At 64.6% G+C, this 57,250-nt stretch carries 45 protein-coding genes and 1 pseudogene; 22 read left to right on the top strand and 24 right to left on the bottom strand.

The annotated features are described in order from the left end of the window. Window positions 1-266 precede the first annotated feature (266 nt). Genes XI09_RS18835 through XI09_RS18815 form a run of 5 tightly spaced genes read left to right on the top strand, consistent with a single transcriptional unit; the run spans window position 267 to window position 5,742 of the window. A complete protein-coding gene (locus XI09_RS18835) occupies window positions 267-1,865 on the top strand; it encodes an ABC transporter substrate-binding protein (RefSeq protein ID WP_271568161.1) in 1,599 nt (532 codons plus the stop codon). Between the two features lie 30 nt (window positions 1,866-1,895). After that, entirely contained in the window at window positions 1,896-2,843 is a 948-nt protein-coding gene (locus XI09_RS18830) for an ABC transporter permease (protein WP_271568160.1), read from the top strand. 9 nt (window positions 2,844-2,852) lie between these two features. Then, a complete protein-coding gene (locus XI09_RS18825) occupies window positions 2,853-3,746 on the top strand; it encodes an ABC transporter permease (protein WP_271568159.1) in 894 nt (297 codons plus the stop codon). Continuing rightward, entirely contained in the window at window positions 3,746-4,750 is a 1,005-nt protein-coding gene (locus XI09_RS18820) for an ABC transporter ATP-binding protein (RefSeq protein WP_271568158.1), read from the top strand. The genes XI09_RS18825 and XI09_RS18820 overlap by 1 nt, the downstream gene beginning before the upstream one ends. Beyond that, on the top strand, window positions 4,747-5,742 hold the full coding sequence (locus XI09_RS18815) for an ABC transporter ATP-binding protein (protein WP_271568157.1): 996 nt from the start codon (window positions 4,747-4,749) through the stop codon (window positions 5,740-5,742). The genes XI09_RS18820 and XI09_RS18815 overlap by 4 nt, the downstream gene beginning before the upstream one ends. A 128-nt stretch (window positions 5,743-5,870) precedes the next feature. On the opposite strand, the gene XI09_RS18810 is transcribed toward XI09_RS18815, so the two are convergent. The 7 genes from XI09_RS18810 to XI09_RS18780 form a co-directional block, all read right to left on the bottom strand. Continuing rightward, complete coding sequence (locus XI09_RS18810; protein WP_271568156.1) at window positions 5,871-7,847, bottom strand: acetyl/propionyl/methylcrotonyl-CoA carboxylase subunit alpha; 1,977 nt, start codon at window positions 7,845-7,847, stop codon at window positions 5,871-5,873. Next, complete coding sequence (locus XI09_RS18805; protein WP_271568155.1) at window positions 7,844-9,460, bottom strand: acyl-CoA carboxylase subunit beta; 1,617 nt, start codon at window positions 9,458-9,460, stop codon at window positions 7,844-7,846. Before XI09_RS18805 ends, XI09_RS18810 begins: the two co-directional genes overlap by 4 nt. 111 nt (window positions 9,461-9,571) lie before the next feature. Beyond that, a complete protein-coding gene (locus XI09_RS18800) occupies window positions 9,572-10,438 on the bottom strand; it encodes a 3-keto-5-aminohexanoate cleavage protein (protein ID WP_271568154.1) in 867 nt (288 codons plus the stop codon). 238 nt (window positions 10,439-10,676) lie between these two features. After that, on the bottom strand, window positions 10,677-11,477 hold the full coding sequence (locus tag XI09_RS18795; protein WP_135179156.1) for a helix-turn-helix domain-containing protein: 801 nt from the start codon (window positions 11,475-11,477) through the stop codon (window positions 10,677-10,679). A 289-nt stretch (window positions 11,478-11,766) separates the two neighbouring features. Continuing rightward, the gene (locus tag XI09_RS18790; RefSeq protein WP_271568153.1) at window positions 11,767-12,423 is read right to left on the bottom strand and encodes a glutathione S-transferase family protein; all 657 of its coding nucleotides are present in this window, start codon (window positions 12,421-12,423) and stop codon (window positions 11,767-11,769) included. Then, on the bottom strand, window positions 12,423-13,586 hold the full coding sequence (locus tag XI09_RS18785; RefSeq protein WP_271568152.1) for an acyl-CoA dehydrogenase family protein: 1,164 nt from the start codon (window positions 13,584-13,586) through the stop codon (window positions 12,423-12,425). Before XI09_RS18785 ends, XI09_RS18790 begins: the two co-directional genes overlap by 1 nt. A gap of 126 nt (window positions 13,587-13,712) precedes the next feature. Then, window positions 13,713-14,849 (bottom strand): acyl-CoA dehydrogenase family protein, encoded by a 1,137-nt coding sequence (locus XI09_RS18780; RefSeq protein WP_271568151.1) that lies wholly within the window; start codon window positions 14,847-14,849, stop codon window positions 13,713-13,715. 263 nt (window positions 14,850-15,112) lie between these two features. On the opposite strand from XI09_RS18780, the gene XI09_RS18775 reads away from it, so the two are divergent. Beyond that, on the top strand, window positions 15,113-16,681 hold the full coding sequence (locus XI09_RS18775) for an acyl-CoA synthetase (protein ID WP_271568150.1): 1,569 nt from the start codon (window positions 15,113-15,115) through the stop codon (window positions 16,679-16,681). Further along, window positions 16,660-17,199, top strand: a pseudogene (locus XI09_RS18770) (ABC transporter substrate-binding protein); the annotation flags it as partial. The gene XI09_RS18775 and the pseudogene XI09_RS18770, both read left to right, overlap by 22 nt. A gap of 73 nt (window positions 17,200-17,272) precedes the next feature. On the opposite strand, the gene XI09_RS18765 reads toward XI09_RS18770, so the two are convergent. Beyond that, window positions 17,273-18,034: a helix-turn-helix transcriptional regulator gene (locus XI09_RS18765; protein ID WP_271568149.1), complete on the bottom strand. Its 762-nt coding sequence runs from the start codon at window positions 18,032-18,034 to the stop codon at window positions 17,273-17,275. Between the two features lie 186 nt (window positions 18,035-18,220). Here XI09_RS18765 and XI09_RS18760 point away from each other — a divergent pair, with 186 nt between their 5' ends. The 4 genes from XI09_RS18760 to XI09_RS18745 all read left to right on the top strand — a co-directional run bounded on the left by XI09_RS18760 (window position 18,221) and on the right by XI09_RS18745 (window position 24,583). Next, window positions 18,221-20,485: a marine proteobacterial sortase target protein gene (locus tag XI09_RS18760; RefSeq protein WP_271568148.1), complete on the top strand. Its 2,265-nt coding sequence runs from the start codon at window positions 18,221-18,223 to the stop codon at window positions 20,483-20,485. 179 nt (window positions 20,486-20,664) lie between these two features. Next, a complete protein-coding gene (locus tag XI09_RS18755; RefSeq protein ID WP_271568147.1) occupies window positions 20,665-21,234 on the top strand; it encodes a class GN sortase in 570 nt (189 codons plus the stop codon). Window positions 21,235-21,348: 114 nt separating this feature from the next. Beyond that, window positions 21,349-23,568 (top strand): acetate--CoA ligase family protein, encoded by a 2,220-nt coding sequence (locus XI09_RS18750; protein WP_271568146.1) that lies wholly within the window; start codon window positions 21,349-21,351, stop codon window positions 23,566-23,568. Window positions 23,569-23,761: 193 nt separating this feature from the next. After that, on the top strand, window positions 23,762-24,583 hold the full coding sequence (locus XI09_RS18745; protein ID WP_271568145.1) for an MlaD family protein: 822 nt from the start codon (window positions 23,762-23,764) through the stop codon (window positions 24,581-24,583). Between the two features lie 52 nt (window positions 24,584-24,635). Here XI09_RS18745 and XI09_RS18740 read toward each other — a convergent pair whose 3' ends face one another. From XI09_RS18740 to urtA, 9 genes are all read right to left on the bottom strand, one after another. After that, window positions 24,636-27,614: an autotransporter outer membrane beta-barrel domain-containing protein gene (locus tag XI09_RS18740; protein WP_271568144.1), complete on the bottom strand. Its 2,979-nt coding sequence runs from the start codon at window positions 27,612-27,614 to the stop codon at window positions 24,636-24,638. 379 nt (window positions 27,615-27,993) lie between these two features. After that, window positions 27,994-29,034 (bottom strand): aliphatic amidase, encoded by a 1,041-nt coding sequence (locus tag XI09_RS18735; protein WP_271568143.1) that lies wholly within the window; start codon window positions 29,032-29,034, stop codon window positions 27,994-27,996. Window positions 29,035-29,096: 62 nt separating this feature from the next. After that, complete coding sequence (locus tag XI09_RS18730) at window positions 29,097-29,474, bottom strand: FmdB family zinc ribbon protein (RefSeq protein ID WP_271568142.1); 378 nt, start codon at window positions 29,472-29,474, stop codon at window positions 29,097-29,099. A 92-nt stretch (window positions 29,475-29,566) separates the two neighbouring features. Then, window positions 29,567-30,796 (bottom strand): formamidase, encoded by a 1,230-nt coding sequence (fmdA, locus tag XI09_RS18725; RefSeq protein ID WP_161532941.1) that lies wholly within the window; start codon window positions 30,794-30,796, stop codon window positions 29,567-29,569. A 27-nt stretch (window positions 30,797-30,823) separates the two neighbouring features. Next, on the bottom strand, window positions 30,824-31,513 hold the full coding sequence (gene urtE / locus XI09_RS18720) for an urea ABC transporter ATP-binding subunit UrtE (protein ID WP_271568163.1): 690 nt from the start codon (window positions 31,511-31,513) through the stop codon (window positions 30,824-30,826). A 10-nt stretch (window positions 31,514-31,523) separates the two neighbouring features. Further along, window positions 31,524-32,279, bottom strand: a complete 756-nt coding sequence (gene urtD, locus XI09_RS18715) for an urea ABC transporter ATP-binding protein UrtD (RefSeq protein ID WP_271568141.1) — start codon at window positions 32,277-32,279, stop codon at window positions 31,524-31,526. Window positions 32,280-32,289: 10 nt separating this feature from the next. Continuing rightward, on the bottom strand, window positions 32,290-33,435 hold the full coding sequence (gene urtC / locus XI09_RS18710; protein ID WP_271568140.1) for an urea ABC transporter permease subunit UrtC: 1,146 nt from the start codon (window positions 33,433-33,435) through the stop codon (window positions 32,290-32,292). Window positions 33,436-33,452: 17 nt separating this feature from the next. Continuing rightward, window positions 33,453-34,379: an urea ABC transporter permease subunit UrtB gene (gene urtB / locus XI09_RS18705; protein ID WP_092186245.1), complete on the bottom strand. Its 927-nt coding sequence runs from the start codon at window positions 34,377-34,379 to the stop codon at window positions 33,453-33,455. Between the two features lie 146 nt (window positions 34,380-34,525). Continuing rightward, window positions 34,526-35,785: an urea ABC transporter substrate-binding protein gene (gene urtA, locus XI09_RS18700; RefSeq protein ID WP_271568139.1), complete on the bottom strand. Its 1,260-nt coding sequence runs from the start codon at window positions 35,783-35,785 to the stop codon at window positions 34,526-34,528. Between the two features lie 168 nt (window positions 35,786-35,953). On the opposite strand from urtA, the gene XI09_RS18695 reads away from it, so the two are divergent. Together XI09_RS18695 and XI09_RS18690 are read left to right on the top strand one after the other, a co-directional pair. After that, window positions 35,954-39,325, top strand: coding sequence for a hybrid sensor histidine kinase/response regulator (locus tag XI09_RS18695; protein WP_271568138.1), 3,372 nt, complete (start codon window positions 35,954-35,956; stop codon window positions 39,323-39,325). Next, a complete protein-coding gene (locus XI09_RS18690; protein ID WP_271568162.1) occupies window positions 39,315-40,235 on the top strand; it encodes a response regulator in 921 nt (306 codons plus the stop codon). Before XI09_RS18695 ends, XI09_RS18690 begins: the two co-directional genes overlap by 11 nt. A 229-nt stretch (window positions 40,236-40,464) precedes the next feature. Here XI09_RS18690 and XI09_RS18685 read toward each other — a convergent pair whose 3' ends face one another. Both XI09_RS18685 and XI09_RS18680 read right to left on the bottom strand, forming a co-directional pair. Then, the gene (locus tag XI09_RS18685; RefSeq protein WP_271568137.1) at window positions 40,465-41,967 is read right to left on the bottom strand and encodes a flavin-containing monooxygenase; all 1,503 of its coding nucleotides are present in this window, start codon (window positions 41,965-41,967) and stop codon (window positions 40,465-40,467) included. Between the two features lie 125 nt (window positions 41,968-42,092). After that, the gene (locus XI09_RS18680; protein ID WP_271568136.1) at window positions 42,093-42,851 is read right to left on the bottom strand and encodes a S1 family peptidase; all 759 of its coding nucleotides are present in this window, start codon (window positions 42,849-42,851) and stop codon (window positions 42,093-42,095) included. Window positions 42,852-42,958: 107 nt separating this feature from the next. Between XI09_RS18680 and XI09_RS18675 the strand changes: the two genes are divergently transcribed. Next, the gene (locus tag XI09_RS18675; RefSeq protein ID WP_271568135.1) at window positions 42,959-43,594 is read left to right on the top strand and encodes an HAD-IA family hydrolase; all 636 of its coding nucleotides are present in this window, start codon (window positions 42,959-42,961) and stop codon (window positions 43,592-43,594) included. Between the two features lie 122 nt (window positions 43,595-43,716). Here the strand turns inward: XI09_RS18675 and mtnA are convergent, their stop codons facing one another. From mtnA to XI09_RS18660, 3 genes are all read right to left on the bottom strand, one after another. After that, window positions 43,717-44,823 (bottom strand): S-methyl-5-thioribose-1-phosphate isomerase, encoded by a 1,107-nt coding sequence (gene mtnA / locus XI09_RS18670; protein ID WP_271568134.1) that lies wholly within the window; start codon window positions 44,821-44,823, stop codon window positions 43,717-43,719. Between the two features lie 18 nt (window positions 44,824-44,841). Next, complete coding sequence (locus XI09_RS18665) at window positions 44,842-45,717, bottom strand: S-methyl-5'-thioadenosine phosphorylase (protein WP_271568133.1); 876 nt, start codon at window positions 45,715-45,717, stop codon at window positions 44,842-44,844. Window positions 45,718-45,886: 169 nt separating this feature from the next. Continuing rightward, window positions 45,887-46,159: a phosphopantetheine-binding protein gene (locus XI09_RS18660; RefSeq protein WP_271568132.1), complete on the bottom strand. Its 273-nt coding sequence runs from the start codon at window positions 46,157-46,159 to the stop codon at window positions 45,887-45,889. Between the two features lie 354 nt (window positions 46,160-46,513). Between XI09_RS18660 and XI09_RS18655 the strand changes: the two genes are divergently transcribed. From XI09_RS18655 to XI09_RS18625, 7 genes are all read left to right on the top strand, one after another. Then, entirely contained in the window at window positions 46,514-47,731 is a 1,218-nt protein-coding gene (locus XI09_RS18655; RefSeq protein WP_271568131.1) for an acyl-CoA dehydrogenase family protein, read from the top strand. A 64-nt stretch (window positions 47,732-47,795) separates the two neighbouring features. Then, window positions 47,796-48,776 (top strand): amino acid--[acyl-carrier-protein] ligase, encoded by a 981-nt coding sequence (locus XI09_RS18650; RefSeq protein ID WP_271568130.1) that lies wholly within the window; start codon window positions 47,796-47,798, stop codon window positions 48,774-48,776. A 36-nt stretch (window positions 48,777-48,812) separates the two neighbouring features. Next, entirely contained in the window at window positions 48,813-49,688 is an 876-nt protein-coding gene (locus XI09_RS18645) for an acyl-CoA acyltransferase (protein ID WP_271568129.1), read from the top strand. Window positions 49,689-50,048: 360 nt separating this feature from the next. Next, window positions 50,049-52,916, top strand: a complete 2,868-nt coding sequence (locus tag XI09_RS18640) for a PAS-domain containing protein (protein ID WP_271568128.1) — start codon at window positions 50,049-50,051, stop codon at window positions 52,914-52,916. A gap of 205 nt (window positions 52,917-53,121) precedes the next feature. Next, window positions 53,122-54,099 carry a tripartite tricarboxylate transporter substrate binding protein gene (locus XI09_RS18635; protein ID WP_271568127.1) on the top strand — a complete coding sequence of 326 codons (978 nt, stop codon included), beginning with the start codon at window positions 53,122-53,124 and terminating at the stop codon, window positions 54,097-54,099. A 157-nt stretch (window positions 54,100-54,256) separates the two neighbouring features. After that, the gene (locus tag XI09_RS18630; protein WP_271568126.1) at window positions 54,257-54,742 is read left to right on the top strand and encodes a tripartite tricarboxylate transporter TctB family protein; all 486 of its coding nucleotides are present in this window, start codon (window positions 54,257-54,259) and stop codon (window positions 54,740-54,742) included. Window positions 54,743-54,746: 4 nt separating this feature from the next. Next, entirely contained in the window at window positions 54,747-56,255 is a 1,509-nt protein-coding gene (locus XI09_RS18625) for a tripartite tricarboxylate transporter permease (RefSeq protein ID WP_271568125.1), read from the top strand. Here the strand turns inward: XI09_RS18625 and XI09_RS18620 are convergent, their stop codons facing one another. Next, entirely contained in the window at window positions 56,256-56,720 is a 465-nt protein-coding gene (locus XI09_RS18620; RefSeq protein ID WP_271568124.1) for a MarR family winged helix-turn-helix transcriptional regulator, read from the bottom strand. It lies immediately after the preceding gene. A gap of 30 nt (window positions 56,721-56,750) precedes the next feature. Here XI09_RS18620 and XI09_RS18615 point away from each other — a divergent pair, with 30 nt between their 5' ends. Then, window positions 56,751-57,050 (top strand): antibiotic biosynthesis monooxygenase family protein, encoded by a 300-nt coding sequence (locus XI09_RS18615; RefSeq protein ID WP_271568123.1) that lies wholly within the window; start codon window positions 56,751-56,753, stop codon window positions 57,048-57,050. Between the two features lie 11 nt (window positions 57,051-57,061). Here the strand turns inward: XI09_RS18615 and XI09_RS18610 are convergent. After that, the coding region (locus XI09_RS18610; RefSeq protein ID WP_271568122.1) for a hypothetical protein at window positions 57,062-57,250 on the bottom strand (189 nt) is incomplete at its 5' end.

Here is a 57,250-nt window from a genome sequence, read left to right as displayed (position 1 = left end):
CAGAAGTTGCGGCGCGACCTGGTAACCACGAGCCATCGCCAAACCCAATCCTGTGGTAATGGGTCCTGGATCAGCGCTCGCTTCGCTCCCTTGTCCAGGACGACGCCGGGGAGGAACACCTCACATTATGAGACAAGGCCCCCTGCGGCCTTCCGTCATCCGAATTGTCGAGAGCGCCGCCACCCTTGCCGGTTGCCTCGCTGCGCGGGCGTCGCTATCGTCGGTTCAAACAGGCCGAATAAGGCTGTTGTCCAGGGAGGACGAGGATGCGGAGCGTGCGGGCGCTCGCCGCAACGGCGGCGCTATCTTTGCTGGCGTTTTCGACCATGGCATTGGCCGGCGAGCCCAAGCAGGGCGGAATCCTGCGGATGTATCACCGCGACAGCCCCGGCAATGCCTCGATCCATGAAGGCGCGACCTACTCGCTCAACGTTCCCCTCATGCCCGTGTTCAACAACCTCGTCATCTACAAGCAGGACGTGGCGCAGAACAGCATGGATACCATCGTGCCGGAGCTCGCGGAGAGCTGGGCCTGGGTGAACGACAACAAGACGCTGACCTTCAAGCTGCGCCCGGGCATCAAATGGCACGACGGCAAGCTGTTCACCTCGGCGGACGTCAAATGCACCTTCGACATGCTGATGGGCAAGTCGCAGCAGAAGTTCCGGCAGAACCCACGCAAGACCTGGTACGATCAGGTCAACGACATCTCGACCAATGGCGATCTCGAGGTCTCCTTCAACCTGAAGCGGCCGCAACCGTCGCTGCTGGCGCTGCTCGCCTCCGGCTATACGCCCGTGTACCCGTGTCACGTCTCGCCCGGTGACATGCGCACGCATCCGATCGGTACCGGCCCGTTCAAATTCGTCGAGTTCAAGGCCAATGAATCGATCAAGCTGACGCGAAACACGGATTATTGGCGCGAGGGTCGGCCCTATCTCGACGGCATCGAGTTCACCATCATCCCGAACCGCTCGACGGCGATCCTCGCATTCGTCGCCGGCAAGTTCGACATGACATTCCCGACGCACATCACCATCCCGCTGCTGAAGGATGTGAAATCCCAGGCAGCAAATGCCGTTTGCAAGGTCGAGCCTACCAATGTCTCGACCAACATCATCGTCAATTCGACCGCACCGCCGTTCGACAATATCGACATCCGCCGCGCCATGGCGATGTCACTCGACCGCAAGGCCTTCATCTCGATCATGTTCGAGGGCCAGGCCGACATCGGCGGCACCATGCTGCCGCCGCCGAACGGGCTGTGGGGCATGCCGAAGGAGATGCTGGAGAGCATTCCGGGCTATGGTCCCGACGTGAACGCCAACCGCGAGGAGGCGCGCAAGCTGATGCAGAAGGCGGGCTACGGTCCGGAAAAGCATCTCGCGGTCAAGGTCTCGACCCGCAACCTTGCCGAATATCGCGATCCCGCGGTGATCCTGATCGACCAGCTCAAGAGCATCTATATCGACGGCGAGCTCGACGTCGTCGAAACGGCGAACTGGTTCTCGAAAGTCGCGCGCAAGGACTACATGCTCGGCCTCAATCTGACCGGCAACGCCGTGGACGATCCCGACCAGTCGTTTTACGAGAACTATTCCTGCGGTTCCGAGCGGAACTACACCAACTACTGCAACAAGGACATCGAAAAGCTGTTCGAGGTGCAGTCGCAGGAGACCGACATCGCCAAACGCAAGAAGCTGGTATGGGACATCGACAAGAAGTTGCAGGAGGACGTCGCGCGCCCGATCATCTTCCATGCGCGCGCGGGCACCTGCTGGCAGCCCTACGTCAAGGGCGTGACGGTCATGTCGAACAGCTCCTATAATGGGTATCGGTACGAAGACGTTTGGATGGACAAGTAGCGCGCTGACGGTTCGACGGGAGGGCGCGGGATGTTTGCCTATCTGGTGCGGCGCCTGTTTCTGATGATCGTGACCCTGTTCGGGATCTCGGTCGTCATCTTCTTCCTGCTGCGCATCGTGCCCGGCAACATCGTCGACATCCTGTTTGCCGCGGCCGGCTATGTCGATCCCGCCGACAAGGCCAATCTGGAGAAGGAGCTCGGCATCGACCAGCCGCTGGTGGTGCAATATTGGCACTGGATCAGCGGCTTCCTGCGCGGCGATTTTGGTTACTCCTATGTCTCCGAGAAGCCGGCGCTTCAGGAGATCCTGCCGCGGATCCCGATCACGGCGCGGCTCGCCGGCTTGGCGCTGCTGTTTTCGGCGTCCATCGGTATTCCCTTGGGCGTCATCAGCGCGGTGAAGCAGGGAACGCGGCTCGACTACGCGCTGCGCGTCGTGAGTCTTTCCGGCCTGTCGCTGCCGTCATTCTGGCTGGGGCTGCTGGTCCTCACGGCGTCGGTGGCGATGTTCGGCCAGATGCCGCTCTTCAATCCGAACCCCCAGAGTTTTGGCGAGGCGGTCGCAACCTATTGCATCCCGGCGATGGTGGTCGGATTCCGCAGTTCGGCACTGACCATGCGCATCACCCGCTCCTCGATGCTGGAGGTGCTGCGGCAGGATTACATCCGCACCGCGCGCGCCAAGGGCGCATCCGATGCCGCGGTGAACTACCAGCATGCGCTGAAGAACGCGATCCTGCCCGTCATCACCGTGATCGGGATCGAGGCGGCGTTCCTGATCGGCGGACTGATCGTCACCGAGACCGTGTTCAACATCCCCGGCGTCGCGCGCTTCCTGGTCGAGGCGATCCGCTGGCGCGATTATCCGATCGTGCAGAACCTCGTGATGCTGATCGCCGTGGTGGTGGTGAGCGCGAATTTCATCGTCGACATGCTGTATGCGGTGTTCGATCCGCGTATCCGGTACACGGATTAGGAGAGCTGATTGGCCACGATCGACTATGATCTTGAACTGAGACGCGCCGGCGTGCATGCGACCGAGGGCTGGCGGCGCGTGCTGTTTCTGGCGCAGCGGCATGTGCTGGGCGCTGCGGGGCTCGTCATCATGACGGCGTTCATCCTCACGGCGATCTTCGCCGATTTCATCGCGCGCTATGATCCGCTGACGATCGACTCCGCCCGTGCGCTAGCCCGCCCGAGCCTGGCGCACTGGATGGGTACGGATTCCTTCGGCCGCGACGTCTTCAGCCGCATCATCCATGGTGCACGCATCTCGCTTGCCGTCGGCATCGGCTCGACCGCGCTCGGCGGCACGATCGGCGTCATCGTCGGGCTGACGTCCGGTTATCTCTCCGGCTGGGTCGATCTGGTGTTCCAGCGTGTCTCTGACGTCCTCCAGGCGCTTCCATTGCTGGTCCTGGCATTGATCATGACCGCCGCACTCGGTCCGTCCTTGCCGAACGTCATCATCGCCATCGCCATTCCGTTGATCCCGACCGTGTCGCGCGTCATTCGCGCCAACACGCTGGCGCTGCGCGAACTGCCCTTTATCGAAGCCGCCAAGTCGATCGGCATGAGCGAGGTGCGCATCGCGCTCCGCCATGTGCTGCCGAACACGCTGGCGCCGCTGATCGTGCTCGCAACCGCCCAGCTCGGCTCGACGATCCTGACCGAAGCCTCGCTCTCCTTCCTCGGCCTCGGCATTCCCGAGCCTTATCCGTCCTGGGGCCGCATGCTGTCGGAATCCGCGGCCGAATATGCCCGCACCGCGCCGTGGCTGGTGATCTTCCCGGGCATCGCCATCAGCCTCGCCGTGTTCGGCGCCAACCTGTTCGGCGACGCCCTGCGCGACATTCTCGATCCGAGGCAGCGCAGTTGATGGCTGATAAATCCGATCTCGTACTCGAGGTGAAGAACCTGAAGACGGTGTTCTTCACGAACTCCGGTCTCTTCAAGGCCGTCGATGACGTTTCCTTCACGGTCAAGCGCGGTGAGACGCTGGCGATCGTCGGCGAATCCGGCTGCGGCAAGAGCGTCACCGCGCTGTCGCTGATGCGGCTGGTGCCCGATCCTCCCGGCCGCATCGTCGGCGGCACCGTCACGCTCGAAGGCACCGACCTGCTGGCGCTGAGTGAAGCACAGATGCGCGCTGTCAGGGGTAACCGCATCTCCATGATCTTCCAGGAGCCGATGACGTCGCTCAATCCCGTCATGCGGATCGGCGACCAGATCGTCGAGGCCGTGCGGCTGCACCGGGTGATGTCGGCCAAAGAAGCCTGGAACATCGCGGTCGAGATGCTGCGGCTGGTGCGGATTCCGGAACCGGCACGGCGCGCACGGGAATATCCGCACCAATTGTCCGGCGGCATGCGCCAGCGCGCGATGATCGCGATGGCGCTGGCCTGCCGGCCCGCGCTGCTGATCGCGGACGAGCCGACCACCGCGCTGGATGTCACCATCCAGGCGCAGATCCTGGCGCTGATCCTCGACCTCCAGAAGGAGCTCGGCACCGGGCTCGTGCTGATCACCCATGATCTCGGCGTTGTCGCGCAGACCGCGCAGCGCGTGATCGTGATGTATGCGGGCCGGAAGGTCGAGGAAGCCAGCGTCGAGGCGCTGTTCGCCGATCCCAAACACCCCTATACGCGCGGGCTGATGGCCTCGATTCCGTCGGTGCCGGCGTCCGGCGCCGCGACGCAGGCGCGGCTCAACGAAATTCCCGGCACCGTGCCGTCGCTGGTGCGGCTGCCACAGGGCTGCGCCTTCGCTCCGCGCTGCAAGCTCGCGATCAAGCGCTGCGAGGAGTACCCGCCATTGCAGGATTGGGGCGGAGGCCATCTCGCCGCCTGCTGGCGCGCGGCTGACGTCGCGGAGGTCGCATGACCGAAGCGCTGCTCGAAGTCACCGACCTCAAAAAGCATTACCCGGTGCGCGCCGGCGTGTTGCGCCGGCAGGTCGGCACCGTGCACGCGGTGGACGGCGTCTCGTTCACGGTTGGTGTCGGCGAAACATTGGGGCTGGTCGGCGAATCCGGCTGCGGCAAGTCGACGGTGGCGCGCAGCGTGCTGCGGCTGGTCGAACCGACCTCCGGACAGATCCGCCTCGAGGGCGAGGACATCACGCATCTTTCCAAGGCGGCGCTGCGCCCGCACCGCCGCTCGATGCAGATCGTGTTCCAGGACCCGTTCGCCTCGCTCAATCCGCGCATGACCGCGGGCGACATCGTCGGCGAACCGCTGGCCGTGCATGGGCTTGCGACCGGCAAGGCGCTCGAGGCGCGCACCGCAAAACTGTTCGAGCAGGTGGGCCTGCGGCCCGACCAGATGCGCAATTTCCCGCATCAATTCTCCGGCGGCCAGCGCCAGCGCATCTGCATCGCACGGGCGCTGGCGCTGGGGCCGCGCCTGATCGTCTGCGACGAGCCGGTCTCCGCGCTCGACGTCTCGATCCAGGCGCAGGTGATCAATCTGCTGATCGATCTCCAGCGCCAGCACGGCTTCTCCTACCTCTTCATCGCGCACGACCTCGCCGTGGTCGCCCATATCAGCCACCGCGTCGCCGTGATGTATCTCGGCCGCATTGTCGAGATCGCCGGCAAGGACGAGCTGTTCAAGAACCCCCGGCATCCCTACACGCAGGCCCTGCTCGCCTCCGTGCCGGTTGCCAACCCGCTCGCGAAGAAGCTCGCGCCGCTGGTCGATGGCGACGTGCCGAGCCCGGTCAATCCCCCATCAGGCTGCGCGTTTCACACCCGCTGCCGGTTTGCGATGGACCGATGCAAGATTGAGCGGCCGGCGCTGATGGATGCGGGCGCCGGACATCAGGTGGCGTGTTTGCTGAATGAGGGGACGGGGCGTACCAACGCGATCCCGTAGGGTGGGTTAGCCTTGCGACTGCGCGAAGCGCAGTTCGCTGGGCGTAACCCACCATGTTTCCCCGATTGCGGGACGAAGTTGGTGGGTTACGCTTCGCTAACCCACCCTACGATTCCGAGTTCCCCGCTCTAGCCCGCCTCGATCTCCGCCACGATCCGTCCCGTCGTGACCTGCTCGCCTTCGGCAACGTCGATCGCGGCGACCACGCCGTCGATGCCGGCCTTGTGGATATGCTCCATCTTCATCGCTTCCAGCGTCATCACCGGCTGGCCCGCGGCGACGCGGTCGCCCGGCTTGACCAGCACGGCGACGACGCGGCCGTTCAGGGCGGCGCGAACCTTGCCGTCGCCCCCGTTGCTTGCAGCGGCCTTCGGCGCGGCGAGGGTGAAATCGGTCACCGCGAGCGGAATGCCGCGGTGCTGGAGATAGAGCCGGTCACCCTCGCGCAGGAACTTGGCGCTGTCCATCACGCCGTCATGGCGGAAGCGGATCGCATCGGGATCGAGCTGCTCGATGTCGAACCTGTCCTGCCGGCCGTCGGCGGCGACGGTGTAGCCGCCGTCGCGCTCGCGGGTGACCTCGAGCTCATGCCCGTGGCCGGCGATCTCGATTTTCGCGGGCAGAGGGAACGTTGCCGACAGGCTCCGCCCCCCTCTCCATGACGGCGCGCGCGGATTTGTGACGTAGAGCAGCAGGCCCGCCAGCGCTGTGTCGAACGCTGCGTCCGCCGGCTGCGCCAGCAGCTCGTCGCGATGCGCACCGATGAACGCCGTCGTCGCCTCGCCCTTGGCGAAGCCGGGGTGACGCAGGCACGCCATCAGGAAAGCCTGGTTGGTGGTCACGCCGAAAGCGGTGAGCTGCTCCAGGCCGACGATCAGCCGTCCCCTCGCCTCTTCGCGCGTGGCACCATGACTGACCAGCTTGGCGATCATCGAATCGTAGAACGGCGGGATCTCCGCACCCGATTGCAGCGCATGCTCAACGCGGATGCTGTCAGGCACCTGCCAACGCGCCATGCGGCCGGACTGCGGCATGAAATCGTGCGCGGCATCTTCCGAGCACAGCCGGACCTCGATGGCATGGCCTACGAAGCGGATATCCTGCTGCTTCACCGGCAGCGGCTCGCCGCGCGCGACGCGCAGCTGCAATTCGACGAGATCGAGCCCGGTGATGGCTTCAGTCACGGGATGCTCGACCTGGAGGCGCGTGTTCATCTCCATGAAGTAGAACTCGCCGCTCGCATCGAGCAGGAACTCCAGCGTGCCGGCGCCCTCGTAACGCAATGCCTTCACCGCGGCGACTGCGAGCTCGCCCATTTTCGCGCGCAGCTCCGGCGCGACTGCCGGCGACGGCGCCTCCTCGATCAGCTTCTGGTGCCGGCGCTGCACCGAGCAGTCACGCTCGCCGAGATGGATGGCGTTGCCGTGGCTGTCGCCGAACACCTGGATTTCGATGTGCCGGGGATTTTGGATCGCGCGTTCGAGGATGATCGCGGGATCGCCGAACGCAGCCTTCGCCTCCGATCGTGCGCTGCGCAACGCATCGGGGAACGACGCCGCATCGGTCACGAGCCGCATGCCGCGGCCGCCGCCACCGGCGACCGCCTTGATCATCACGGGGAAGCCGATCTTCTTGGCTTCCGCGAGCATGACCTCGTCGCTCTGCTCGGTGCCCTGATAGCCGGGCACGCACGGCACCCCGGCCTTCCTCATGATCTCCTTGGCGCCGGCCTTGTTGCCCATCGCCTCGATCGCCTGGGGCGACGGGCCGATGAAGACGAGACCCGCCTCCTTGCAGGCCTGCGCGAAGTCCTCGTTCTCGGCGAGGAAACCGTAGCCTGGATGGACGGCATCCGCGCCGCAGGCCTTGGCCGCGGCAATGATCGCGGGGATGTTGAGATAGGATTGCGCCGGCAGGGCTTCGCCGATGCGCACGGCCTGATCGGCCTGCCGCACATGCAGCGCATCGCGATCGGCGTCGGAATAGACTGCGACGACGCCGAGGCCGAGCTTCCGCGCGCTGTGCATTACCCGCAGCGCAATCTCGCCGCGATTGGCAATCAGGACCTTGAAGAACGGCCGGAGCTGCACTGATCCGTTCCTCATGGGCGGGCCACCGAAAACTGCATGCGCTGGGGCGTGCGTGCGTCGCCCTCGCGGCAGATCGCGAGCACCTCCGACAGCACCGCACGGGTGTCGCGCGGATCGATCACGCCATCGTCGAGCACGCGCGCGCTGGTCGAGAACACGTCCATCTGGCCATCGAACACGCCGACGATCTGCGCCTTCATGGCGTCCAGCTTGTCCTTCTCGATCGGCTTGCCGCGGCGCGCGGCGGCGGCTTCCGTCACGATGGCCATGGTCTCGGCGGCCTGCTCGCCGCCCATCACCGCGGTCTTGGCGTTGGGCCAGGAGAAGCAGAAGCGCGGATGGAAGCCGCGCCCGCACATGCCGTAATTGCCGGCGCCGAACGAGGCGCCGCAATAGATGGTGATCTGCGGCACGGTCGCCGACGTCACCGCCTGGATCATCTTCGAGCCGTGCTTGATCATGCCGGCTTCTTCATAGGCCTTGCCGACCATGTAGCCGGTGGTGTTGTTCAGATAGAGCAGCGGCGTCCGGGTCTGGCAGCAGGCCTGGATGAAATGCGTTGCCTTGTTGGCGCCATCAGGATCAAGCGGGCCGTTGTTGGTGATGATGCCGATCGCCTGCCCCTCGATGCGGGCATGGCCGCAAACGGTGGCCGGGCCGTAATTCGGCGCCATCTCGGTGAAGTCGGAATCATCGATGATGCGCGCGATCACCTGCTTCATGTCCACGGGGCGTTTGTGGTCCATCGGCATGATGCCGAGCAGCTCGTCCTGGTCGTAGCGCGGCGGCTTGAATTGAAGCGCCGCCCTACCCGGCCGCTCCCACTCCAGCGCCGCCATGATCTCGCGTGCGATGCGCAGCGCATCGCGATCATCCTCGGCGAGGTAATCGCCCAGGCCGGAGATCTGGGTATGCATCTCGGCGCCGCCGAGCTCTTCCTCGGTCGCGATCTCGCCGGTTGCGGCTTTCAGCAGCGGCGGCCCCGCGAGAAAGGCGCGGGTGCGGCCGCGCACCATGACGATGTAGTCGGACAGGCCCGTTTGATAGGCACCGCCCGCGGTGGACGATCCGTGCGTCACGGTCACGACCGGCAGTCCCGCCGCCGAGAGCCGTGCGAGATTGCGAAAGATGTTGCCGCCGCGGACGAAATCCTCGACGCGGTAACGCAGCAGGTTGGCGCCGGCGCTTTCGACCAGCTGCACGTAAGGCAGCTTGTTCTCCAGCGCGAGCTCCTGCACCCGCAGCGTCTTGTCGAGGCCGAAAGGCTGCAGCGCGCCGGCGTCGATGCCGGAATCGCTGGCGCTGACCATGCAGCGGATGCCCGAGACGAAGCCGATGCCGGCGATGACGCCGCCGCCCGGCACGCTCTTGTTCGCATCCGGCACGTCGAACATGTAGCCGGCGAGTGTCGACAGCTCGATGAAGGGCGCGCCGGGATCGAGCACCAGCGCCACGCGTTCGCGCGGCAGCAGCTGGCCGCGCTTGTGGAAACGATCCTTTGCCGCGGCCGACGCCGCCCGCGTGCGCTCTTCCAGCGCGCGCATGCGGTCGATCAAACCCAGCATGCCATCGCGGTTGGCGTGGTAGGCGGCGCTGCCGGGAGAAATGGTGTTTTCGAGAATGGACACAGTTTACTCCGTCATTCCGGGGCGATGCGAAGCATCGAACCCGGAATCTCGAGGTTCTCAGGTGCGCAACTGCGCACCATAGTTCGCGCTTCGCGCGCCCCGGAACGACACTCAGCGATTCGTCCCAAAGATCTTCCGCGCCTCGGCGGGGCTTGCGATCTCGCGGCCGGCGCGGCGGGCACAGGCTGCGACGGCTTCGATCAGCTGGCCGTTCGACGTCACCTTCGTGCCGTCGGCGAGATAGAAGGTGTCTTCGAGACCGGTACGCAGATGGCCGCCGAGCTCGGCGCAGCGCTGGTGCAGCGGCCAGATCTCTTCGCGGCCGATCGCCGTGACCTGCCAATGCGCTTCGGGGCGCTTCAGCTTGATCAGGAGCGGCAGCAGGTCGGGGTCCGACGGCATGCCGGAGGCAACACCCATCACGAAGTTATATTCGAGCGGGCCCTTGTACATGCCGACCTGGGTGTACATGCCGACGCAGCGCACGATGCCGACGTCGAAGCACTCGAATTCGGGGATGGTGCCTACCGCGTTCATGACGTCGAGATAGTCCTTCACCTTCTCGACGGCGTTGTCGAACATCATCGGCGGCCAGGCCCAGGTGTTGTCGGCCTTCACTTTCAGATAATTCAGCGAGCCGGCGTTGCAGGCGGCGATCTCCGGCTTCGTCTCACGGATGCAGTCGAGTGCGCCGCTGTAGTTCGGCCCCGACACGCCCGAGGTGTGGTTGATGATCACGCCCGGGCAGGACTCTCGGATCGCCTGCTGGATCTCCTTGCTGACGCTGACCTCCCAGGACGGCAGATGTCCCTTGTTCGGCGCCTGCTGGCGCAGATGGATGTGCATGATGCTGGCGCCGGCATCGAACGCAGCTTTGGCCTCGCGTGCCATCTGCTCGGGCGTCACCGGCACGTTGTGCTGCCTGGGGTCGGTGAGCACGCCGTTCAGCGCGCAGGTGATGACGGCCTTGTCGCTCATGCCTTGACGCTCATGACTTGGATGTCTCGCAGGTTGAGAATTCAACGCTTGCGATCATGTGACGCGCGGCATGCGGCTTCTTGCGCGGAGAAGCTAGGGGGAAACGAGGAACTGTAGGGTGGGTTAGCCGAAGGCGTAACCCACCAAGGTCTCTCAACCGCGGAGACAGAAGTGGTGGGTTACGCTGGCGGACTGCGCTTCGCGCAGCCGCGAGCTAACCCACCCTACGAGGGCAACGCTAGCTCGCTTCCGCGAGCCTCACCGTCTCGGTGCTGCGATAGATCGCAAGGTCGCGCGAACCGACGAAGATCGCGCGCGGCTTCAATCCGTAGAAACGGCGGATCGAATGGCTGAAATGCGTCGAGTCGGGATAGCCGATGTCCTGCGCGAGATGGGCGAGGTTGAGGTCCTGATTGGCGAAGTGCAGCAGGTGCCGCGCGCGCTTCCAGGCGCGGAAGGAGCGGAACGAGATGCCGGTCTCCTCCTTGAACAGATGCAGGAAGCGCGAGGCGGAGAGGCCTGCTTCCGCAGCACATGTATCCGCCGTCACCGGTTCGCCGGAGAAGCGTCCGATGCGCGCGACCGCGCGCATCACCCGCGGATCGAGCACGCGGCGCGGCAGCGCCTCGCCAAAGCACATCTCGTCGAATTCGGCGGTGGTGATGTCGCCGTAGCGGCGCTGGCGCAGCAGCGCGTAGGCGGCGAGGATCTTGCGGGCATAGACGGCCCGGTCCGGTCCGGTCAGCCGCTCGGCCAAAGCCTCGATCACGCCATCCGGCATGCTTTCCGGCTCGAGCGTCACGCTGATTGCCGTGCGGTAGTCGCCGGCAATGGAATGCCGCTGGTTCGGCAGGGTGACGAACAGCTCGCCGGTGGCAAGGACGTCGTCGATCGTCAGGTGCAGGTTGCCCTTGACCGCCACATAGACATGGCAACAGCCAGGGGTCCGCTTGCGGGGGCGGCCGAGCAGGCCGGCATAGAATACTCGTTCCGGCGTGATGAGCATCAGATGGTCGGATTCGCGACCGATATCTTCCATTGGGGTCCTCCTCGCGCGGCTCTCTGGCCGCTGCGGACGGAGGTCACCTTAGCGGAAATTTGGGCGCTGTCACGACGGGATAGCGCTGTCACGGCGCGCAAAAAGGGTGTCATTCCGGGACGACCGAAGGACGAGCTCGGAACCTTTCAACCACACCGTCGTCCCGGCGAAGGCCGGGACCCACCGCGAGGTCTACCGATGCGGGCGGTGCTGATCCCGAACGACCAATCTTCGCAAAACATCTCCCTGGGAGTATGGGTCCCGGCCTTCGCCGGGACGACATTGGGGCTTACGCCCTCACCCTTGGCGCGACATTCTGCTCGACGCCGGCCTTCTGCTCTGCAGCAACCGCGCGTTTGAAGCCCTCGCGTTGCTGCAATCGCGCCCAATAGGCTGCGACATTTGGCCCGAAGTCCTTGGCGAGGCCGATATTGTCGGCGAGGCGGAGCGCGTAGCCGATCACGATGTCGGCGGCGGTGAAGCGGCCGGCGCACAAGGTTTCGGCATTCGCGGTTGCTGCCTCAACGGCGCGCAGCCGGCCGAGGAACCATTTGGCGTAGTCGCCGGCGACCTGCGGATTACGGCGCTCCTCGGGCTCGAGCTGGGTGTAGCGGAGCACCAGCGTTTGCGGGAAGGTCAACGTGGCATCGCTGAAATACATCCAGTTCAGGAACGCGCCATAGGCGGGATCCTCGGGTCTCACCATCAGCGGCGTCGGCCCGTGCTTGATGCCGAGGTAATGACAGATGCCGGAGGACTCCGTCATCTTCGTCTCGCCGTCGATCATGAACGGGATGGTGCCGAGCGGATTGATGCCGAGATATTCCTTGGCGAACACCCGCGGCGGGAACGGCAGCATCTTCAACTCGTACGGCAGCCCCATCTCCTCCAGCATCCAGAGCGGACGGAACGAGCGTGCGGCGTCACAGTGATAGAGCGTGATCATCAGGAATTCCCTTTGCTGCCGGGCAGCGTACCCATCATCTTGCACAGGACCATCAGCATGACCTCGTCGGCGCCGCCGCCGATCGAGGTCAGACGGCTGTCGCGATAGGCACGGCTGACCGGCGTCTCGTTGGTAAAGCCCATCCCGCCCCAATATTGCAAGCAGGCGTCGGTGAGCTCGCGGCCGAGCCGGCCCGCCTTGAGCTTGGCCATGGTCGCGAGCCTGGTCACGTCCTCGCCCGCCACCAGCGCCTCACCGGCACGATAGATCAGCGCACGCAACAGCTCGACCTCGGTCTGCATCTCCGCGAGCTTGAAGTGCACGACTTGATTGTCGAGGATGCTCTGGCCAAAAGCCTTGCGGTTGCGCGTGTACTCGATGGTCTCGTTGATGATGTATTCATGCGCCTTCAGGCAGGCCGCCGCGCCCCACAGACGCTCCTCCTGGAACTGGATCATCTGGTAGGTAAAGCCCTTGCCCTCCTCGCCGATCCGGTTGCGCTTGGGGACGCGGACATCGTCGAAGAATATCTGCGCGGTGTCGGACGAGCGCATGCCCATCTTGTCGAGCTTGCGCGCCACTGTGACGCCCTTGGCCTTCATGGGCACGCAGATCAGCGACTTGTTGCGGTGAACGGGCCCATCGCCGGTGTTGGCGAGCAGGCAGATCCAGTCGGCCTGGGTGCCGTTGGTGATCCACATCTTGCCGCCGTTGATGACATAGTCGTCGCCATCCGAACGTGCGTTGGTCTTGATCGAGGCAACGTCCGAACCTGCACCGGGCTCGGAAACGCCGATGCAGGCCACATAGTCACCGGAGATCGACGGCGCCAGGAATTCCCGTCGCACCTCCTCCGAGCCGAATCGCGCCAGCGCGGGCGTCGCCATGTCGGTCTGCACCCCGATCGCCATCGGCACGCCGCCACAGGTGATGGTCCCAAGCTCCTCCGCCATCATCAGCGCGTAGGAATAGTCGAGCCCAGAGCCGCCGAATTCGACCGGCTTGTTCAATCCGAGGAAGCCGAGGTTGCCCATCTTCTTGAACAGCTCGTGCGCGGGGAAGATGTCGGCCTTCTCCCATTCATCGACGTGAGGGTTGATCTCGCCCGCGATGAACCTTTGCAGGGAACGGCGGATGTCGTCGTGGTCGGCGGTGAACAGCATGTTATCCTCTCGTCATTCCGGGGCATCGCGAAGCGATGAGCCCGGAATCCATTTCTCTGCGGAGTCTGGAGCCCGATGGATTCCGGGCTCGCGCGCCTTGCGCGCGCCCCGGAATGACAGCGTGCATCACAGCCCCATCTGCCTTGAGGCCAGATCCTTCATGATCTCCTCGGTGCCGCCGCCGATGGCGTTGACCTTGACCTCGCGGTAGATGCGCTCGGCCTTGATGCCGCGCATGAAGCCGGCGCCGCCAAAGATCTGCACGGCTTCCGAGGCGCAGAACGCCATGGTCTGAGTTGCCTGGTTCTTCATCATGCAGATTTCGGCGACCGGACTTTCGCCCTGCTCCAGACGCCAGGCCAACATCTCCAGCATCGCCTGCGACGCCGCCACCTTCTGCGCCATGTCGACGATCTTGTGCCTGATAACCTGGTGCTGGGCGAGCGGCTTGCCGAAGGTCTTGCGCTCCTTGGCGTAGGCAGTCGCCTCGTCGAGGCAGACGCGGGCGAAGGCGGTACAGCTCGCCGCCATGCCCATGCGCTCGCTGTTGAAATTCTGCATGATGATCTTGAAGCCCTGGCCCTCCTCGCCGATCAGATTTTCGGCCGGCACGCGGCAGTCGTCGAAATGCAGCGTCGCGGTGTCGGAGGCCCACCAGCCCATCTTCTTCAGCTTCGTGCGCGACAGGCCGGGCGTGTCGCCCTCGATCAGGAGCAGGCTGACGCCGCCGGCGCCCTCGCCGCCGGTGCGCACCGCAACGGTCAGATAATCGGCGCGCACGCCCGAGGTGATGAAGGTCTTCTCACCGCTCACGACGTAGTGATCGCCGTCGCGCCGCGCCTTGGTGCGGAGGCCCGCAACGTCCGAACCGCCGCCCGGCTCGGTGATCGCGAGCGCGGAGATCTTCTCGCCTGCCAGCACCTGCGGCAGCACGCGCGCCTTCACCTCCGGCCGCGCCGCACGCGCGATCGGTGGTGAGCCGATGGTGTGGCTCATCAGGCTGGCGCTGACGCCGCCGGCGCCGGCCTGCGCCAGCTCCTGGCTCGCCACGATCTTCATGAACTGGTCGGCGGCAATCCCGCCATATTCCTCAGGGAATCCCAGCCCCAGCAGCCCGATCTCCGCCGCCTTGCAATAGAGCGCGCGGGGAAACTCGCCGGCCTCGTCCCATTCATGGGCGAAGGGCGTGATCTCCTTCTCGACAAAGCGGCGCATCACGTCGCGGAAGGCGTCGTGCTCGGCGGTATAGAACGGGCTCTTCATCGCACTCTCGCCTCGCGGACGGATTCGTCTCATCCACCATGGCTGGAACCTGGGCAGCTCACTTGCGCGGAGTGGCTGACCCGACAAGGCCATTCAGCAGGCCATCACCTAGCAACTCAACGCAAGACGATTTTCGCCCCTCGCGCGCCAACTCTAAGTCAAAAAAGACGTGGTGCACAAACTCCGGCTGGCCTCAGGGCCACGCCGGGCATGGTGCACGGCAATAGGGCGCAGGCGGCACAAGACCGCCGAAGGAGGGACTTTTGGCCGTTCGTTACTACGACTGGATCGCCCATCATGGCCGCCGCACGCCTGGCAAGGTCGCGGTCATCGACCTCGCGAGCGAGCGCCGCTTCACCTATTCACAGCTGGATGCGAGGGTCTCGCGTCTCGCCTCCTGCCTGCGTCACACGCTGAAGGTCTCGCGCGGCGACCGCGTCGCGGTGCTGGCGCTGAACACGACCGATACACTGGAGGTGCAGTTCGCCTGCGGGCGGTTAGGTGCGATCTTCGTGCCGCTGAACACCCGCCTCACCGTTCCCGAGCTCCAGTTCATCACCGCCGACTGTGCGCCGAAGGTGATGATCCATGATGCCGACCTCGCCGAGACCGCGCTGAGCGTTGCCAAACTCTGCGATGTCGCGACCAGCCTGCTGCTCGGTCCCGGCGGCGCCTACGAGGCCGGCATCGCCGCCGCAAAGCCGCTCGACCGGATCGAGGAGGTCACGCTCGATGACGTCTCGACCATCATGTACACGTCCGGCACCACGGGTCATCCGAAGGGCGCGACCATCACCCATGGCATGACGTTCTGGAATTGCGTCAATCTCGGCGGTCCCGCCTGCATCGGGCCGTCCTCGGTGCTGCTCACCGTGCTGCCGCTGTTCCATACCGGCGGGCTGAATTGCTACACCAATCCCGTGCTGCATGCCGGCGGCACCGTGATGATCATGCGGGCCTTCGATCCCGGCACGGCGCTCGGCCTGATCAACGATCCCGCGCAGGGCATCAACGTGTTCTTTGGCGTCCCCGCGATCTACCAGTTCATGGCGCAGCATCCCGCCTTCGCGACGACTGACCTGACCCGGCTGATCGTCGGCGGTGTCGGCGGCGCGCCGATGCCGGTGCCGCTGCTGAAGGTCTGGGAGGCGCGCGGCGTCGCGCTCCAGCAGGGCTACGGCATGACCGAGACCTCGCCGGCCGTGCTGGTGCTCGACCGCGAGGATGCGGCGCGCAAGGCCGGCTCCGCCGGCAAGCCGGTGCTGCACACGGAGGTGCGCATCGTGCGGCCCGACGGCAGCGACGCCGATGTCGGCGAGCTTGGCGAGCTCTGGGTCAAGGGACCGAACATCACGCCCGGCTACTGGAACAAGCCGGAGGCGAACAAATCCTCCTTCACCGACGGCTGGCTGCACACGGGCGATGCGACGCGCGTCGACGAGGAAGGCTTCTACTACATCGTCGACCGCTGGAAGGACATGTACATCTCCGGCGGCGAGAACGTCTATCCGGCCGAGGTCGAGAACGTCCTGCACCAGCTTGGCGCGATCGCCGAAGCCGCCGTGATCGGCATTCCCGATCCGCAATGGGGCGAGGTGGGCGTTGCCATCGTCGCGGTCAAGCCGGGACAAAGGCTGACGGAGACCGATGTGTTCGCACATTGCGCGGCCAATCTCGCGCGCTTCAAATGCCCACGCCAAATTCGCTTCGTCGATGCGCTGCCGCGCAACGCCACCGGCAAGATCCACAAGCCGACCTTGCGCAAGGAATTCTCAGTTGTTTCCGAAGTCGACAAGAAAGTCGCCAACGCACCGGCGCGGATGTCTTCGTGAACATCTCGACCCCGAAATTCGCGGCGCAAGCCATCAAGAAGATCGCGGAGCTGGAATGGAAGCCGATGCACCTGATGTCGGACGTTTCAGTGTCCATCGGCGCGGTGATGAAGCCCGCCGGCCTCGAAGCCTCCGAGGGCGTGCTGTCGGCCGGCTATCTGAAGGACGCATCGGATCCGCAGTGGAAAGACGACGAGGGCATGAAGAAGTTCATGGCCTTCATCGACAAATACATGCCCGGCGCAAACATCTCGGACGCCAATCTGGTCTACGGCTATGCCGCGGCCCAGACGATGGTGCAGGTGCTGAAGCAGGCGGGCGACAATCTCACCCGCGAGAACGTGATGAAGCAGGCCGCCAGCCTGAAGGACTTCGCTCCCGATACGCTGATCCCGGGAATCAAGATCAACACCTCGCCGACCGACTTCGCGCCGATCGAGCAGCTCAAGATGTGGCGGTTCAAGAACGGCCAGTGGGAACTGTTCGGCCCCATCATCAGCGCTGAAACGGGCGGCTAGTTCGACCGAACCTGCCCGTCTGAAGATACCGAATAGCGGCCGAAGGGCCGCTATTCCTTTTCAGCGCGACTAGCTATCCCGGTAGGAAGAGCGCGAACGGCTCCTCGACCGTGCGGCGCAGATGCTTTCGATACAAGGCATGGTTGGCGTCGTCGGGCGCGACCCGTCCCAAAGATGGCTTCGGAACATTCCTGAGCGGCACGTAGGCGATCGGCGCCGCGATCGGCGTCAGCTGCGAGCCGGGGCCGGCGCGGAGCGTCGAGATGATGCCGTACATCTCGCCGGCGACCGTCGGCCGCGACACCGTGATCACGCGATGCTGGCCGTGCTTGATGATGACGAGATAGATGAAGCCGGACTGGTGCGGCACCGCGACCTCGCCGGTGTGTTCATAGGCGGCATCGGTCCGATCGCCCTCGCGAAAGACCAGCGACGAGACTTTCGGCTCCCAGACGATCTCGGTGCGGTAGGCGAAGATCGCGTCCTTGTCGCCGAATGACGGCCGCAACGTGATGTAGACATCCTCGAGCCAGGTCACTGCGCGATGCGCATAGGAGCCGAGGCTGTCGGGCGCGACGTCGTTTGCGGCTGGAGGCGTCACGACGATGGCGCTTTTGCGTAGGGACACGCCCAGCGCCTGCTCCAGCCGGACCGTCGTCGCCAGCGTGAACGGCCGGCGGCCGCCGAGAACCTTCTCCAGCGTCGACAGACTAAGCTTGGCCTGCTCGGCCAGCGCCTGCCGGGAGATCCGGCGTCTGGCGAGCTCCTCGCGAATGGTCTCCGCGATCTCGCGACTCTGCTCGTCCGAAAGCTGCTTGTCGCCCTGCGTCTGCATCGTAACCCCTGCCTTGGGAGCACCATTCTAGCAGGCCGGACAAACCAGCACAAAACCGCACATGGCCACCCGTCCGCGGCCCGCCCGGGCCGGCCGCGGCGGAACATTGCCGATCATTCTGCTCGCGAAATCAGGCCCTCCCGGCGGATGCTGAGAGCCAGCAAACATCCTTCGGGAGCAGGCCAAATGGACACCTACGACACAGCCGACAGCGACGAACACCCCATGCTGAGCCGGCTGATCAAGCTCGGATTGTTTCTTCTCGCGCAGGGCATCGCGGTGATGCTGGTCGCCTTCGTGGCCCTGCTGGTGAGCTTCGGGACGAGCTGGTCGGCAACGACCGAACAGGCCAGCCTGCTCCAGCCCGGCGATGCCAGGTCCGGCACCCTCCTCCTGAAGGAAGACGGCGCCTACACCGAAGCGATCCGTCTCGGCATCGATATCGACATCACGGTATCAGGCCCGACGCTTCGCACACGCGTCACCCAGGCGTTCCGCAATCCGACCAAGGACTGGGTCGAGGCCACCTATGTCTACCCGCTCGCGACCAATGGCGCCGTCGATACGCTGAAGATGGTGGTCGGCGACCGCGTCATCGTCGGCGACATCAAGGAGCGGCAGCAGGCGCGCGTGATCTATGAACAGGCGCGCAGCGCCGGCCAGAAGGCCGCGCTCACCGAGCAGGAGCGGCCCAACATCTTCACCAACTCGGTTGCCAATATCGGTCCCGGCGAAACCGTGCTGGTGCAGATCGAATATCAGGAGCCGGTGCATCAATCCGGCAACGAATATTCGCTGCGCGTACCGCTGGTGGTCGCCCCGCGCTACAATCCGGCGCCGATCGTGCAGAGTGTCGACTTCCGCAACGACGGCTCCGGCTGGGGCGCCGCCACGTCCGATCCCGTGCCCGACCGCGACCGTATCTCTCCGACGGTGCTGGATCCCGCCAAGAATGCGCCCGTTAACCCGACCAGCATCACAGTGCGTCTGAAGGCCGGCTTTGCGGTCGGCGAGGTCAAGAGCCATCACCATACCGTCAAGACGGAAAGCCCGGACAACGCCACGCGCATCGTCACGCTCGCCGACGGCGCGGTGCCAGCCGACCGCGATTTCGAGCTGACGTGGACGCCGGCGGCCCAGAAAGCACCGTCGGTCGGCCTGTTCCGCGAGCATGTCGGCGATGCCGATTACCTGCTCGCCTTCGTCACGCCGCCGAGCGCCGAGCAGGCGACGCAGAAGCCGCTGCCACGCGAGGTCGTGTTCGTGATCGACAATTCCGGCTCGATGGGCGGCACCTCGATCGTCCAGGCCAAGGCGAGCCTGCTCTACGCACTCGGCCGCCTCCAGCCGGCCGACCGCTTCAACGTCATCCGTTTCGACGATACCATGGACGTGTTGTTTCCGGCCTCCGTGCCGGCGGATGCCGCGCATGTCGGCGAAGCGACCTCGTTCGTCAGCGCGTTGCAGGCACGTGGCGGCACCGAGATGGTGCCGGCGATGCGGGCTGCGCTGACCGACAAGCTCAGCGACACCAGCATGGTTCGCCAGGTCGTGTTCCTGACCGACGGCGCGATCGGCAACGAGCAGCAATTGTTCGAGACGATCACGGCGATGCGCGGCCGCTCACGCGTGTTCATGGTCGGCATCGGGTCCGCGCCCAACACTTATCTGATGACGCGCGCTTCCGAGCTCGGCCGCGGCGCCTTCACCCATATCGGCTCTGTCGAGCAGGTCGAGGAGCGCATGCGCGGCTTGTTCGCGAAGCTGGAAAATCCCGCGGTGACCGGCCTCAGCGCAAAGTTCTCCGAAGCCACCGCCGACGTCACCCCGGCGATCATTCCCGACGTCTACCGCGACGAGCCCCTGGTGCTGGCGGCCAGGCTCGACAAGCTCGCAGGCTCGCTCGAGATCAAGGGACGCGTCGGCGACCGTCCGTGGTCGGTGACGCTGCCGTTGCAAAATGCCGCCGAAGGCAAGGGCCTGTCAAAACTCTGGGCCAAGCGCAAGATCGGCGATGCCGAAGTGGCACGCACGATGCGCGAGATGACGCCGGAAGAGGCCGACAAGGCGATCCTGGCGCTGGCGCTCGACCATCAGATCGTCACGCGGCTCACCAGCCTCGTCGCGGTCGACAAGACGCCGAGCCGTCCCGAAGGCGCGCCGCTCAAGCTCAGCGAATTGCCGGTCAACCTGCCGGCCGGCTGGGATTTCGAGAAGATCTTCGGCGAACGGCCGCAGCAGGTGCCGGCGCAGCTGCGCGAACGTCATGCCGATGCGCGCAGCCAGCCAGCGGCGAGGCGGCCGACACCCGCCGCACCCGATGCGGTCCGCCTGCCCAAGACTGCCACCTCGGCCGAGCTGAAGATGATCGGAGGTCTGATCCTGATCGTGCTCGCCCTGATCCTGTTCGTGGTCAACCGGCGTCGGCCCTTGCTCACTGACGCCGCTTGAGAGAGGAGCCCCCCCGAACTCCTCTGTTAGCGCGCGCGGCTGCCCGTCCCCTACCCAACGGCCGCGCGCGCCTTTTTATCGACCGTCATTCCGGGGCGGCTCGTAGAGCCGAACCCGGAATCTCGAGATTCCGGGTTCGATGCTTCGCATCGCCCCGGAATGACGAACGAGAGATACCAATGCCCCGCATCATCTCTCCCCTCGCTTTGGCTTTGATCGGCCTCTTCTTATTCGGCGACGGCGCCTACATCCACGCCAAGGCCTGGCTCGCGCAGGTGCTGCTGGAGCGCGCATTCGACAGAAGCGTTGCGACGGGCCGGGCGGTCAAGCCATGGTCATGGGCCGACACCTGGCCGGTCGCCCGGATCGAGGTGAAGCGGATCGGCGCCAGCGCCATCGTGCTGGAGGGCGCGAGCGGCCAGGCACTTGCTTTCGGACCCGGCCACATCCAGCAAACGGTTGATGCCGGCGAGCGCGGCGTTGCCGTCTATGCCGCCCATCGCGATACGCATTTCCGCTTCTTGCGGAATGTTGCGATCGGAGACGTGATCGAGATCACCCGCCGCGACGGCAGGCATTTCCGCTATCGCGCGGATTCTTCGGCCGTGGTCCGTTTCGACGCATCGGGCATCGATCCCGTGACGCAGGGTTTCGAGCTCGTGCTCACAACCTGCTGGCCGTTTGACGCCGTTACGTCCGGTCCCGAACGTTATGTCCTGCATGGCGTCCTGATTGGAGCGAATGAATAGCAGCGATGCATCGCTCATTCCATCACACGGCATACCATGTGGTTGCTACTGCGAAGAACTCGCCATAGAACGGAGTGACGCGCCACCAAGAAGAACAACAGGTGAGGTCACGCCATGGAAGCTCGCGTATCTGCTGCATCCTCCTCTCCGCGCCCATGGTCTCCATCGCCCAACGCCAGCGACATCGTGAAGGGCATCCACGCCATGCTGCACCCGCACAACATCGTGCTGGTGGGCGCGACCGACAAGCCCGGCAATTATGCCGAGCGCATCTGGAACAATCTGGTCAAGTACGGCTTCGAGGGCGGGCTCTATCCGGTCAACGCCAAGCGCGAGACGATCTGGGGCGTGCCCTGCTACAAGGACTTTGCGGGCCTTCCGGAAAAGCCCGATCATGTCCTGGTGCTGGTGCCTGCGCGCTTCGCCGTGCAGGTGATCCGCGATGCCGCGGCGGCCGGCGCGCGCTCGGCCACCATCGTCACCTCCGGCTTCAGCGAGTTGCAGGATGACGAGAGCCAGAAGCTCGCCGCCGAACTGCAAGCGGCCGTGCGCGAGACCGGCCTCGCCGTCACAGGTCCGAATTGCCTCGGCAACTTAAGCGCCGGCGAAAAGCTCTTCACCAACATCGACGACCGTGTCGTCACCATGGAGCAGGGCGCGGTGGCGATCGCCGGACAATCCGGCGCCATCGTCATGGCGATCCGCCAGGCGCTGGAGGATCGCGGCGTCGGCGTCGGCTACATGGTCACGACCGGCAACGAGGCCGGGCTCGAGACGCCGGACCTGATGCGTTATTTCGCGGAGGATCCGAGCATCAAGGTGATCGTGGTCTACCTCGAGGGCGTGCGCAACACCAAGGCCTTTCGCGATGCCTGCAAGGCGGCCCGCGCAGCGAGCAAGCCCGTGATCGCGCTCAAGCTCGGCGCATCCGAGGGCGGCCGCGCCGCGGCGATGGCGCACACCGGCGCGCTGGCGGGCTCGATCGAGACGTTCGACGCCATCGCAACGCGTGAAGGCGTCATCCGGGTCGGCGGGCTCGACGAGTTGATCGAGACCACCGAATGCTTCGTCCACGGCGCAGTGCCCAAGGGCGACCGGCTCGCCGCGGTCACGCTGTCCGGCGGCAAGCGCGGCATGCTGATCGACGCGTTCTACGCCGAGGGCTTGAACTTCGCGCCGCTGAGCCCGCATGTCAGCTCGGAGCTGGCGAAGATGCTCGGGCCCGGATCGATCGTCGGCAATCCGCTCGATGCCGGCTTTGCCGCGGTCGTCGATCCCTCCGTCTACATGAAATCGATCAAGCTGATGATCGACGACCCCGATATCGACATCGTCATCATCGATGCCGAGCTGCCGAAGGCGCCGCACGAGCTGCGCGAGCGCAACCTGCGCATCGTCGACGAGATGGCGAGCCGGGCCTCAAAGCCCGTGATCTACATCAGCGCGATGTCGATCGGCTTCACCGAATTCACCAAGACCCTGCGCAAATCGCTGCCGCATCTCGCGGTCATGCAGGGCATGGATCGCGCGGTCACCGCGATCAGGTCGCTGCTCGCCTATGCGAAGCTGCGCAAGGAAGTCCCCGACATCGTCTCGAGCTCGAAACCCGCCGCGCGCGCCGAGCTGGAAAAGGCGCTGACATCGGCGAACGGCGCCGCGCTCGACGAAGTCGCCTCGAAGAAGCTCCTGAAGGCGTATGGCATCCCGATCTCGAAGGAAGCGATCGCACAGACGGCGGCGGAAGCCGTGAAGATCGCGAAACAGATCGGCTTCCCGGTCGTGGCAAAGGTCGTCAGCGCCGAGATCCTGCACAAGTCCGACATCGGCGGCGTGGTGCTGAACCTGAGCAATGCGGCCGAGGTGAGGAAGGCGTTCGTCGACATCACCGCGCGGGTGAAGAGGCTGAAGGGCAAGCCGAGGCTCGACGGCATCCTGATCGCGCAGCAGGTCAAGGCCGACCTAGAACTCGTGGTCGGAGCCTCGCTCGATGCCGAGATGGGTCCGGTCGTGCTGTTCGGCACCGGCGGCATCGACATCGAGCTGGTGAAGGACGTCGCGCTCGCCGGCGCGCCGCTGGATGAGGCCGAGGCGCGGCTCCTGATCGGTCGTACCAAGGCCGGCATCAAGATGCGCGGCTATCGCGGCAAGCCGGCATTGCAGGAGGCCTCCGCGGTGAAGGCGCTGGTCGGCCTGTCCAACCTGATCGCGGATGCCGGCGACCGGATCGCCTCGATCGACATCAATCCGTTCCTGATCAACACCAGGACGGGTGTCGCAGTCGATGCCCTGATCGTACTGAACAATGCTGCGGCAAAGCGCGCAGCCGGGCATTGAGAGCCGTAGGGCGGATCAGCGCCTCGTCCGCGTCGCTCGAAGAGCAAAGGCGGACGCGTAATCCGCCAATCATCGCCGTGGCGCCGAAGACACTGGCGGGTTACGCTTCGCTAACCCGCCCTACGTACCATTGCGGCCGGAGCAGCATCCGGGCTCCTTCCAACTTCCCCGCTTTGGCCCTAGACTCAGCCTTATGGCACGCGCGAGCAATCTGGTGATCGGAACGGCGACGCTGGCGGTGATCGCCGTGGCGTTCGGCGGCCTGCTCGGCGTACAGAAATGGCGCACCATCCAGAGTCGCAGCCAGTTGCGCGTAGTGTTCGAAGGCGGTTCCGCCAGCGGCCTGCGCCGCGGCGGGCCGGTCAATTTCGACGGCGTGCCCGCCGGCCAGATCCTGTCGATCAAGCTGGACAATCCTCGCAAGGTCGTGGCGCTGGTGATGCTCGACAACACCGCGCCGATCCGCAAGGACACCGTCGCGGGCATCGAATTCCAGGGCCTGACCGGCGTCGCCGCGATCTCGCTGATCGGGGGGGCGCCCTCCGCACCGCCGGTGCCGCTGGATGCGGACGGCGTTCCCGTGCTGACCGCCGATCTCAGCGACGCCGAATCAATCGTCGACACCCTGCACAGTGTCGACCGCACGATCGTGAGCAATGCCCCCGCGATCAAGGAAGGGCTCCGCACATTCGAGAACTATAGCGCCGGCCTCAGGAGCAAGGGCGGCGAAATCGATTCCGTCATGGCCAAGGTCGACAGCGCCTTCGCGGGATTCGACAAGGCGGTCACGAAGATCGAGGGCGTAGTGCCCGGCTTCGTCGACGGCAAGGCCGACGAGCTGTTCGAGACGGTGCAGGGGCTGCGCGAACTGACCGACTCCATGAGGAAGAAGTCGGCGAGCTACATCGAGGAGATTCGTCGCTCGCTGCTCGACGTCAGCGAGACCGCCAACAAGATGGCCGGCACGCCCGTGCCGCCGCGGCCACCGCGCAAGCCCGCGCAGAAGAAGCAGTGATGCCCTTCCTTATCTTCCCCTGGAGGGCCCTCCAGGGGAAGGGAAGCCGCGCCTACCACGCGTAGCGCACGAGGCCCTTGCCGGCGTAGGAGCGGGTGACGTTCGAAAACTCGCCCTCGAAGGTTGCCGACGCAGACCAGCCGTTCATCCAGTTCACCTGCACCGACGCCGTGGTCAGCGCGGAATCGCGCGCCTGCGCGGCGCCATTCACGACGAAAGCCGATCCAGGCAGGGTCTGAAACACCGCGCCGACGGTACGATCCGGATTGTAGTCATGCGCCCAGGCGACGCGGCCGCGCAGGATCATCAGGCCGCCGGCAGCGGCAAATGTCCTGTCCGCGCGCAGGCCGAGCTCGGTGCGGGTGCTGGTCACGTCCTTGGCGGTATAGTTGAGGGCGAAGACGTTGCTGCCGGTCACAGCGAACTCTGAATAGCTCGGAAGGCTGAACATGGTGGCCTGGAGAGCCGCATAAGGTGTGACGCCGATCCATGACATCGCGTGGCGATAGCCACCCTCGACACGGCCCGAAAACGCGTTGGTATTGAACTGGGCGCGCAGCTGGTCGAACCCGGCGGCGGTGACGACGCGATTGGTGGTCACATCCTGCCAGCCATAGGCCAGCGCAGCCGTGATATAGGCCGGTCCGGCGGTATGACGCACGAAAGCGCCGGCCTGGAACAGATCGGAGCGGCCCCAGCCGAGGCCGTTGACGCCGAAGCCGGTAGCGCCGCCGGCAAGCGCGAAACCGGCGACGGTCGACGGCGAGAAACGGTAGTCGAGACCGACGGCCGTGCCGTAGACGCTGCTGGTGGTGTTGTTCGAGCCGAGGCCGGCATTGCCGTCGGTCGTCTGGGAGCCGCCGTAGCCGGCCGCCCACACGTCCCAGCGCTGCTCGAAAGTCGCGGCCGGCGCCTTGCGGTAGATCGCGGCGAACGCGTCGCGCGCGCTCTTGTCACGCGGGGTCTTGCCGGCCGCGGCATAAGCACTTGCGCTCGCGTCATCGGCATATGGCGTCGCACCTGAAGTGCCGCTGCGTCCCGAGCCGTAGACATCGGTCAGCAGGCCGAGGAACAGATTCATCGCGTTGAATGTCGTCTGCTGCGAACCTGTCGCCGACTCGCCGGAGGCCTGCGTCAAGCCGTTGGGGCCGAGGCCCGCGAATTCGGCTTGCAGGAAACCATTGGCGTTGAAGAAGTTCTGAAGCGTCGTGGCGACGTTCTGCTGGTTGATGTTGAGCGCGTATTTCGCGCCATAGTTCAACGTGAAATCGAGGAACACCTCGTTCGACCCGACCGTCGTCGTGCCGATCAGACCACCCGGCGCGGCAACGCCGGCAAAATTACCGGTGGCGCTGCCGAAAAACTCCATGATCGAGTAGTGCTGCATCACCTTGCTGCCGGGATACAGCGCGACACCGACGGTGCCATCCAGCGTGACGTTGCCGGTGGCGAGAGCGTGGCTTGTGCTGAACCCGCTGCCGGCCTGCACAACATAGACCGAGCCGGGCTGCAGGGTGAGATCGCCCTGGACCTGCATGCTCGAGCCCGGTCCGCCGTCGCCGGGCGCATAAATGCCGCCGTTGGCAATAAGGGTGTTGCCGACGATCCCGGCGCCGAACAGCGCGCCGCCCGCGTTCACGGTGGTCAGGCTCGATTGCGAGATGTTACCATCGACCCGCAGGATACCGCCATTAACCGTGGTGGTGCCGGTATAGGTGTTCGTGCCGGAGAGGATCAGCGTGCCGCTGCCGACCTTTTCCAGCGCGCCCGGACCGGCGGGACCGCAACCGCAGGGATCGTAGTCGCCGATGACGCCGCTGACCTCGGTCGAGCGGTTGTTGCCGCCGACGATGAGGGTGTTGCCGCCGCCGATATAGTAGAAGCCGCTGCCTTCGATCGAACCGGCCGTGATGCGGCCGTCGCTGTTGGGACCGATGCTGACCCCGAAATCCACGATGCCTGTGCCGGTGGTGATGAAGCGCGCATTGCCGCCGGTGGAATTGTCGAAGAACTCGGTCTTGCCACCGTCCTTGGTGATGATGTTGGCATTGCCGGCCGTGGTGAACGCGCCGAAATTGGTCCGGCCGCCGGACTCGTTGATGATCGTCGCGTTGCCCGCGGTCGCGGTATCGGATCCACTCAGCGTGCCAAACACAGTCCCGCTGAGATCATTGTTCACGATGGTTGCCGAGCCGGCCGAGGATTGCTCGAGGAACGTGGTGCCGCCGCCATTCTGGTTGGTGATGCTGGCCGTGCCCGCGTTGGTGCGGGCAAAGAAGCCGGTGAAGCCGCCATCATTGATGATGGTGGCCCGGTCAGCCGTCGCGGTGTCGGTCCCGCTCCCGGCCGGATCGCCGAAATACAACTGACCTCTGTTGGTGATCACCATCGCGCTGGCGGAGGTCGCGTTGCGGAAGGTCGTCAGACCGGAGAACTCGTTGAGCAGCGACGTGATGCCCGATGTGTCGGCATTGACGATATTGAACAGGCCCTCGTTGACGACAGCGCCGATGATGCTGGCGATATGGGTCGCATCGCCAAGCTGCAACGAGCCGCAGTTGCAGATGAACGTGTCGCCGGCATAGGTGTTGGCGCCGAGCAACGCCAGGATGCCGGGCCCCTGCACGGAGATGCCGCCGCTGCCCGTGATGCGGGAAGCAATCGCGGCCGAGGGGTCTCCGTTGCCCGTGACATCGTTGGTGAAGAACGTGGTGCCGCCCGCGGCCAGCCTGAGGTCGCCGCCCTGGATGGTATAGATCGAACCATCGCCGGTGAGATCGAAGCCCACGAGACCGGTGAGTTGCACGCCGCCTGGCGTAACCGTCACCGTGCCGCCTGTGGCCGGCGTCGAGGGACCGCCGCTGCCGAACATTGTGCCGGATGACAACGGATCGTAAGCGGTGCTGGTCGAACCGGAGAAATCCGTCCAGTTGGTGGTGGTGGCGTCCCAGACACCGCCTCCGCCATTGACGGCACCGTTCGGCGTGGTCTGCGATCCGTTGAAGAATTGCTGGGCTCCGGCGGAGGTCATGGCGGCAGATGCGCCCAAGGTGAGGCCGACCCAGAATGCCGTGCGAATTGCGATAGTGCTCAGATGCGAGCAACCCGACCCGCTCGATCGCAACCAAACTTCCACACTCTTTCCCTCACCCGCGGCGCTCCCAGCGGCGCCACGCGGAACTTAGGCCATGAGGATGATCGGTAGAACCGGTGTGCGTCGAGAATCCGCCAATGGCAACGCAACCTGAACAGATTCAACCGTCCATGTTGCAACCGCGCCACGGTTTGCCAGGCGCTATTCCCATTCCGCGCATGCGCAGACCTCTCGGAGCGTCAGCGCATATGGACGGCCATTCACATCAATGGCCGATCATCCAGGCATCAAGCTCAACCTGTGCCGCCGGCGATGGCTAGTAGTTGGACGCCGCCGCCTCGTTCGGGATGCCGTCGATGGGACACTCGTCGGTCCCCGGCGTCGAGCGGGTCATCGCCTCGACCATGTCGCGCGTGCCTTCGGGATCGGCGATCCAGTTCTTGTAGAAATCATACGGACACGCCGCAACGCCGCGCGGGCTTTCGCCGGAATTGATCATGCCGGTGTAGCCGCGGTGGACCAGCTTGTAGAGATGATTCTGCGACTGACCATTGCGGCGCGCATCGCGGATCAGATGTTTCGACAGCTGGGCGTACTGGATGCCGTAATCCTCTTCGCCGCACTCGCCGAGTGTGCGGCCATCGAAGCCGATGATCGCGGAGTGGCCGAAATAGGAATAGACGCCGTCGAAGCCGGCGGCATTGGCGACCGCGACATAGACATTGTTGGCCCATGCCATGGCTTTGGAGATCAGGACCTGCTGCTCCTTGGCGGGATACATGTAGCCCTGGCAACGCACGATCAGCTCGGCGCCCTTCATGGCGCAGTCACGCCAGATCTCCGGGTAGTTGCCGTCGTCGCAGATGATCAGGCTGACCTTGAGGCCTTTCGGGCCGTCGGAGACATAAGTGCAGTTGCCGGGATACCAGCCCTCGATCGGCACCCACGGCATGATCTTGCGGTACTTCTGGACGATCTCGCCCTCGTCGTTCATCAGGATCAGGGTGTTGTAAGGAGCCTTGTGCGGGTGCTCCTCGTGGCGCTCGCCGGTCAGCGAGAACACGCCCCATACCTTCGCCTTGCGGCAAGCCTCGGCAAAGATCGCGGTCTCTTCACCGGGCACCGCCGAAGCGGTCTCATACATCTCCTTGGAATCGTACATGATCCCCTGAGTGGAGTATTCGGGGAAGATCACGAGGTCCATGCCGGGCAGGCCGACCTTCATGCCCACCACCATGTCGGCGATCTTGCGAGCGTTGTCGAGCACCTCTGCCTTGGTGTGAAGGCGGGGCATCTTGTAGTTGACCACTGCGACGCCGACGGTGTCGTTGCTGCTGGAAATGTCGCCGTGAAGCATATTGACCGCTCCTGTACCTGACTTGTTGTTCCGGGTTGCCGCCGATCGAGCGGTCGCGTGTGTTAATGGCTGATCATCCAGGGGCGCGCCGTTGGGAAACCCTTGGCGCCGCTCTTGCTCCTAGTCATCAACCGGGCGGGCTTCCTCTTGTCCGCCGAGCTCTTGTCCTTCACGGTCTTGCCCGTGGAGCAGCAGCCGCAGCCGGGATCGTGCGAGGCCTTGTATTGCGCGAGCGTCTGCGGCCCGTGCGTGCTGCGCTCGTTGACGGCGTGCGCCTTGCGCCTTTCCGCCGGCATGCAGAAGAAATTCGGCGCGGTCAGGATCACCCGCGGCGCCATCGCCTCGCAATGCGGACAGCTTTGCGGATCGTCGCATTCCGCCATCGGGCGAAGGTCCTTGAACGGACCGCAGTCGTCACAGAGATATTCATAGACCGGCATCGCATCATCCCCACGCTCTTGCCTGTTGAACACACCTCGCGGCGGATGCGGGGCGGCAAATACCCGCCGTCCCGCATCCCGTCGCGCAGGGATCACTTGTCCGGCGAGATCGGCATCTGGATATCGCCCGTGATGTGCTTGATGGGTCCTGCCGCCGACGGCATCACGTCGAAGTCGAAGATCTCCGTCGGCAGCCACAGCGTGGCGCAGGCGTTGGGCACGTCGACCACGCCGGAGATGTGGCCCTGGCACGGCGCGGTGCCGAGGATCGAGTAGGCCTGCGCGCCGGAGTAGCCGAACTTCTTCAGGTACTCGATGGCGTTGAGGCAGGCCTGGCGATAGGCGATGTGGACGTCGAGATAGTGCTGCTTGCCGGCTTCATCCACCGAGATGCCTTCGAAGATCAGATAGTCCTTGTAGTTCGGCGTGATCGGCGACGGCTTGAAGATCGGATTCTTGATGCCGTATTTCGCCATCCCGTCCTTGATCACCTCGACCTTCAAATGCAGCCAGCCGGCCATCTCGATCGCGCCGCAGAAGGTGATCTCGCCGTCGCCCTGGCTGAAGTGCAGGTCGCCCATCGAGAGACCGGCGCCCGGCACATAGACCGGGAAGTAGATCTTCGATCCGCGCGACAGGTCCTTGATGTCGCAATTGCCGCCATGCTCGCGCGGCGGCACGGTGCGCGCACCTTCGGCGCCGATCTTGGCCTTGACGTCGCCCTTGGCACGGCCGCCATGGGCGGTCGGCGCGAACGGCGGGTTGGCGAGGCCTGGCACGCGGGTCGGATTGGTCGAGATCAGCTCGGCCTCGCGCTTGTTCCACATGTCCAGCATCTTCGGATCGGGCAGACAGCCGATCAGGCCGGGATGGATCAGGCCGGCGAAGTTGACGCCGGGAACGTGACGGGACGAGGTGTAGAGGCCCTTGATGTCCCAGATCGACTTCTGCGCCAGCGGGAAATGGTCGGTGAGGAAGCCGCCGCCGTTCTGCTTGGAGAAGAAGCCGTTGAAGCCCCACAGGCTCTCCTTGAGCGGGCCGACGTCGAGCAGGTCAACGACGAGGAGATCGCCGGGCTCGGCGCCCTTGACGCCGATCGGGCCGGACAGGAAGTGCACGATCGAGAGGTCGATGTCTCGTACGTCATCGGCGGAATCGTTGTTCTTGATGAAGCCGCCGGTCCAGTCATAGGTCTCGATGATGAAATCGTCGCCGGGATTGACCCAGGCCACGATCGGGATGTCGGGGTGCCAGCGGTTATGCACCATGTCATTTTCGTAAGCCGACTTGGTGAGATCGACCTTGATCAGTGTCTCTGGCATCGAGATGCTCCCCTTTTACACGGTTGGTTAGACGGACAGATATTTGGAGACCTGCGCGGCATCGACGCTGTCGCGCGGATCATCACGCACGATCTCGCCGTTCTCGATCACCAGCACGCGGTCGGCGATATCGAGCGCGAAGCTCAGGACCTGCTCGGACACGACGATCGACAGGCCCTTCTCGTCGCGGATGCGCTTCAGGGTGCGCGCCATGTCCTTGATGATCGAGGGCTGGATGCCTTCGGTCGGCTCATCCAGCAGCAGCACCTTCGGCTTGGTCGCGAGCGCGCGTGCGATCGCGAGCTGCTGCTGCTGGCCGCCGGAGAGATTGCCGCCGCGGCGCCCCTTCATCTCCAGCAGCACCGGGAATAATTCGTAGATGTCTTCAGGCACCTCGGTTCCGCCGGAGACGACGAGGCCGGTCTCGATGTTCTCCTTCACCGTCATGGTGGAGAAGATCATGCGGCCCTGCGGCACATAGGCGAGACCCTTGGCCACCCGCTCGTAGCTCGGCAGACCACCGAGCTCGGCGCCGTCCATGGTCACCGAGCCACTCTTGGCGGGCAGGATGCCCATCAGCGATTTCATCAGCGTGGTCTTGCCCATGCCGTTGCGGCCCATGATCGCGACGATCTCGTTCGGCGCGACCTTGACGTTGAGCCCGTGCAGCACCTCGCTCTGGCCGTAGGCAACGTGAAGATCGGAAATTGCCAGCATCATCGCGCTCCTAGTGACCGAGATAGACTTCAACGACCTTGGGATCGTTCTTCACCTTCTCCATGGTGCCCTCGGAGAGGATCTGGCCCTGGTGAAGCACGGTGACCTTGTGCGCGATGTCCTCGACAAACTTCATGTCGTGCTCGATCACCAGCACCGAGCGGTTCTTGATGATGCGGTTGAGCAGCTCGGCCGTCTTGGCGCGCTCGGACACGCTCATGCCGGCGACGGGCTCGTCCAGCATCAGGAGGTCCGGGTCCTGGATCAGCAGCATGCCGATCTCGAGCCATTGCTTCTGGCCGTGACCCAACTGGTCCGCATAAGTGTCGAGACGATCCTTCAGGAAGATCATCTCGGCGACCTCCTCCACCCGCTGCCTCACCGCCGCGTCACGCTGGAACGTCAGCGAGCCGAACACGGTGCGGCCGCGCGGATAGGAGATCTCGAGATTCTCGAACACGGTAAGGTCCACGAACACCGACGGCGTCTGGAACTTGCGGCCGACGCCGGTCTTCACGATCTCGTTCTCCTTCAGCTTCGTCAGCTCCTTGCCGCGGAACTGGATCGAACCCGAGGTGGCCTTGGTCTTGCCGCAGATCAGATCAAGCACCGTGGTCTTGCCGGCACCGTTCGGGCCGATGATGACGCGGATCTCGTTCTCCTCGACGTAGAAGGAGAGATCGTTGACCGCCTTGAAGCCGTCGAAGGACACGGTGAGCGCTTCCACCGCGAGCAGGAATTCCTTGGGTTGATGACCGACAAGCATGATGATCTCCTCACTCGGCCGGGGCGCCGTCGGCCACGGAATCGTCGGTCCACGCGCCCGACTTCGGTTTGCGCGGCCGCATGAACCGATCGATGCGCGGCTGCACGTAATCGGCCCAGATTCCGGACAGACCGTTCGGGAAGGCGAGCACGACCGCGATGAACAGCGCGCCGAGGCCGAACAGCCAGAGTTGCGGGAAGGATTCCGACAGGCTGGTCTTGGCGAAATTCACCAGGATGGAGCCCCACACCGCGCCGAAGATCGACATCCGCCCGCCGACCGCGGTGTAGATCACCATCTCGATCGACGGCACGATGCCGACAAAGGACGGCGACATGAAACCGACATTGAGCGCGAACATGGCGCCGCCGATCGCGGCGAAGATCGCGGCCATGCAGAAGGCGAAGATCTTGAAGTTGGCGACGCTGTAGCCGGAGAAGCGGACGCGGTCCTCCTGTTCGCGCATCGCCACCAGGATGCGGCCAAGCTTGGTCAGGCGGATGAACTGCGCGATGCCGATGCAGGCGAACAGCAACACCACCTCGACGAAGTACAGGATGACCTTGGCGTGGTCGGGCCGGATGTCCCAACCCTTGAGGGTGCGCAGGTCGGTCATGCCGTTGATGCCGCCGGTATAGCCCTGCTGCCCGACGATCAGGATGGTCAGGATGGCGGCGACGGCCTGGGTGATGATCGCGAAATAGGTGCCGCCGACCCGGCGCTTGAACATCGCGGTGCCGATGATCAGGGCGAAGACGCCGGGGACCAGGATGATGGCGAGGATGGTGAAGGTGAGACTGTGGAATGGCTGCCAGAACAGCGGCAGTGACGTGATCTGGTTCCAGTCCATGAAATCCGGAATGCCGGGCGTCGACTGGATTTTCGTGTTCTCGACGCTGGAGGCCTCCAGCTTGAGGAACATCGCCATGCAGTAGCCGCCGAGGCCGAAGAACACGCCCTGCCCCAGGCTCAGAATGCCGCCATAGCCCCAGCACAGGACGAGGCCGATCGCCACAAAGGCGTAGGTCAGGTATTTCGCGACCAGATTGAGGCGGAACACATCCAGCGACAGCGGCAGGATCACGAACAGCACGGCGGCCAGCACGATGAAGCCGATGAGCTCGGATCGATTGAAGAAGCGTGAGTTGATGAACATGACTTGCCTGCTTCCTGCTATTTGCGGACTTTGAGGGCGAAGAGGCCCTGCGGCCGCAGCATCAGAATGCCGACGACGGCGAGCAGCGTGAGCACCTTGGCCATAGAACCCGACATGAAGAACTCGAGCGTCGACTGAGTCTGCGAGATCGAGAACGCGGAGGCGATGGTGCCGAGCAGGCTGGCGGCGCCACCGAACACGACGACGAGGAAGGTGTCGACGATGTAGAGCTGGCCCGATGTCGGCCCGGTCGAGCCGATCATGGTGAAGGCGCTTCCGGCCACGCCGGCGATGCCGCACCCGAGCCCGAAGGTGTAGCGGTCGACCTTCTCGGTGTTGATGCCGACCGCGCCGGCCATGATGCGGTTCTGCACCACCGCGCGCACCTGGCGGCCCCAGCGCGACATATAGAGGACGTAGGCGACGCCCAGCGTGATCAGCACGGTGAGGCACATCACGAAGACGCCGTTGATCGGCACTTCGATGCTGTCGGTCACGTGCAGCGAGCCGAGCATCCATTGCGGCAGCTCGACGCCGACCTCGCGCGCGCCGAACACGGAACGGTAGGCCTGCTGCAGCATCAGGCTGAGGCCCCAGGTGGCGAGCAGCGTATCGAGCGGGCGCTTGTAGAGGTGCCGTATCAGCACCCATTCCACCAGCATGCCCAGCGCGCCGGACGCGACGAAGGCCAGGATCATCGCGAGGAAGAAGTAGCCACTGAACAGGCTCGGCAAATAGGTCTGGAATAGATTGGAGGTCATCCAGGTGACGTAGGCCCCGAGGATCATGAACTCGCCATGGGCCATGTTGATGACGCCCATCTGGCCGAAGATGATCGCAAGACCGAGCGCCATCAGCACGTAGACCGAGAACAGGATCAGTCCCGCAAACCCCTGCATGACGAAGATGGAGCCAAGGTCGCCAATCGAGTAGTCGCCGAACATCGATGTCCTCCGTCGGGGAAAGGGTCCCGCGTCGCGAGCAGGTTCGCGACGCGGGGGTCTTGGGCATGGACTTGCGATCCACGCCAGGGAGCGGTTTTGCCTTGAGGGAGACCGCGGCAGAGGCTGCGCTCTTACTGGTAGCGCTCTTACTGGTAGCCCTTGGGGAACGGATCCGGCTCGACGAGATCGGCGGTCTCGTAGATCAGCTCGAACTGGCCATCGAGCTTGGCGCGCCCCACCCGGGTCTTCGACCAGAGGTGATGGTTTTCATGGATGCGCACATAGCCTTCCGGAGCTCCCTTGAACTCGACGCCCGGCGAGGCCGCCGCGATCTTGTCGACGTCGAAGGAGCCGGCCTTCTCGACCGTCAACTTCCACAGCCACGGGCCGAGATAGGCAGCCTGGGTGACGTCTCCGATCACGGTCTTCTCGCCCCACATCTTCTTGAACGCGGGCACGAAGGTCTTGTTGTTCGGATTGTCGAGCGACTGGAAGTACTTCATGCAGGCATAGGCGCCCGCGATGTTCTCACCGCCGATGCCGTCGATTTCGTCTTCGGTCACCGAGATCGTCAAGAGCGGCTGCTTGGCGAGGTCGATGCCGGCAGCCTTGAGCTGCTTGTAGAACGCGACGTTGGAGCCGCCGACGACGTCGGTGAAGATCACGTCGGGCTTGGTCAGCTTGATCTTGTTGATGACCGAATTGAACTGGGTGTTGCCGAGCGGATAATACTCCTCGCCGACGACCTTGCCCTTCAGCACGTTCTCGACATGCTTGCGCGCGATCTTGTTCGAGGTGCGCGGCCAGATGTAGTCGGAGCCGATGAAGAAGAACGACTTGGCGCCCTTCTCCTTGGCGATCCAGTTCAGGCCCGCGAGGATCTGCTGGGTCGCCTCCTGGCCGGTGTAGATCACGTTCTTGGACTGCTCGAGGCCTTCGTAGAAGGTCGGGTAGTAGAGCATGCCGTTGTACTGCTCCATGACCGGGAGCACGGCCTTGCGCGAGGCCGAGGTCCAGCAGCCCATGATCGCCGCGACCTTGTCGTTGACGAGCAGCTTCTTGGCCTTTTCGGCGAAGGTCGGCCAGTCACTGGCGCCGTCTTCCTGGATGAACTTGATCTTGCGGCCGAGCACGCCGCCCATGGCGTTGATCTGCTCGATGGCGAGCTTTTCGGCTTCGATCGAGCCGGTCTCGGAGATCGCCATGGTGCCGGTCGCCGAATGCAGGATGCCGACCGTCACCTCGGTGTCGGTGACCGCGAGACCCGTGGTATTGACCGCCGAGGTCGCCGGGACCTGCGCAAAAGAGGCCCGCGGCAGCATCGTGATGGCCGGCACGGCCGCCATTCCCATCAATAATTTGCGCCGGAGCGGCGACAACAGGCCCTTGTTTGCTTCGTCTGACATGAGCACCCCACTTTTTGTTCGAGGACACGCGATTGGTGCCGTGAGGATGGCTCGAATTTGTGCAGCGCAAGCATACGCAAGATCGCGTATACTGCACCGCAAAATGCCGACGTAGGCTTTTGGTACGGGATTTGCGAGGGATCCGGGTCGTATCGGGAGTGGGGTTAAGTGGCAGGGCGGCAGCGAATAGACCGCGTCAGGCGCCAGTACAACCAATGGGTCGCCAACCAGACGCTGGAAGACTACGCGCTGCGCTTCACGGCCAAGAGCGCGCGCCGCTGGTCCACCGCCCGCGTCGCCAACACCGCGCTGGGCGCGATTTCGTTCCTGGCGATGGAGGCGATCGGCGGCACCATTACCCTGAACTACGGCGTCACCAACGCCACCGCCGCGATCCTCGTGGTTTCGACCATCATCTTCTGCTGCGGCGTGCCGATTGCCTATTATGCCGCCAAATGCGGCATCGACATTGACCTGCTGACGCGCGGCGCTGGTTTCGGCTACATCGGCTCGACCATCACCTCACTGATCTACGCGTCCTTCACCTTCATCTTCTTCGCGATCGAAGCGGTGATCCTGGCGTCCGCGCTCGAGATGTGCTTCGGGATTCCGCGCCCCGTAGGCTATCTCATCAGCGCCGTCGTCATCATCCCGCTGGTGGCCTACGGCATCACGCTGATCAGCCGCTTCCAGCTCTGGACCCAGCCACTCTGGATCATTCTGCACATCCTGCCCTTTGCGGCGATCGCCTGGGCCAACCCCTACTCGTTCACGGAGTGGCGCAAGTTCTCGGGCGAGCACGGCGACCTCAACGGACATTTCGATCTGCTGCTGTTCGGTGTTGCAGCCTCGGTCGTGTTTTCGCTGGTGGCGCAGATCGGCGAGCAGGTTGACTTCCTGCGATTCCTGCCGCGCGACCGTCGTGCTTCCAGGACCTCCTGGTGGATCGCACTGATGAGCGCGGGACCGGGCTGGATCGTGCTCGGCGCGCTGAAGCTTCTGGCGGGCTCGTTCCTCGCCTTCTTCGCGCTCAGCCACGGCGTGCCGCCCGAAGAGGCCGCCGAGCCGGCGCATATGTATCTCGAAGCATTTCGATACGTGCTGTCGCAGCCCGACCTCGCGCTGGCGCTGACCGGCACCTTCGTGATCCTGTCGCAGGTCAAGATCAACGTCACCAACGCCTATGCCGGCTCGATCGCCTGGTCGAACTTCTTCTCGCGCCTGACCCACAGCCATCCCGGCCGCGTGGTCTGGCTGGTCTTCAACGTCATCGTGGCGCTGCTGTTGATGGAGATCGGCGTCTACAAGGCGCTTGAGCAGACACTGGCGCTCTATTCCAACGTCGCGATCGCCTGGGTCGGCGCCCTGGTCGCCGACCTCGTCATCAACAAGCCGCTTGGATTGCGGCCACAGCAGATCGAGTTCAAGCGCGCGCATCTCTACGACATCAATCCGGTCGGCGTCGGCGCGATGACGATCGCGACCATTCTCTCCATCAGTGCCTTCTACGGCCTGTTCGGGCCGACCGCGAAGGCGCTGTCGGCCTTCATCGCGCTGGCGGTTGCCTTCCTCGCCGCCCCCCTGATCGCATGGGCGACCGGCGGCAAATACTACATCGCGCGCAAACCGAAGCGGAGCTGGCAGAACATCGAGGCGATCCAGTGCTGCATCTGCGAGCACTCGTTCGAACCGGAGGACATGGCTTCCTGCCCCGCTTACGCCGGGCCGATCTGCTCACTGTGCTGTTCGCTCGACGCCCGCTGCCACGACCTCTGCAAGCCGCATGCGCGCGCACAGACGCAGTTCTCCGAGACGCTCGGCAAGATCCTGCCGCAGCCGATCTACCAGCGGATCAATTCGCAGCTCGGCCATTACATCGGCGTGTTCGTGGTCTCGGCGGGCCTCGTCGCGCTCGTGCTGGGGCTGATCTATCTCCAGACCTCCGCGAGCGTGCATGGCGAGAACATGCTCGTCTCCGACGTGCTGTGGAAGGTGTTCTTCTCGCTCAGCATCATCATCGGCGTGGTGGCCTGGCTGTTCGTGCTGGCGCAGCAGAGCCGCCGCGCCGCGGAGGCCGAGACGCGGCGGCAGACCACGCTGCTGATCCAGGAGATCGACGCGCACAAGCGCACCGACGCCGAGCTCCAGCGCGCCAAAGAGGTCGCCGAATCCGCCAACCTCGCCAAGAGCCGTTACGTCGTCGGCCTCAGCCACGAGCTGCGCTCGCCGCTGAACGCGATCAGCGGCTATGCGCAGCTCCTCGAGCAGGATGCGACGCTCAATACCAAGCCGCGCGACCAGGTCCGCGTCGTCCGCCGCAGCGCCGATCATCTCTCCGGCCTGATCGACGGCATTCTGGACATCTCCAAGATCGAGGCGGGACGGCTGTATCTCTCGCGCGACGAGGTGCGCCTCAGCGACTTCCTCGACCAGCTCGTCGGCATGTTCCGTCTTCAGGCCGCCGCCAAGGGCATCGACTTCGTGTTCAGCCGTCCCGCCCACCTGCCAGTCGTGGTCTATGCCGACGAGAAGCGGCTGCGCCAGGTGCTGATCAACCTGCTTTCCAACGCGATCAAATTCACCCAGACCGGCAGCGTGCAGTTCGTCGTGCACTATCGCAGCCCCGTTGCCGAATTCGAGGTGATCGACACTGGTCCCGGCATCCAGGGCGGCGATCTCGAACGCATCTTCGCGCCGTTCGAACGCGGCGCTCTCGGTGTCTCGCAGCCGCAGACCGGAACGGGTCTCGGGCTGACCATCAGCCGGCTGCTGGCCGGCGTCATGGGCGGTGACATCAAGGTCGCGAGCACGGTCGGCACCGGCAGCACGTTCAAGGTCAAGATCCTGCTGTCGGAGGTCGCCAATCCCCAGCGCATCGCGCCGGTGGAGGCGCCGGTCTCCGGCTATCACGGCGCGCGCAAGACGATCCTGATCACCGACGACGACCCCGTTCATCGCGACCTCCTGCGCGAAGTGCTGACGCCGCTCGGCTTCATCCTGCTCAGCGCCACCGACGGCCCGGGCTGTCTCGCGCTGGCGCAGCATTGCCGGCCCGATCTGTTCCTGCTCGACATCTCCATGCCCGGCATGGACGGCTGGACGGTCGCGGAGACGCTGCGCGCAAGCGGCCATCACCAGGCCCGGATCCTGATGGTCTCGGCGAGCGCGCTGGAGGCCCACGGCACGCCGCTGGCGCAGCCGTTCCACGACGGCTATCTGATGAAGCCGATCGACATTCCGCGGCTGCTGGAGACGATCCGCCAGCTGCTCAAGATCGAATGGCAGTACGGCCCGGACGAGATCGAGGTGCCGTTCTGGCAGCCCGAGAGCGGCTCACGGCCGCCGGTGCGACACATCGAGGAGCTGATCGGGCTCGGCCAGATCGGCTACGTCAAGGGCATCCAGCTGAAGCTCGACGAGATCGGCAGCGAGCATCCGGAGCATGCCGACTTCGTCGCCCAGATGCGATCGCTGGTCGACCGCTTCGATCTCGACCGGTACATGGCCACATTGAAGACGTTGCATGCGCATGAGCATTGAGTCGAAGAAGCGCGACGTCGCGCTCGTTGTGGATGACTCTCCCGAAACGCTGCGGCTGCTCACCGACGCGCTCGACGGCGCCGGCATGACGGTGATGGTGGCACTCGACGGCGCAGCGGCGATGCGCATCGTCGACCAGATCACGCCCGACATCGTGCTGCTCGATGCGGTGATGCCCGGCATGGACGGCTTCGAGACCTGCCGCCGCCTCAAGCGCGATGCGGGCCTTGCCAACATCCCCGTGATCTTCATGACGGGCCTTGCCGAGACCGAGCATATCGTGCGCGGGCTGGACGCCGGCGGCGTCGACTACGTGACCAAGCCGATCGTGATCGAGGAGATGCTGGCGCGCATCCGTGTCCATCTCGGCAACGCCCGCCTGACCCAGAGCGCGCGCGCCGCGCTCGACGTCTCCGGCCGCTTCCTGTTCGCGGTCAACCGTCAGGGCAACATCCTCTGGGCGACCCCGCAGGCACAGAAGCTGCTGTCCGATCACCACGGCGCACAGGCCGACGACTTCGCCCTGCCGCCATCACTGCTGCAATGGCTGGAGCAGGCCAAGGGCAAGGGCAGCGCGAAGTCGCAAGGTGCTTCCTTGCCCGACAATCCGCAGCTCCGGTTCTATTACATGGGCGAAACCGCACCCAACGAGTTCCTGCTGCGGCTGTCCAAGGAGTCCGGCACGGCGCTGCCACCCGAATTCACCAGCGAGCTCGGCCTCACCACCCGCGAAGGCGAGGTGCTGGCATGGCTCAGCAAGGGCAAGACCAACCGCGACATCGCGCAGATCCTGGGCTTGAGCCCGCGCACGGTCGACAAGCATCTCGAGCAGATCTATTCGAAGCTGGGGGTCGAGAACCGGACGGCGGCCGCCGCAATTGCGACGAGTGCGACAAGGCGGAATTCGTGAGCTACGGCGTGAATGAGTTGGGACACCGCAACCCAACAAACAGTGTCGTCCCGGACAAGCGAAGCGCAGATCCGGGACCCATAACCACAGGGAGAAGTTTGGCGAAGACTCGGAGTTACCTGCTCGCTCTATAACCACTCCCTGTGGTTATGGGTCCCGGGTTCGCTTCGCGCCCCGGGACGACAGTGGAGTGTGTGGCGGTCGCCGCCGTCCCTTACAGCAAACCCCCTCACCCGTACACGAACGCCTTGTCGTCCAGGTCCGTCTTCGGGATCTCGTCCTTCTCGGTCCAGTAATCCTGGCTATGCTGCCATTCCGGCTTGTCGCCGCGCTTGGGCAACAGATTCATGTTGCGCATCATGTAGCCGGGATTGAAGTTTTCCGGATCGATCCAGGGCAGGATCGGCATGTTGTGGTCTTCGGGGCGCAAGCGCACCTCGACCTTCTTTTTGCCCTTCGCCTTCATGTGTCCGAGCAGGCGGCAGACGAAATCGGCGACGAGATCGACGCGCAAAGTCCAGCTGGCACGGAAATAGCCGAACACCCAGACCATGTTCGGCACACCCGTGAACATCATGCCGCGATAGGTGACGGTGTCGCCGAAGGCGAGCGGCTTGTCGTCGATCTCGAAGGCGATGTCGCCGAGCGCCGCGAGGTTGAAGCCGGTCGCGGTGACGATGATATCGGCTTCGAGCAGCTTGCCCGACTTGAGCTGGATGCCGTTCTCGACGAAGCATTCGATCTCATCGGTGACGACGGAGGCCTTGCCGCTGGCGATGCCCTTGAACAGGTCGGCATCGGGCACGAAGGCGATACGCTGCCGCCACGGCCGGTAGCTCGGCGTGAAGTGCGTCTCGACGTCGTAGTCCGGCCCAAGCACCGCGCTGATCTGGCCGATCAGCTCCTTCTTCACCTGCTCGGGCTTCGACACGCAGAGCTTCGTGAACGCATCCTGCTCGAACAATATCTTGCGGCGGACGATCTCGTGGATCCATTCCTCGTCGACCTGGAGCCGGCGCAGCTCTTCCGCGATCTCGATGGCGTTGCGGCCGAGGCGGAAATAGGTCGGCGAGCGCTGCAGCATGGTGACGTGCGCACATGTGTCCGCGATGTTCGGCACCAGCGTCGCTGCGGTCGCGCCCGAGCCGATCACGACGACCTTCTTGCCGGTGAGGTCGATGTCATCAGGCCAGGTCTGCGGATGGACGATGCGGCCCTTGAAGCGGTCCATGCCCTTCCATTCCGGCGTATAGCCCTCGGAATGGCGATAATAGCCCTGGCACATCCAGAGGAAGTTCGCGGTGAAGGTTTTGGGCTCGCCGGTGTCGGTCGTGACCGCCTCGATGGTCCAGAGATTTCGCTCGCTCGACCAGCTCGCCGAGTTGATCTTGTGCTTGTAGCGGATATGCCGCGCGATATCGTTCTCGTCGATCACCTCGTTCATGTAGGCGAGGATCTCCTCGGCGGTCGCGATCGGCGGGCCGACCCAGGGCTTGAAGCGATAGCCGAAGGTGTGGAGGTCGCTGTCGGAGCGAATACCGGGATAGCGATGTGTGATCCAGGTGCCGCCAAAACTCGCCTGTGTCTCCAGGATCACGAAGCTCGTGCCCGGAAGCTGCTTTGTGAGATGATAGGCGCTGCCGATGCCGGAGATGCCGGCGCCGACGATCAGCACGTCGAAATGCTCTGAAACCTGTTTGGCCGTGGCGTGACTGCGAACAGCGACATTCATTGTTGCTTCTATGCCTTGCTTGTTTTTGTGGCCGCCCTTGATTGAGCGACGCGTTTCCTCCGCGACAGGCATGGTCGCCCATCGCGCTTCCGCTACAAAATGACATAGATCAAGTCGCGGTCAAATCACAGCGCCGCACCCCAGCTCCGCGCGGTCTGCAAGATCCAGTCGCGGTAGAGCGTGAGCGGCGTGACACCGGTCAACCCGCCGCAGCCAGCCGCACCGTTCGGGCCCGTGGACCAGCTGATGAGGCCGACAAGCACGGCGCCGTTCGGCTTGTCCTCGAACACGGGACCGCCGGAATCACCGGTGCAGGCGCCAATTCCGTCGCGAACACCGTTGGTTACGGGATCGACCAGCCGAATCTGAAGCGTGCCGGGTTGGCCGGTGGCGACGAGGCCCGCGACGCGCGTCGCGCCGCCGCTCTTGCCATCACCGCGCACGGTGACGCCGATGCCGGCGATGACGAAGCGGCCACCGACCTGGATTGGAATATTCGGCATGCCAACCGGCACCGTCGATTTTCCCTTGAGTGGAATTTCCAGTTGCAGCAGCGCCACGTCGGCCGTGGCGCGATGCGCCTGCATCGCCTGCATGTTGAAGTTGGGATGGATCGCGACGGTGCGGACATTCAGCAATTGCGGCTGGCCGTCGGCGCCGCGATCGACGATCTTGTAGTCCGCGCCGGGCTGCACGCAGTGGGCGACGGTGAGCACGAGTTTTGGCGCGATCAGGCTGCCAGTGCAGAAATTGCCGCGTGAGCCGACGATGGTGACGACGGCACGCGCAACGCCATCGGCCTGCGGCGTGCCGCCACCGACGATGGCATGAGCGGGCGCGGCGAGCAGCAGCGCAGCGATGATAGGAGTTGCAAGCTTCTTCATGGGAACACGCTTTGGCGGCAGCCTCGGTGAGGGCGGATTGCTTCGGACTGGCCCTTGCCGATAGCGCATGCTAGCCCTCTTGGAAAGGAATTGACGAGGGCAGGACATTGGCGATCGAGGCGGTGATCTTTGATTTTGGCGGCGTGCTGACGAGCTCGCCGTTCGAGGCGTTCGCGCGGTTCGAGACCGAGCGTGGGCTGCCCATCGACATCATCCGGCGCACCAACGCGGCCAATCATCTGGAAAACGCCTGGGCCAGGTTCGAGCGCGCCGAGGTCGACATCGACACCTTCGACACGCTGTTCGCGGAGGAGTCGCGCGCGCTCGGCGCGGAGGTGCGCGGCCGCGATGTGCTGCCGCTGCTTCAGGGCGATCTGCGTCCCGAGATGGTCGAAGCGTTGAAGCGCATCAAGGCCGGACTCAAGACCGGCTGCATCACCAACAATCTGCCCGCCAACGCCATCGGCAGCATGACCGGGCGCTCGCTCTACATCGCCGAGGTGATGGTGCTGTTCGACCACGTCATCGAGTCCGCCAAGATCGGCCTGCGCAAGCCCGACCCACGCATTTACAAGATGATGGTCGAGACGCTGGAGGTCGATCCAAGGAATTGCGTCTATCTCGACGATCTCGGCGTCAATCTGAAACCCGCGCGTGAGATGGGCATGACCACCATCAAGGTCGCCAGCGGCGCCCAGGCGATCGCCGAGCTCGAGGCGGCGACTGGGCTCAAACTCCGCTAGAGCGTCATTCTCCGTCATTGCGAGCGCAGCGAAGCAATCCAGAATCCCACCGCAGGGACAGTCTGGATTGCTTCGCTGCGCTCGCAATGACGAGATCGGGGCGACGGTCTTCGTGAAACGCCCTACTCCGCCGCGGCGGCGATCCGCTCGGGAAACGCTGCTGCGAGCGAGGCGCGGTCGGGCTTCAGCACACCGCGCTCGGTGATGAGACCGGTGACGAGGCGAGCAGGCGTCACGTCGAAGGCATAGTTCGCGACCGGCGAGTTCTCGGGCACGATGCGCACCGTCTCCAGCCTCCCGTCCGCGGTCCGGCCGGTCATATCGGTGACCTCCACGCCGCTGCGCTGCTCGATCGGGATGTCGCGGATGCCGTCATGGACGGCGAAATCGATCGTCGGCGACGGCAGCGCGACGTAGAACGGCACGCCGTTATCATGGGCGGCGAGCGCCTTGAGATACGTGCCGATCTTGTTGCAGACGTCGCCATTGGCGGCGACGCGGTCGGTGCCGACGATGGCGAGATCGACCATGCCGTGCTGCATCAGATGGCCGCCGGTGTTGTCGGGGATCACAGTGTGCGGCACGCCGTGGTGGCCGAGCTCCCAGGCCGTGAGCGAGGCCCCTTGGTTACGCGGCCGCGTCTCGTCGACCCAGACATGGATCTTGATGCCGCGCTCATGCGCCAGATAGATCGGCGCCGTCGCCGTGCCCCAATCGACGGTCGCAAGCCAACCGGCATTGCAATGGGTCAGCACGTTGACGACCTCGCCCGGCTTCTTCGCCGCGATCGCCTCGATCAGCGTCAGGCCGTTGGCGGCGATGCCGCGATTGATCTCGACGTCCTGCTCGACGATCTCATCGGCGCGCGCATAGGCCACCTCCGCCCGCTCGAGCGGATCGATTGGCGCGAGCGTCGCGCGCATTTCGTCGAGCGCCCATTTCAGATTGATTGCGGTCGGGCGTGCCACGACGAGCGTCTCGTAGGCGCGCTTCAGGCCCGCATCGGAAGCGTCCTCGCGCATGGCAAGCGCCATGCCGTAGGCCGCGGTGGCACCGATCAGCGGCGCGCCGCGCACCAGCATGTCGCGGATGGCCACTGCCGCGTCGTCGCAGGAGGTCAGGCGCGCGACAACGAACTCATGCGGCAGCCGGCGCTGGTCGATCGCGCCGACCGACCAGCCGTCGCGCTCGCGCCAGATGCTGCGGAAATGCTTGCCGTCGACCTTCATGGCTTTCTGCCTTTCGTCTCAGCCGCGCAGCACGCGCCCTGCCACCGCATCGAGCTTCTTCAAAAGCTCCGGATCACGCGCCTCGGGCGCGGTGATCAGCGCGGTATCGAGCGCGCGATCCGAACCGATCGGGCACGGCTCATGCTCACGCGGAAAGTCTTGCGCCAGCCGCGCCACCAGCGCCTTCGCCTTGTCGGCATTCGAGGTCAGCACGCGGATGATGTCCTGCACTGTGACGGCGTCATGGTCGGGATGCCAGCAGTCGAAATCCGTCACCATCGCGACCGTGGCGTAGCAGAGCTCCGCTTCGCGCGCGAGCTTCGCCTCGGGCATGTTGGTCATGCCGATCACGGAATAGCCAAGGGTCTTGTAGGTCATGCTCTCCGCAAGGGTCGAGAACTGCGGCCCTTCCATGCAGACATAGGTGCCGCCGCGCGCGATTGCGATACCCTCGGCCTCGGCAGCCGCGGCGAGATGGATGCGCAGCCGCGGCGAGACCGGATGGGCCATCGACACATGCGCGACGCAGCCGCGGCCGAAGAACGAGCTCTCGCGCTTGTGGGTGCGGTCGACGAATTGATCGACCAGCACGAAGGTGCCGGGCGGCATCTCTTCCCTAAACGAGCCGCAGGCCGACAGCGAGATCAGGTCGGTGACACCGGCCCGCTTCAGGACGTCGATATTGGCGCGATAGTTGATGTCGGAGGGCGACAGCCTGTGGCCCTTGTCGTGCCGCGGCAGGAACACGATCGGCAGGCCTGCGATGGTCCCGCGCCGCAAGGGCGCCGACGGCTCGCCCCACGGGCTCTTGATCACCTCTTCGCGCGCACCCTCGAGGCCCGGCAGGTCATAGATGCCGGAGCCGCCGATGATGCCCAATACCGCCTGCGTCATGCCTGCTCCACCCTGTCTGCTCCATGCGACATGGTTAAGCTATGCCAGTTTTGCGGCGGTTTTGGAACGGGGGTGGGTGGGGGCGAGATGCCGGCACCCTGAGGGGGCGCAAGGCGCTCACCACACATTCAACGTCGTCCCGGCGAAGGGGAGACAGCTGTGCGTCTAATTAAGCGGCGGTCGCCGGCTGCAGCTGGGTCATCACCATCCGCTCCAGCGTCTCGACGGACTGGAAATTCTCCGGCGTGATCTCCGACTGCGGGATGGTGAAGTCGAACTCGGCTTCGACGCCGAGCATCAGGTTGACCATGTCCATCGAGGTCAGGCCGGCGTCGACGAGCTTTGCCGACGGCGTGACGTCCGCGGCGAGCGCGTTCTGCTCGAGGATGCCCTTCACCAGCTTGATGATGCGATTGCGCACGTCGGTATTGAAGGCCTGCATCGGCAAATTCCCGTTTGTCTAGTCGGACCGGACTGCCGCCTACGATGGGCAGGGACGGCCGATCCCGCAATGGCCGGCACCATTACTTCGCGTTTCTTAGTAAACGATGACTCAGATTGTCTGGAATCCGGGCTTCTTCCAGATCCCTAACGCGATCACGGAAATTCCGACCATGCCAACAACCGGACCTTAACTGTTCGTTCGGAATTTGGCTTTGTTTACCCTGTATTTCATCGACGAATTTGAATTAAATCCCTAGCCTCGTCTCACAAGCAAAGATGGTCGGAGGATCGCTTACGCGGCATCGCGAATGATGCCGGCGATCTCGAACGGCAAAACCGGAGGCGGACAAGTATGAACGTGCGTGAAGCAGTCCTCACTGTCGACGAAACGCAGACGAGCCTCCTCGAGCAGGGTCCCTCCCTGATCGAGCGCGCTGCCCGAACCGCGGCAGCGGCGGCGGCTGACGCAGACGGGGTCGATCGCGACGCCCGCTTCCCGCACAAGGCTTTCGACGTCGCGCGTGAGCAGAAATTGCTCGGCGCCATGATCCCGGTCGAGTTCGGGGGCTTCGGCGCCTCGATCTACGACGTCACCGACATCTGCTACACGCTCGGGCGGGCCTGTGCCTCGACCGCGATGATCTACGCAATGCACCAGACCAAGGTCGCCTGCGTCGTCAGGCACGGCCACGGCATTCCCTGGATGGAAACCATGATGCGCCGGGTCGCACGCGACCAGTGGCTGCTCGCCTCCTCCACCACCGAAGGCCAGAACGGCGGCAACATCCGCGCCAGCGCGGCCGCCGTCGACGTCGCCGGCGACACCGTCTCGCTGCTGCGCGACGCCACCGTGATCTCCTACGGCGCCGAGGCCGACGGCCTCGTCACCATCGCCCGCCGCGCCACCGACGCCGCCGCCTCCGACCAGGTGCTGCTGGCGCTCGCCAAGGGCGATTACTCGCTGAAGCGGACGCTGGGCTGGGAAACGCTCGGCATGCGCGGCACCTGCTCCACCGGTTTCGAGCTGCAGGTCGACTGCCCGGCCGACCGTGTCTTCCCGGAAGCCTACGACAAGATCCATGCCCAGACGATGACGCCGTTCGCGCATCTGTGCTGGTCCTCGGCCTGGGCCGGCATTGCCGCCACGGCCGTGACGCGCGCGCAGGCCTTCATCCGCAAGGCGGCCCGCAGCTCGGGCGGCCAGATGCCGCCGGCCGCCGCGCATTTCACGGCCGCGAAGATGTCGCTGGCAAAGCTCCGCGCGCTGATCGCTGCCAATATCGACGCCTTCGCCCGTGCCGAGCACGACGAGCGCGCACTCGGCTCGCTCGACTTCCAGTCGTCGATCACGCTTCTGAAGGTGCAGGCTTCCGAGCTCGCGGTCGAGACCGTGATGCATGCGATGCGCACCGCGGGCCTTTCCGGCTACCGCAACGACGGCGAATTCACCATGGGCCGTCACCTGCGCGACGTGTTGTCGTCGCCGATCATGATCAACAACGACCGTATTCTGGCCAATGCCGCGACCTCGACGCTGATGAGCGGCATTCCGGCGTGCCTTCGGGACTGACAAGCTTTCGAGACTGACGTGCCTTCGTCCAATAAGAATAATTTCAGATAGCAGGAAGTCGAACATGAACATTGCTGTTCTCCCCAACTCGCCCGACACCGCGCCGCAAATCTCAGATCCGCTCGATCATCTCGCCGACAAGCTGTTCCACAGCATGGGCTCGGACGGCGTCTATGCCCGCACCGCGCTCTATGAGGGCATCGTCGAGCGCCTCGCTGCGCTGATCACCAGCCATCGCGAAACCGGCACCGAAGCGCTGCGCTTTCCACCGGTCATGAGCCGCGCCCAGCTCGAGAAGTCCGGCTACCTCAAGAGCTTCCCGAACCTGCTCGGCTGCGTCTGCGGCCTGCACGGCACCGAGCGTGAGATCAACGCCGCGGTCAGCCGTTTCGATGCCGGCGGCGACTGGACCACGTCGCTCTCGCCGGCCGACCTCGTGCTGTCGCCGGCCGCCTGCTACCCCGTCTATCCGATCGCGGCGAGCCGCGGACCTTTGCCGAAGGGCGGCCTGCGCTTCGACGTCGCAGCGGACTGCTTCCGCCGCGAGCCGTCGAAACATCTCGACCGCCTGCAGTCGTTCCGGATGCGCGAATATGTCTGCATCGGCACGCCCGATGACGTTTCCGATTTCCGCGAGCGCTGGATGGTTCGCGCGCAGGCGATCGCCCGCGATCTCGGCCTGACCTTCCGCGTCGACTATGCCAGCGATCCTTTCTTCGGCCGCGTCGGCCAGATGAAGGCGGTGAGCCAGAAGCAGCAGCAGCTCAAGTTCGAGCTCCTGATCCCGCTGCGCTCGGAAGAGCAGCCGACCGCCTGCATGAGCTTCAACTATCACCGCGAGCATTTCGGCACGACCTGGGGCATCCAGGACGCCAATGGCGAGCCGGCCCACACCGGCTGCGTCGCCTTCGGCATGGACCGGCTCGCGGTCGCCATGTTCCACACGCACGGCACAGACCTTTCCGCCTGGCCCGCCAAGGTGCGGGACATCCTGGGCCTGCAGCCGCATGTTGCGGCCGACGCCCACGGCGAAGGCTGGCGCTAAGGTAAGAGGCCGACCATTTCCACGGGTAAGACGAGCGTGATCCACACCAAGGTCAGATGCCGCGAGATCACCGAGGCCGACGTCGATGCGGTCGCGGACCTGCTGACGCGCGGCTTCGTCGGCCGCTCGCGCAATTATTGGATCCAGGGCCTGCGCCGGCAGGCCTTCCGGCCCGTGCCGGAGGGCTATCCGCGCTTCGGCTACATGCTCGACAATGACGGCACGCCGGTCGGCGTGCTGCTGCTGATCTACACGGCACGGAAGGACGGCGAAGAGACCGCCATCCAGTGCAATTTGTCGAGCTGGTATGTCGATCCGGCCTATCGCAACTATGCGCCGCTGCTGACCAAGATCGCGCAGCGGCACAAGGACGTAACCTATCTCAACATCAGCCCGGCGCCTTGGACCTGGCCGATCATCGAGACGCAGGGTTTTCGCGCCTATTGCCGCGGCATATTCTTTTCGGTGCCTGCGCTGGCGCGGCCCCCGCGCTGGAGCAAGATCGAAGTCATCTCGCAGCACGCCAAGACGATCGAGGGCCTTTCCGAGGCCGAGACCGAACTGCTGACGCGGCATGCGCGCTACAATTGCCTCAGCCTCGTCTGCCGCACGCCGCAGGGAACCTTCCCCTTCATCCTGCAACCGGTGCGCATCCGCCGCGGCTTCATCGCGCCGCCCGCGATGAAGCTGATCTACTGCCGCAGCGCCGCCGAGTACGCCGCCTGCGCAGGCCGCATCGGCCGGCTGCTGCTGCGGCTCGGCAAGATCTCGGTGGCGGTCGATGCCAACGGCCCGATTCCCGGCCTCGTCGGTATTTATACTGAGCGGCGTGGCCGCAAATATTTCAAGGGCCCACGCCAGCCGCAGCTGGCTGATCTCACGGATACCGAGCTCGTGCTGTACGGGCCGTAGGCCGGTCCTCACACTCAATGTCGTCCCGGCGAAGGCCGGGACCCACCGCGTGATCTATCGATAAGCGCAGGTGCTTGTACCGCGGGAAGACCTTTTCACAACCAGTCCTCGCCAAACTTCTCCCTGTGGCTATGGGTCCCGGCCTTCGCCGGGACGACAGCGGGGTTTGTTGCACGCTCTTCGCCAACTCTGGCTTGTAGACACGGACACATTCGCGCGTCCGCAACACACGCGTCTCTGCACCGCCGGTCATCCTCCGTAAACTACGGCGCTTAAGGGATTTTTCCCGCCTGTTCGTTACCCTCGGCACTGGAATTACGCTGCGTTAAGTCTATTGCCCGCCGAGATCACGCCGACCCCATGACGTCGACCTGCGACAACGAGCTTGGTGCACACCGCGAGCAGGGCCCGGAGGCCCTGGTCGCGCTGAGCCAGCTTGCGCTCGACCACATGGAGCAGGGCGTCTGCGTCTACGATGCCGACAACCGGATCGTGCTGGTCAACCAGCGCTACTTGTCGCTGTTCGACATGTCGGCCGATGTCGTGCGGGTGGGCGCGAGCTATCGTGAGGTGCTCGCGCACAGCGCGACGCGCGGGAACTTTCCAGCGAGCGAACTCGACGCGCTGTATTCGGCGCGGATCGCGCAGATCGCAGGTGGCAAGCCGTTCCGTACCGAGCAGCGGCTGGCGACTGGCCTCGTCATGGCACTCGAGCTGAAGCCGCTTCCCGGCGGCGGCTGGATGACGATCTGCGACGACGTCAGCCGCCTCGCCCGGCTCGAGGCGGAATTGCGCGTACAGACCGAGCGCAGCCAGCACGCGCTCGCCAACATGTCGCACGGCCTCATCATGTATGACGCCGACAGCCGCCTCGTCGTCTGCAACGAACGCTTCCTGAACCTCTACAACCTCGACCCAGAAGTCGTGAAGCCGGGCGTCACGCACAGCGCGGCCATCGACCACTGGCTCTCGCGCGGCAACACGCCGGGCATGTCGGCCGATGAATTCCACGACACCAGGCTCGAGGACGTGCGCAGCCGGAAGGCGAAGACGCTGCTGGTGATGCGCTACGACGGGCGGATGGTGCAAGCGGTCTCCCGCTTCCTGCCCGACGGCGGCTGGGTGACAGTGCACGAAGACGTCACCGAGCGGCTCAAATACGAGGAGACGCTGAGGCAGCAGAACTTCATCCTCGACGCGGCGATGGAGAACATGGCGCACGGGCTCGCCTTCTACGACAGCGACATGCGCCTGCGCGTCTGCAACACCACCTACCGCAAGATCTACTGGCTATCGCCGGAGGAAACCAGGCCCGGCACGCATCTCGGCGAGCTGATCGAACGATCGATGGCGAACGGCGCGTTCGCTTCGGAATACACCCCGCAGCAGCTCCTGGAAGCCGCCAGCGCGAGGATCGCGAACCGCGATTCCTCGCCGATGCGCCGGCGCATGACGAACGACACGGTGATCTCGGTGCGCTACTGCGCCCTGGCCGAGGGCGGCTTCGTCGCCACCTATGAAGACATCACCGAGCGCGAGCGCGCGATCGAGGAGCTGAGCGAGCAGTATCGTCGCTTCGACGCGGCGCTGAACAACATGAGCCAGGGCCTGTGCATGCTCGATTCGAGCCTGCGCGTGATCGTCTGCAATCGCCGCTATATCGAGATGTACGGCCTCTCGTCCGACGTGGTGAAGCCGGGCATTTCGATGCGGGAGATCATGGAGCACAGCTGCGAGCTCGGCATCCATCCGAACATGACCGGCACCAAGCTCTACGCCGACTATGTCGAACGGCTGCGCGAGGGCGAGCACACGCTGCACCGCCATCTGAGCGACGGCCGTATCATCAAGCTCAATCACAAGCGGATGGAGCTTGGCGGCTGGGTCGTCACCTATGAGGACGTCACCGAGCGCCACAAGGCCCAGGCCCGCGTCGCGCACATGGCCCGGCACGATTCACTCACCGACCTGCCCAACCGCACGCTGTTCCGCGAGAAGATGGGCGAGGGACTGAACCAGGTCGCGATCGCCGGCGGCGCCATGGCCGTGCTGTGCTTCGACCTCGACAATTTCAAGACCGTCAACGACAGGCTCGGCCATGCCGCCGGCGATCGCCTGCTGCGCTGGGTCGCCGCACGCCTGAAGGAGAACGTCGGCGAGCACGACACCGTCGCGCGCCTCGGCGGCGACGAGTTCGCCGTTCTCCAGCGCGGCCCGCAGCCACAGTCGGCCGAAAAGCTCGCCCGCCGCCTGGTCGAGATCATCGGCCACCCGCCGCCGCTGGAGAGCCAGTCGATCCATGTTGGCGTCTCCGTCGGTATCGCGATCGCGCCCGATCACGGGCTCGATGCCGACGAGCTGATGAAATGCGCCGACCTCGCGCTGTACCAGGCCAAGGCCAGGGGGCGCGGCGCCTATCAGCTGTTCGAACCCGAGATGGAGGAAGAGGCCCGCAGCCGGCACGCGCTAGAGCACGATCTGCGCGGCGCACTGGAGGCGCGTGAATTCCACCTGGTGTTCCAGCCGCAGGTGCGGCTCGATTCCTCCGAGCTCACCGGCTTCGAGGCGCTGCTGCGCTGGAAGCATCCCTCGCGCGGCTTCGTCTCGCCGGCCGAGTTCATTCCGATCGCCGAAGAGAACGGGCTGATCGTTCCGATCGGCGAATGGGTGCTGCGCACGGCCTGCGCGACCGCGGCGTCCTGGCCCGATGTCTCGGTCGCGGTGAACCTGTCGCCGGTGCAGTTCCGCTCGCGCGGGCTAGCAGCGATGGTCACGAGCGCGCTTGCGGAAGCCGGCCTGCCGCCGCAGCGGCTCGAGCTCGAGGTCACCGAGACCGCGCTGCTCGACGACAGCGAGGCGACGATCGAGATCTTGCACCAGCTTCGCGCACTCGGCGTGCGCGTCAGCCTCGATGATTTCGGCGTCGGCTATTCCTCGCTGAGCTATCTGCGCAAGTTTCCCTTCGACCGCATCAAGATCGACCGCTCCTTCGTCGGCACGCTCGGCGAAAGCCCGGAGAGCGTCGCCATCGTCCGCACCATCGCGAGCCTCGGCTCCGTGCTCGGCGTCGAGACCACGGCTGAGGGTGTGGAGACCGAGGAGCAGCTCGACTTCGTGCGCGAATGCGGCTGCACCGCGGTGCAGGGCTATTACTTCGGCAGACCGTGCCCAGCGGCCGAGGTCGGGCGCACCATCGAGACGCTGAACGCGGTTCGCCGCGTGGCGTAAGGGCGCCGCCCACGTCAAATTCCGTGTCTCGGCACACCTCCAAACGGCCAATCGTCGCACGTGCCGTTTCCAGCGGGATAGCCGCGTCGACCGCTGCGCACGGTCTGCGCAATGCGCTTTTCTTCTCTCGTGATTTCGAGGACAATCCCGTCATAACAAACGGAGACGGCGGCCCGAACGAGGCCGCTGCGAGGGAGGTATTCCGATGTCGCGGTACGGGCTGAGGACGGCTGTATTTGCCACCATACATGTTGCCGTGGGAGCGTTGCTCGCGACCGCGGCCGGCGCGCAGGACTATCCGAGCAAGCCGGTCACGCTGATCGTGCCATGGCCGGCCGGCGGCTCGACCGACATCTCGATGCGCGCGATCGCCGACAGCGCCTCGAAGGTGCTGGGGCAGCCGATCGTGATCGACAACAAGGCCGGCGGCGGCGGCACGGTGGGCCCTGCGACCATGGCGGCGGCCGCGAAGCCGGACGGCTACACCATCTCGCAGATCCCGATCACCGTCTTCCGCCTGCCCCTGATGCAGGAGGTGTCGTGGGATCCGGCGAAGGACTTCACCTACATCGTCCACCTCACCGGCTACACCTTCGGCGTCACCACCAACGCCGAGTCGCAGTTCAAGAGTTGGAAGGACGTGGTCGAGTTCGCGAAGGCGAATCCGGGCAAGGTGACCTATGCGACACCGGGCACAGGAACCTCGCTCCATATCGGCATGGAGCAGATCGCGGCGATGTCCGGCATCAAGCTCACGCAGGTGCCGTTCAAGGGCGGCGCCGAGACCAACGCCGCAGTGCTGGGGCAACACACCATGCTCCAGGCCGATTCCACGGGATGGCGGCCCTTGGTGGACGCCGGCAAGCTGAAGCTTCTGATGGTGTGGACCGGCGCGCGATCGCCGAACTATCCCGACGTGCCGACGCTGAAGGAGCTCGGCTATCCCATGGTCTACGATTCCCCGTTCGGCATCGCCGGCCCGAAGGGCATGGACCCCAAGATCGTTGCCAAGCTGCACGACGCCTTCAAGAAGGCCATCGAAGATCCCGCGGTGATCGCCACGCTCGCCAAATACGACATGGTGCCGAACTACAAGAATACCGAGGACTACAGGAAGTTCGTCGTCGAGATCACGGGGTCCGAACGCAAGGTCATCGACACACTCGGGCTTGCGAAGAAGTAGGACCGGGCCGCTTTCGTGTCCCGGACGCGGTGCAGCGCCTCTCCAGCGCTGCGCCGCAGAGCCGGGACCCACCTTCGCCACGACCCCTATGGACCCCGGATCTGCAGCGCATCACTTCGTGCTGCGCAGCTCCGGGGAACGGCCGAGAGCACGCCAGATGAGCAACGAAGCCAACGTCAAACTCCGCCTCTCCAACTCCGAACTCTGGGGCGGGCTGATCGGGCTCGGGCTCGGCGGCTTCGTGACCTGGCAGGGCTTGAAGCTGAAGCTCGGCACCATCAACGATCCCGGCTCCGGCTACGTGCTGTTCTACACCGGCATCCTGATATGCGTGTTCGCGACCTTCATCATCGTCTCGGCCGTCACCGAGGGCGGGCCGACGCTGGCCTCGCGCTGGGAAAATGTGCGCTGGAGCAAGCCGCTTCTCGTCATCGCCTGCCTCGTCGCGTTCTCCTTCGCGCTGGAGCCGCTGGGATTTCTGCTGTCGTCGATCCCCTTGATGCTGCTGATGTTGCGGCTGATCGATCCCGTGCGCTGGACGCTGGCGATCCCGATCGCCGTGCTGGTGCCATCAGGGATGTGGTGGGTGCTCAAGCGCCTGCTCTTGATCCAGTTGCCCTCCGGCCTGTTCGGGATCGGCTGATCGCATGGACACGCTCGTCAACGTCGCACATGGGTTCGGCGTCGCGCTGCTGCCGATCAACCTGCTCTATTGCTTCATCGGCGTCTTCATCGGCACGCTGGTCGGCGTCCTGCCGGGCATCGGGCCGATCTCGGCGATGTCGCTGCTGCTGCCCGTGACGCTGTCGGGCACGCCGGAATCCGGCATCATCATGATGGCCGGCATCTATTACGGCTCGATGTATGGCGGCTCGACCACCTCGATCCTGGTCAACATCCCCGGCGAGGCGGCCTCCGTCGTGACCTGCATCGACGGCCACCAGATGGCCAAGCAGGGCCGCGCCGGCCCCGCGCTCGGCATTTCCGCCTTCGGCTCCTTCATTGCCGGCACGTTTGCGCTGGTGGCGCTGATGCTGGTGGCGCCGAGACTCGCAAGCATCGCCATCGCGTTCGGTCCGGCCGAGTATTTCAGCCTGATGGTGCTCGGCCTCGTGGTGCTCACCTTCCTGACCCAGGGCTCGATGCCGAAGGCGCTGCTGATGGCCTGCATCGGCGTCGTGCTCGGACTGATCGGGCTCGACAGCATCACGGCGCAGCCGCGGCTGACCTTCGGCCGCATGGAGCTGATCGACGGCATCGGCCTCGTGCCCGTGGTGATGGGCCTGTTCGGCGTCGCCGAGGTGCTGCTCAACACCGAGCAGGCGATCAAGCGCGACATCATCAACGCCAAAATCACGCAGCTCTTGCCGAACAAGGCCGATTGGCAGGCCAGCGCCGGCCCGGTCGCGCGCGGCACGCTGCTGGGCTTCCTGCTCGGCATCCTGCCGGGCGGCGGCGCGGTGGTGGCCTCGTTTGCGTCCTATGCGCTGGAGAAGCGGCTGTCGAAAACGCCGGAGCGGTTTGGCCATGGCGCGATCGAAGGTGTTGCGGGCCCGGAGTCCGCCAACAACGCGGCGGCCGGCGGCGCGTTCATCCCGCTGATGACATTGGGCATCCCGCCGAACGTGGTGATGGCCCTGCTGCTCGGCGCCTTCGTGATTCACGGTCTCCAGCCGGGGCCGCTGCTGATCACGCAAAACCCCGGCCTGTTCTGGGGCATCGTCGCCAGCATGTATATCGGCAACCTCATGCTGCTGATCCTCAATCTGCCGATGATCGGCATGTGGGTGCAGCTCCTGAAGCTGCCCTACAACATCCTCTTCCCCCTGATCATCCTGTTCACGATCCTGGGCGTGTACTGCTCCAGCAACAACGTGTTCGACGTCTATGTGATGATCGCGTTCGGAATCATCGGCTATTTCATGCGCAAGCTCGGCTACGAGCCGGCACCGCTGGTGCTCGCCTTCGTGCTCGGACCGATGCTGGAGAACAATCTGCGCAAGTCGCTGATCCTGTCGCAGGGCGATCTCTGGACCTTCGTACAGCGGCCGATCTCGGCGGCGTGTCTTGCGCTGGCGCTGGCGCTGCTGGCCACGCCGCTGCTGCCCGCGCTCCGCAAGAAGCGCGAGCTGGTGGCGCTGGATGAAGGGGCGTGATCAATCCTCGCCGGTTCCTTCGAGTCGATCACGCAGAGCGTTGAGCACCCGATGGGCGATCTCGACCTCTTTCACTGACAGCCCATCCGACAGGCCGTTGACCCACGGGACCTGCAGGCGGCCTGCCGCATCGTAGATCTGCCTGCCCTTGTCAGTGAGCACCACGAGCTGCGCCCGGCGATGATGCGGGTTGACCTCGAACACAACGAGACCATCGCGCTCGAGGTCGTTGACGATGCGCTGCACGTTCTGGCGATTGGCGCCGAGATTGCGGGCGAGCCAGGCGACCGGCTCCGGGCGCTCGGCGTCGGCGATCGCCCCCAGGATCTGCCAGCGCGCACTGGTGAGGCCGAGCGACGTCACCAGCCGATCGCCGGCGGTCAGAAGCAGGCTGTTGGCACGGAACAGGTCGAGGATGAGGCCGGTCAGGGCTTCGCCCGCCGGGGTCCGCTTGGTCTTGCTCATTTGGCACTACTATTCCGTATTGACATCATCATGGTGCTCGTGAACGTGTTCACGCTCGACGCCGAGCATGAGGAGAGCTTCCTCGAGACGTGGCAAGACGACGCCGCCTTCATGAAGCGGCAACCGGGCTTCATCTCGACCCAGCTTCACCGCGCAATCGGCGACAGCCCGACCTATCTGAATTACGCAATTTGGGAATCCAACGCACATTTCCGCGCTGCGTTCACGCACCCGGAATTCCGCGCCAAGATTGCAGTCTACCCCGCATCCGCCGTCGCGAGCCCGCATCTGTTCCAGAAGTTCGCGGTGCCCGGCATTTGCGTGGCGTAGCTGCCACATCGTCATTGCGACCGCAGCGAAGCAATCCAGACCGCCGCTGCGGAAAGATTCTGGATTGCTTCGCTGCGCTCGCAATGACGGAGGAGAGAGTCGAGACCACGAGAACAATCGTAGCAACCATTAAGAACGATGTGATCGCCCTCCTGGTCTAGCGTGACACCGTGCTCACGGCCGTCAAGGATGGCCTGGCG

Origin of the sequence: Bradyrhizobium sp. CCBAU 11386 (assembly GCF_028128955.1) — a bacterium.
In the GTDB taxonomy this organism is placed as follows: Bacteria; Pseudomonadota; Alphaproteobacteria; order Rhizobiales; family Xanthobacteraceae; genus Bradyrhizobium.
Note: the sequence above shows the minus strand (reverse complement) of the source record. Positions and strands in the feature narration are given on the sequence as shown.

What these genes read in the sequence shown, in the direction of transcription:
- XI09_RS18835 (WP_271568161.1), top strand. Translation starts at nt 267, where the DNA reads ATGCGGAGCGTGCGGGCGCTCGCCGCAACGGCGGCGCTATCTTTGCTG.
- XI09_RS18830 (WP_271568160.1), top strand. Translation starts at nt 1,896, where the DNA reads ATGTTTGCCTATCTGGTGCGGCGCCTGTTTCTGATGATCGTGACCCTG.
- XI09_RS18820 (WP_271568158.1), top strand. Translation starts at nt 3,746, where the DNA reads ATGGCTGATAAATCCGATCTCGTACTCGAGGTGAAGAACCTGAAGACG.
- XI09_RS18815 (WP_271568157.1), top strand. Translation starts at nt 4,747, where the DNA reads ATGACCGAAGCGCTGCTCGAAGTCACCGACCTCAAAAAGCATTACCCG.
- XI09_RS18810 (WP_271568156.1), bottom strand. Translation starts at nt 7,847, where the DNA reads ATGAGGAACGGATCAGTGCAGCTCCGGCCGTTCTTCAAGGTCCTGATT.
- XI09_RS18800 (WP_271568154.1), bottom strand. Translation starts at nt 10,438, where the DNA reads ATGAGCGACAAGGCCGTCATCACCTGCGCGCTGAACGGCGTGCTCACC.
- XI09_RS18795 (WP_135179156.1), bottom strand. Translation starts at nt 11,477, where the DNA reads ATGGAAGATATCGGTCGCGAATCCGACCATCTGATGCTCATCACGCCG.
- XI09_RS18790 (WP_271568153.1), bottom strand. Translation starts at nt 12,423, where the DNA reads ATGATCACGCTCTATCACTGTGACGCCGCACGCTCGTTCCGTCCGCTC.
- XI09_RS18785 (WP_271568152.1), bottom strand. Translation starts at nt 13,586, where the DNA reads ATGCTGTTCACCGCCGACCACGACGACATCCGCCGTTCCCTGCAAAGG.
- XI09_RS18780 (WP_271568151.1), bottom strand. Translation starts at nt 14,849, where the DNA reads ATGAAGAGCCCGTTCTATACCGCCGAGCACGACGCCTTCCGCGACGTG.
- XI09_RS18765 (WP_271568149.1), bottom strand. Translation starts at nt 18,034, where the DNA reads ATGCAGACGCAGGGCGACAAGCAGCTTTCGGACGAGCAGAGTCGCGAG.
- XI09_RS18760 (WP_271568148.1), top strand. Translation starts at nt 18,221, where the DNA reads ATGGACACCTACGACACAGCCGACAGCGACGAACACCCCATGCTGAGC.
- XI09_RS18755 (WP_271568147.1), top strand. Translation starts at nt 20,665, where the DNA reads ATGCCCCGCATCATCTCTCCCCTCGCTTTGGCTTTGATCGGCCTCTTC.
- XI09_RS18750 (WP_271568146.1), top strand. Translation starts at nt 21,349, where the DNA reads ATGGAAGCTCGCGTATCTGCTGCATCCTCCTCTCCGCGCCCATGGTCT.
- XI09_RS18745 (WP_271568145.1), top strand. Translation starts at nt 23,762, where the DNA reads ATGGCACGCGCGAGCAATCTGGTGATCGGAACGGCGACGCTGGCGGTG.
- XI09_RS18740 (WP_271568144.1), bottom strand. Translation starts at nt 27,614, where the DNA reads ATGACCTCCGCCGGAGCCCAGCAATTCTTCAACGGATCGCAGACCACG.
- XI09_RS18735 (WP_271568143.1), bottom strand. Translation starts at nt 29,034, where the DNA reads ATGCTTCACGGCGACATTTCCAGCAGCAACGACACCGTCGGCGTCGCA.
- XI09_RS18730 (WP_271568142.1), bottom strand. Translation starts at nt 29,474, where the DNA reads ATGCCGGTCTATGAATATCTCTGTGACGACTGCGGTCCGTTCAAGGAC.
- fmdA (WP_161532941.1), bottom strand. Translation starts at nt 30,796, where the DNA reads ATGCCAGAGACACTGATCAAGGTCGATCTCACCAAGTCGGCTTACGAA.
- urtE (WP_271568163.1), bottom strand. Translation starts at nt 31,513, where the DNA reads ATGCTGGCAATTTCCGATCTTCACGTTGCCTACGGCCAGAGCGAGGTG.
- urtD (WP_271568141.1), bottom strand. Translation starts at nt 32,279, where the DNA reads ATGCTTGTCGGTCATCAACCCAAGGAATTCCTGCTCGCGGTGGAAGCG.
- urtC (WP_271568140.1), bottom strand. Translation starts at nt 33,435, where the DNA reads ATGTTCATCAACTCACGCTTCTTCAATCGATCCGAGCTCATCGGCTTC.
- urtB (WP_092186245.1), bottom strand. Translation starts at nt 34,379, where the DNA reads ATGTTCGGCGACTACTCGATTGGCGACCTTGGCTCCATCTTCGTCATG.
- urtA (WP_271568139.1), bottom strand. Translation starts at nt 35,785, where the DNA reads ATGTCAGACGAAGCAAACAAGGGCCTGTTGTCGCCGCTCCGGCGCAAA.
- XI09_RS18690 (WP_271568162.1), top strand. Translation starts at nt 39,315, where the DNA reads ATGAGCATTGAGTCGAAGAAGCGCGACGTCGCGCTCGTTGTGGATGAC.
- XI09_RS18685 (WP_271568137.1), bottom strand. Translation starts at nt 41,967, where the DNA reads ATGAATGTCGCTGTTCGCAGTCACGCCACGGCCAAACAGGTTTCAGAG.
- XI09_RS18680 (WP_271568136.1), bottom strand. Translation starts at nt 42,851, where the DNA reads ATGAAGAAGCTTGCAACTCCTATCATCGCTGCGCTGCTGCTCGCCGCG.
- mtnA (WP_271568134.1), bottom strand. Translation starts at nt 44,823, where the DNA reads ATGAAGGTCGACGGCAAGCATTTCCGCAGCATCTGGCGCGAGCGCGAC.
- XI09_RS18665 (WP_271568133.1), bottom strand. Translation starts at nt 45,717, where the DNA reads ATGACGCAGGCGGTATTGGGCATCATCGGCGGCTCCGGCATCTATGAC.
- XI09_RS18660 (WP_271568132.1), bottom strand. Translation starts at nt 46,159, where the DNA reads ATGCAGGCCTTCAATACCGACGTGCGCAATCGCATCATCAAGCTGGTG.
- XI09_RS18655 (WP_271568131.1), top strand. Translation starts at nt 46,514, where the DNA reads ATGAACGTGCGTGAAGCAGTCCTCACTGTCGACGAAACGCAGACGAGC.
- XI09_RS18650 (WP_271568130.1), top strand. Translation starts at nt 47,796, where the DNA reads ATGAACATTGCTGTTCTCCCCAACTCGCCCGACACCGCGCCGCAAATC.
- XI09_RS18640 (WP_271568128.1), top strand. Translation starts at nt 50,049, where the DNA reads ATGACGTCGACCTGCGACAACGAGCTTGGTGCACACCGCGAGCAGGGC.
- XI09_RS18635 (WP_271568127.1), top strand. Translation starts at nt 53,122, where the DNA reads ATGTCGCGGTACGGGCTGAGGACGGCTGTATTTGCCACCATACATGTT.
- XI09_RS18630 (WP_271568126.1), top strand. Translation starts at nt 54,257, where the DNA reads ATGAGCAACGAAGCCAACGTCAAACTCCGCCTCTCCAACTCCGAACTC.
- XI09_RS18625 (WP_271568125.1), top strand. Translation starts at nt 54,747, where the DNA reads ATGGACACGCTCGTCAACGTCGCACATGGGTTCGGCGTCGCGCTGCTG.
- XI09_RS18620 (WP_271568124.1), bottom strand. Translation starts at nt 56,720, where the DNA reads ATGAGCAAGACCAAGCGGACCCCGGCGGGCGAAGCCCTGACCGGCCTC.
- XI09_RS18615 (WP_271568123.1), top strand. Translation starts at nt 56,751, where the DNA reads ATGGTGCTCGTGAACGTGTTCACGCTCGACGCCGAGCATGAGGAGAGC.